This is a genomic window from Streptomyces sp. NPDC005202 (genome assembly GCF_040608235.1).
GTDB lineage: Bacteria > Actinomycetota > Actinomycetes > Streptomycetales > Streptomycetaceae > Streptomyces.
The window spans coordinates 31,716-89,386 of the sequence record NZ_JBEXHW010000030.1 but is presented as its reverse complement, the minus strand read 5'-3'; the positions used below and the strand labels follow the sequence as shown (position 1 = coordinate 89,386).

Below are 57,671 nucleotides of genomic sequence, written 5' to 3'. Positions count from 1 at the left end.
ACCGCAGTATGGCACGGGCCTGCTTGGCATTGAAGTCCTTCCAGGTGTATTGTTTAGGTTCGAAATTTATCTTCGAAGTATTCAGTCCTAACTACTGGGGCTTCCCCACTACCTGACCCACCAACTACTCGAGACTCGAGAGAGGTGAACGTGACCAGGGCGATGGGCGCAGCGATGCGCCGGATCCACGTGGGCAACGCACTCAGCGCGTTCGGGCTCGGCTTCACCGTCCCCTACCTGTACGTCTATGTGGCGCAGGTGCGGGGTCTGGGTGCCGTGACGGCGGGAATGGTCCTCACCGTCTTCGCCGTGGCGGCGCTGATCCTGCTGCCGTTCGCCGGCAGGGCGATCGTGCGGCGCGGCCCGCTGCCGGTCCTGCTCGCCGCCCTGGTCACCGCCGCATCGGGCGCCCTGAGCCTGGGGCTCGCGGACGGCGCGGCGACCGTGCTGCTGTCGGCGGCGGCGCTGGGGGCCGGGCAGGCCGTGATGCAGCCGGCCCTGGCGACGATGATCGTGGACTGCTCGACGGCGGACACACGGTCGCGCGCGTTCGCGATGCAGTTCTTCCTGCAGAACCTGGGGCTCGGTGTGGGTGGCCTCATCGGTGGTCATCTCGTCGACACCACCCACGTCTCCTCCTTCACGCTGCTGTTCGCGATCGAGGCGGCGGTGTTCCTGCTGCTGGTCGTGGTGATGTCGACGGTGCGGATGCCGCACTCGCCGCGGATCGAGGACGCGCCGGCGGGGTCGGCGAAGGGCAGTTGGAAGGAACTGCTCGGAAACCGGGCCATGGTGCAGCTGTGCGTGCTGTGCTTCGTGCTGTTCTTCACCTGCTACGGGCAGTTCGAGTCGGGGCTGAGCGCGTACGGCGTGGAGGCGGCCGGGATCTCGACGTCCGCGCTGGGGACGGCGCTGGCCGCGAACGCGATGATGATCGTGGTGGCGCAGTTCGCCGTGCTGAAGTTCGTCGAGCGGCGCCGGCGGTCGCTGGTGATCGCGGCCGTGGGGGTGATCTGGGCCGTGGCGTGGGGCGCGGCCGCGTATGCGGGGCTCGGGCACGGCAGCCAGACGATGGCGACGGCCGCATTCGTGTCGACGTACGCGCTGTTCGGGCTGGGTGAGGCGATGCTGGCGCCGACGGTGGCGCCGCTGGTGGCCGACCTTGCGCCGGCCGGGATGGCGGGGCAGTACAACTCGGCCTACGCCCTGGTGAAGCAGCTCGCGCTGGCGGTCGGGCCGACGGTGGGCGGGCCGATGGGGGCGTCGCTGCATGCGCCGTACGTCGTGACGTTCCTGCTGTTCTCGCTGGGGATCACGGTCCTCGCGCTGCGGCTGGGGCGGCGGCTCACCGCCGCACAGGATCATCCGTGGGCGGCACGGAGCCGGGTGGTCGCTCGGCGCGGGGCGGCCGCGGAGCCGGTGGCTGCGGAGGCGTGAGGCTGCGGAGGCGTGAGGCTGCGTAGTGCGTGAGTTCTCGGTTCGCGGGAGCGTGGGCCCGTGGGCTGGGCGGCCGTCACCTTCGGGTGGCGGCCGCCTCGTCGTGCCGGCTGCTTCCTCTCAGCGGACGGCTGTCGCGAGGGTCGCGGTGAAGGGGAGGGTCGCCGTGCCGTCGGGGGTGGTGCGGTCGGCGAGACGGGCGGCGAGTGCGCGCCCCGCGGCGGTCAGGACGTCCTCGCCGTGGGCGTCGAGGATCTCCTGGCCCCAGGGGAGCACCGAGAGGTGGCCGCGGATGAACTCGGCCAGTGGGGGCAGGGCGATGCCGAAGGTGACCTCGTGGGCCGTCGCGTCGTGGAAGCCGGCGGCGCGGAGGGCGCTGGTGAGGCGGTCGGCGGTGCAGGCGAAGGCGGCGCTGTAGCTCTCGGCGCGCTCCGGGCCGCCGTACTCCCTGATGACCTCGTGCTGGGCGGCGAAGTACGGGGAGAGGGAGAGGTCCGCCCAGACGGTGGCCGCGAAGCGGCCGCCGGAGCGGGTGACGCGGGCGGTTTCCGCCAGGGCCGCGTGGAGGTCGGGGAAGAACTGGGCGCCCTGCTGGCAGACGACCGCGTCGAAGGCGGCGTCGGGGTGGGGGAGGTTGTCGGCGGAGGCCAGGGTGAACTCGATGTCGGGGTACAGGCGGGGGTGGTGGGCCTCGGCGACCCTGAGCATCCCCGCGTTGATGTCGGCGCCGAAGACGCGGCCGGCCGGGCCGACCTGGGCGGCGGCCGCGCGCGCGGCGAAGCCGGTACCGCAGGCGAGGTCGAGGACCGTGGCGCCGGGGTAGAGGTCCACGGCGTCCAGGAGTGCGGTGACGAAGGGCGCCATGACCGGCCCGACGTACCGTTCGTAGCGCTCGGGAGCGCTGCCCTTGAGCTGATATCCGAATGCGTCTGCCATGGGGAGCTAGTAGCACCGCGGGGTGGCTTCGCCCAGCCGCCGCGCTGCCCACCCACCTGCCTGACTCGGTTGGGCGACGTGCACCCCGCCCTGAGGCTCCGCCCCCGGGCCCCGGCGAAGACTCCCTCGCGAGACCCGCACCACCGCCGGGTGCCGGACAAGCCCACGGTCACCGAACCCCCGTCACCCCGGCCCCCCGCGGCAACGCGAACTCGCACCAGACCGCCTTCCCGCCTCCCGGCGTCCTCCGCGACCCCCAGTTGGAGGCGATCGTCGCGACGATGGCGATGCCCCGTCCCGACTCGTCGCCCGGTTCCGCGCGTCGGCGGCGCGGCAGGTGGTCGTCGCCGTCGGTGACTTCGATGATCAGGCGGCGGTCGGTGCGCCGGAGGCGCAGACGCATCGGTGGGGTGCCGTGCTGGAGCGAGTTGGCGACGAGTTCGCTCGCCGCCAGGACGCCCAGGTCGTGCAGGTCCGAGGGGAACCGCCAGCTCGTCAGCACGCCGGAGGCGAAGGCACGCGCGCGTGGGGCCGCTTCCACGCCGCCCAGCAGTTCCAGTGCCGCGTTGCGGAACAGCTCGCCGTCCGGGCCCGTACGGGCGGGGTGCTGGAGGACCAGGACGGCCACGTCGTCGTCGTGGTCCGCCTGCACGCCCGCCGAGCGGACCAGGCGGTCGCAGATCACCTGGGGGGTGCCGGTGGCGCCCGCCAAGGCGCGCTCCAGGGCCGCGATGCCCTCGTCCAGGTCCTCGTCCCGGCGTTCCACCAGGCCGTCCGTGTACAGCACCGCCGTGGAGCCGTGGCCCAGCGGGACCGAGCCGGACGCGTGCATCCAGCCGCCCGTGCCGAGGGGCGGGCCGGTCGGCTCGTCGGCGCGCAGGACCGTGCCGCTCTCGTCGCGGACCAGGATCGGCAGGTGGCCGGCGGAGGCGTACACCAGTCGGCCCTCGTTCGGGTCGTGGACGGCGTACACGCAGGTCGCGATCTGGTTGGCGTCGATCTCCGTGGCGAGGCCGTCGAGCAGCTGCAGGACCTCGTGCGGGGGCAGATCCAGGCGGGCGTAGGCGCGGACCGCCGTGCGGAGTTGACCCATGACTGCCGCCGCCCGCACCCCCCGGCCCATCACGTCGCCGATGACCAGTGCCGTACGGCCGCCGCCGAGCGTGATCACGTCGTACCAGTCGCCGCCGACCGCGGCCTCCGTGCCGCCCGGCTGGTACGTGGCGGCGATGCGCAGGTCGTCGGGCTCCTCCAGCACCTGCGGGAGGAGCGAGCGCTGGAGGGTGACCGCGGTCTCGCGCTGCCGGCGCTCGCTGGCGCGCAGCCGCTCGGCGGCCTCGGCATGGTCGGTGACGTCGGTGGCGAAGACGAGCACACCCGAGCCGCCGCGGCCGTCGCCGCTCGAGCCGCCGCGGCCGTCGACCGCCGGGCCACCGCGGCCCTCGGTTTCGGCGACCGGGGTGCACGTGAACCTGTACGAGCGGCCGTCCGGTGCCCTGCGGGACTTCAGCGTGCGAGGTCTGCCGCTGCGCAGGACCTGGTCGAGGAGCGGGAGCAGCCCCAGTGCGTGCAGCTCGGGGAGGGCCTCGCGAGCGGGTGCGCCGAGCGGGCGCACTCCGAAGGCGGTCGCATAGGCGTCGTTCACGTAGGCGATACGGTGGTCGGGGCCGTGGACCAGGGCGACGAGTGCCGGGACGCGGTCGAGGACCTCGCGCGCGGGGAGTTCGTCAACGGCGGGCACGGGCGCTGCCCCGTCGGTCAGTTGTTCGGCGCGGGCCGCGGGTACGGAGCCTTCTGCCCACCGGTCCGGGGAGGCCGGGTGATCGGTCCGCGCTGCGGCGCGGCGCTGCGTTCCGGGGAGCCGGGCGCTCCAGCGCGTGAAGTTCACGAATCCTTGCCTCGTGTCGTCGTCTCAGGCTGGCTCCGGGCACGGCCGGGGGTCCGGGGCCGCACGGCGGTAGCCGCACATTCTTACCGCCCCAGGGGGTGCAGCACAGCGGGGAAAGCATCGCGGGTGCTCGAGGACGAGCGGCTGCCCGCCCACGGTCGTGGGCCAGTCTGGCAGTGTGGCCGACCGCGCCGACATCCGTCAGACGCCTGCCCCACCGGTGGAGTTCCTCGGTCCGGTCAGGACAACCCGTTCGGGTTGATGTTCGGGTCGAGAGGATGCTTTCCACCGGCCGCGATTTCGAACTCCGCGCGGGGATGTTCCAGTGAACCCAGGGAGACGATCTCCCGTTTGAAGAGCCCCGCCAGCATCCATTCGGCGGCCACGCGGGCCTTGCGGTTGAAGGTGGGCACCCTGCTGAGGTGGTAGGTGCGGTGCATGAACCACGCAGGGTAGCCCTTCAGCTTGCGCCCGTAGATCTGCGCGACGCCCTTGTGCAGTCCGAGGGAGGCGACCGAGCCGGCGTATTTGTGCGCATACGTCTCGAGGGGCTCGCCGCGCAGGGAGTGGGCGATGTTGTCGCCGAGGAGCTTGGCCTGGCGGAGCGCGTGCTGGGCGTTCGGGGCGGTCTCCCTGCCGGGTTCGTCGGCGGTGACGTCGGGGACGGCGGCGGCGTCGCCCGCGGCCCAGGCGTGCTCGACGCCGTCGAGCGTCAGCTGGGCGGTGCACTTCAGGCGGCCGCGCCCGGTGAGCGGCAGGTCGGTGGCGGCGAGGACCGGATGCGGTTTGACGCCGGCGGTCCACACGACCGTACGGGTCGGGAAGCGCTGCCCGTCGCTGAGGACGGCGATGCGGTCCGCGCACGACTCGAGGCGGGTCCGGAGGAGGACCTGGATGTTGCGGCGGCGCAGTTCGGTGACCGTGTAGCGGCCCATCTCCTCTCCGACCTCGGGCAGGATGCGGTCCGAAGCCTCCACGAGGATCCACTTCATGTCCTCGGGCTTGACGTTGTGGTAGTAGCGCGCGGCGTAGCGGGCCATGTCCTCCAGCTCGCCGAGCGCCTCCACCCCGGCGTACCCGCCGCCGACGAAGAGGAAGGTGAGGGCCGCGTCGCGGATCGCGGGATCACGGGTGGAGGAGGCGATGTCCATCTGCTCGATGACGTGGTTGCGCAGGCCGATGGCCTCCTCGACGGTCTTGAAGCCGATGCCGTAGTCGGCGAGACCGGGGATGGGCAGGGTGCGCGAGACCGAGCCGGGGGCGAGGACGAGTTCGTCGTAGGTCATCTTCTCGGCGCCCGCGCCCTCCTCCGTGGCGAGGGTGGTGATCGTCGCGGTGCGGTGGGCGTGGTCGACGGACGTCGCCTCGCCGACGACGATGCGGCACTGGTCGAGAACGCGGCGCAGCGGTACGACGACGTGACGAGGGGAAATCGCACCCGCGGCCGCCTCGGGCAGGAACGGCTGGTACGTCATGTACGGATCGGGCGTGACGACCGTGATCTCGACCTCGCCCCGCCTGAGCTCCTGTTTCATCCTCCGCTGCAGACGCAGGGCCGTGTACATCCCGACGTAGCCGCCGCCGACAACGAGAATGCGCGCACGTTCCTTCACCATCCCATGACGCACCCGGCGCAGGCGTTTGTCCACAGCCCCGGCGATTTGTGTGACGGCGGGCCGGGGCCGCGCGGGGTTGGCCGAATTACCGGAGTGTGGGGCAGGCGCGCAGGTCAGCGGGGGTGAGCCGGGGTGCGGAAGGGGGCGTAATCCGGACGTATACGACCCGTACTCCGATCGGGGGGCGCTCCGTGCGGAACCTGCCCCTTCTGAATTGACCCCCTCTCAACTATGTTCGTCTGTCGACGGGGTGTAGGGGATGTGGTCGAACGAGTCCGCGAGGTCCCACCGGAACTCGGGGGGCGGGCTCGGTCGCGCACGATGCCCGTTTCGCGCACCCCGGATTCAGCGGCGGGGAGAGTCTCCGGGGGGAGACGTCATTACCGGGGGAACACTTATGCACATTCAGGACTCTCATTGGTCTACCGCGTCCGCCGTCGCACCCGGCGGCGGGGCGATGAGCGCGGCGGCGGGCAACGGGCGCGGGGACGAGACCCGGACGGCTCGGACGGCGCCGCTGCGCGTGGACGCACAGCGCAATCTGGAGCACGTGCTGCGGGCGGCGCGCGAGGTCTTCGGCGAGCTGGGGTACGGCGCGCCGATGGAGGACGTGGCGCGGCGCGCGCGGGTCGGTGTCGGCACGGTGTACCGGCGCTTCCCGAGCAAGGACGTCCTGGTGCGGCGGATAGCCGAGGAGGAGACCTCCCGGCTGACCGACCAGGCGCGGGCCGCGCTCAGTCAGGAGGACGAGCCGTGGTCGGCGCTGTCGCGCTTCCTGCGCACGTCGGTGGCCTCCGGTGCCGGGCGGCTGCTGCCGCCGCAGGTGCTGCGGGTCGGGGTCGCGGACGACGGCGCGGGGCCGGCCGAGGCGCGGCTGCCGCAGCAGCGGACGCAGCCGGGCTCGGGGGAACTGCGGCTGGTGCCCGACGAGGGCGCTTCGGTCTCGTCGGGCGCGGCGGGCGACGACGCGGGGGCGGCCGCGCTGCTCGAGGTCGTGGGCCGGCTCGTGGAGCGGGCGCGTGCGGCGGGCGAGTTGCGGCCAGACGTGTCGGTGTCGGACGTGCTGCTGGTCATCGCGACGGCGGCACCCTCGCTGCCGGACGCGGCCCAGCAGGCGGCCGCCTCGGCGCGGCTGCTGGACATCCTGCTGGAGGGCCTGCGGTCGCGGCCCGTGTGAGCCGGAGCGGTTCCGGTGCCGGGTGACTCGACTCGACGGGGTGACGGCCAAGTCGGGTGCTGCGCCACCCGTGCTCCGGCCGGATACCCGGGCAACCGGATACCGAAGCAATTCGGGCAGCCATCCATCGCTCGTCGACACGACGGCCGTTGGGCATTCCCCGTACGAGTGAACGCCAGTACTGCGTCGCGGCAAGTCCCCACGGATGAGTGGACGATCCGTCATGCCGAGTCCTGGCCGACAGCCAATGTGGCACGCTGACCCGGTGATCGGGACGGCTGGGCAGGCGGCGGGGGCTTTCCGCGATGAGCTTTGACGGGCGCGACGAGTCACTCGATGACGGCGAGGCGGACGGCACAGAAGGGCTGCGCTCTCCGCAGGTGCCGAGCCAGGGCGGACCAGCCGACGTCCCGCGCGGCGGCACCCCGGCACAGGGCGGCACCCCGGCACAGGGCGGCGCTCCCGCTCAGGGCGGCGTTCCGGCACAGGGCGGCACCCCGGCACAGGGCGGCGTTCCGGCACAGGGCGGCACCCCGGCACAGGGCGGCGCCCCCGCTCAGGACGGCGTTCCGGCACAGGGCGGCACCCCGGCACAGGGCGGCACCCCGGCACAGGGCGGCACCCCGGCACAGGGCGGCGCCCCCGCTCAGGACGGCACCCCGGCACAGGGCGGCGCCCCCGCTCAGGGCGGCGTTCCGGCACAGGGCGGCACCCCGGCTCAGGGCGGCGCCCCCGCTCAGGGCGGCACCCCGGCACAGGGCGGCACCCCCGCTCAGGGCGGCGTTCCGACACAGGGCGGCACCCCGGCACAGGGCGGCACCCCGGCACAGGGCGGCACCCCGACACAGGGCGGCGTTCCGGCACAGCGCGAGCGGCACGAGGACGGTGTGCTGCCGCCCCCGCTGGAGCTGCCGCCGTCCGACGCCGCGCTGATCGGGCGGATGCGCTCGGGCGACGACACGGCGTACGAGGAGCTGTACCGGCGTCACGCCGACGCCGTGCGCCGGTACGCCCGCACCTGCTGCCGTGACGCCCACACCGCCGAGGACCTCACCGCCGAGGTGTTCGCCCGCATGCTCCAGGCGGTACGCGGCGGCTCCGGCCCCGAGCACGCCGTACGCGCCTACCTGCTCACCACCGTCCGGCGCGTCGCCGCGCGCTGGACGAAGACCGCCAAGCGCGAGCAACTGGTCGACGACTTCGCGGTGTTCGCGGCACAGGCCGCCCGCATGTCCGAGGCGTCCGACGGCGACACACTGGACCTGGGCGCGGACGTGCGGGCGATGCACCAGGCCGAGCAGTCGCTGGCCATCCAGGCCTTCCGCTCGCTGCCCGAGCGGTGGCAGGCCGTGCTGTGGCACACCGAGGTCGAGGACGAGTCGCCGAGCGAGGTCGCCATGCTCTTCGGGCTGGACGCCAACGGCACACGCGTCCTGGCCAGCCGCGCCCGTGAGGGCCTGAAGCAGGCCTATCTCCAGGCCCATGTCAGCGCCGCCCTCGCCCGCGACGAGGAGTGCGCCCGCTACGTCGACCAGCTCGGCACCTACGCCCGCAGGCGACTGCGCACCCGCGCGGAACGAGGGCTGCGCAAGCACCTGGAGGAGTGCGCCAAGTGTCGGCTGGCGGCCAGCCAGATCGAGGAGGTCGCAAGCGGTATCCCCGCCGTCGTACCGGTCGCCGTCATCGGCTGGTTCGGCGCCGCCGGGTACGCCAAGGCGCTCGGCATCATCGCCGGCGGAGCAGGAGCGGCGGGCGCCGCGGGTGCGGCCGCCGTCACCGGGGGCGGCTCCTCCGGCGGGGCGGGCGCGGGTGGTGGCGCGGCGGCCTCCGAGGGGCTGGGTGCGCCGGTGAAGGCCGGTATCGCAGCCGGTGTCGTCGCTGTGGCCGCCACGGCGATCGTCCTCGCGCTGGCCGGCCACGACGGTCCGGCCAGGACACCCGAGGCGGCCCCGCCGCCCCCGTCCGCGCCGGTCGTCAAGTCCCAGCCGCCGACGCCCACGCCGTCGAAGAAGGCGCCCGCCCCGAAGCCGCCCGTGGTCGCCGCCGCGGCTGGCCCCACGCCCACGCCGTCCCCGAAGCCGTCCCCGAAGCTGTCCCCGACAGCCACGCCGAAGCCCACTCCGACGCCCAAGCCGTCTCCCACACCCACCCCGGCACCGCAGCCCACGCCGACCCCGATGACCCCGCCCCCGCCTGCACCCCCGCCCGCTCCGGTCGTCTACCAGTGGAGCGAACTGGACTACAACGTCACCGGCGACGGCACCAGGCCCGAGATGCGGCTCGGCGACAGCGGTTGGGTGTGGCAGCGGTACGGTCTGTCGATCGCCGGGCGACGGTACACGCACGGCGTGACCGTCCACGGCAAGTCCTCCGTCACCATCGACCTCAACCGTGCGTGCTCCGCCTACGACGCACAGGTCGGCGTCGACGACCTCACGGCCGGGCTCGGCAGGGTCTCCTTCTCCGCGTACGCCGACGGCGTCCGGCTGTGGAGCTCCGGAACGGTCGAGAGCGGCGCCCCGGCCGTCCCCGTCCATGTGAACCTCATCGGGCGCAAGGCCGTACGACTGGTGGTCGAGCCGCGCAGCGCCTTCGACGTCCTGGCGCCGGCGGACTGGGCCGAGTCGAAGTTCACCTGCGCGTAGAGATCGCTCGGCGACACGGACTCGGCCCGGCGGGCCGAGGGCCGGACCCCGGGCGCGCTCGGCGGCGCAGCGGTCGACGGGCTGAGGGCCGGACCCCGGGCGCGCTCGGCGGCGCAGCGGTCGACGGGGAGGGTCGCGCGGGCGGTGGCCTCGATGCGTTCTGCCGTCCTGCGCTCCGGCATGGGGCGCGGGCGTCCGTCGCGCCAGTGGTCGGCGGCGACGGGCAGTCGGACCGCGCGCGGCAGGTCGCCGAGCCGGGCCATCGGCTCGGCCGCCATGTCCACGAGCGCCGCCGTGACCGCCTCCGAGCACCGCTGCTCCACGGCCTCGCGCAGGGCGTCCACCGGCATCGGCAGCCCGTGCTCCGGGCCGGACTCGCCGACCGTGACGAGGGCGTCGGTCGCGCTCAGCACCGCCTGGAACCACAACCCACCCCCAGGCGCACCGGTTCAGCCGCCGGAGGCCAACACCCCCCTCTGCGGCGCAATCCCCGCCGGCACCGCACGCGCGCGTGCCGGTGTGCCTGTCCAGCACGTGCCTCTGCGGGCCAGCAGCCGGCGCAGCCACACCTCCAGGGATACCAGGTCCGCCAAGCCGTCCAGCGGCAGCGGTTCCCCCTCCGCCGCGCCCCGCAGCGCCTTCCGTACCACCCGCGCCTCCACCAGCCCCGCCTCCGCGAGCAGCGGCGTGGCGAAGAGGGCCATCAGGGAGTCCGCGGCCACCCGCAGCCCCGTCCGGGCCGCCACGGCCGACGACGCGTGCGAGGGGGCGCCCCAGCCGGGCGGCAGCTCCCCCACCCCGGCGCCCTCCAGGACCGTCCGCAGGATCGCCGCCCGCGCCCCCGGCTGCACCCGCAGCGCCTCCGGCAGGGCCCGGCACGCGCGGACGACCTGGTTGTCGAGGAACGGCGCGTGCAGCCGCTGGGAGCGGATCTCGGCGGCCTGCTCCAGGACACGGAGGTCCGCCGCGTGCCGGGCCAGGGCCGCACGCGCGCGATAGTCGCCCGGTCGCTGGCCCGGGCCGACTCCGGAGCGGCTCGTCGCCCCTTGCAGGCGAACCGATACTTCAGCCAGCGCCTCCCCGGTCAGCCACCGCGCCGCCGGCCCGGGTCTGGCCCAGGTGAGCGCGGCGAGCGACGCCCCCACGGCACCTCCGGGCTCGTCGAAGCGGCGGTGCAGCAACCGGTCGGCGAGCATCTCCAGGCCCGCCCGGTACGGCGTCCGCGCCAGCCGCCGCGCCGCGCTGTACACGCGCGCGGGGACCATCACCGACCCGTCGGCCTTGGCGAGCGCGGCGACGGGACGTACGAGCTTGCGCCGCTTCCGGTCCATCAGCAGGTCGGCCAGGCGCGCCGGATGCGCGTCCAGGACCTGGCGGGCGCCGTACCCGGTGAAGTGGTCCGCGCTGCCCGACGCCAGACGGGCGCGGTGGCGTGCCGCCGTCACCAGGGACGGACCCGGTTCGTCCGTCAGCGGGCCGTCCAGGTCGGCGTACGGCAGGACTTCCTCGCCGCCCGTCACCACCACGTGGTGCAGGCGGGGGTTGGCCGCGAGCGTCCCGGCCCGCTCCAGCTCGGCCTCGCGCCCGCCGGTGGCGAGGTCGTTGAAGGTCACGGCGAGCAGGCGCTCGCCGGCCCCCGTGCCGTGGCCCAGGAGCGTCCCCGGCATGCCCGGCAGGCCGGCGGCCAGCAGCGCGAGCGTCCCGGAGGCCGGTCCGCCCGACAGATCCGCTCCGATCCCCGGCGCCGGCATGCCGCGGGCCGCGCGGCGCTCGGCGGGCCCCATGCCGGGCACCGGCCCGGGGTCGATGTCGGGCACGTGCCGCGGCGCGGAGAGGCGGGCCCGGACGGCCTCGACCAGTGCGTCCCGCACGGCGTCGACCGCGCTGTCCGGGTCGGCCGGGGGCGCCGCCACCGCGAGCGAGGCGACCGGCTCGTACCCGGCGATCTCGCGGGCCCCGGCGCGCAGGATCAGCGCGTGCCCCGGCGGAACACGCCGCACACCGTCGTACGGCGTCGAGTCGTGCAGCGCGGCCGGCACGTCGGGAGCGGCGAGCAGCGCGGCGAGGTGGCCGAAGTCGAGGTTGGCCTCGATGAGGTCGGCCAGCGGCAGCGCGGCCGTCGCGTACGCCGTGCCGTCGGCCCAGGGCGTGTAGAACACCGGGCGGGCGCCCGCGAGGTCGCCGCAGACGGTGATGCGCCGGCCCACCTGGACGACGGCCGTGTAGCTGCCCGACCAGGCCGTCAGATGGCGCAGGGCCCCGCCGCGCGCGGCGAGCAGGCCGACCCGCAGCTGTTCGTCGGAGGCGCCGCAGGTGCCGAGGACCGCGATCCTGGTCTGGGTGTCGGCCTTCACCAGGCGGACCTCGTCCGGACGCCAGTCGCCCACCGCCCACAGCGGATCCGGGTCGCCCCACAGGAGTTGGGAGCCCACCGGATGCACGGTCTCCCCGTCGTGTCCGGTGGCGCCCGCGGAGCCGATCCGGGCGGCTCCCGCGGCGGTGCTGCTCCATCCCACCAACCACCGCATCGACGCCTCCACAGCCTGTGGACAACCAGTGCACCGTACGAACAGGGTCACCATGCTGCCACGAAGGACGCGCGCCGGCGGGGAGGCGGAGCCGCCTTCGATCCATTGCGCGCGCCCCTGCGCGCCTGCTCGGGCGCAGGCGAACACCCTTACCGGGCAAGGCCGCCGCGACCTGAATGCGCCCCCCGATGCGCTCCTCTCAACACCCTTCGCGCCGTCAAGTGCCGTGGTAGGAGCCGCAATCGGCGGCGAGAAGTGGGGTCGATTTTCAGCCAAATCGACGTTGGGGGGACAGACGTGCGCACGCTCCGTACACGCTCTGCGCACCGCACGGACAACGCGCAGTCCGGGAGGCGGAGTTCGCCTCCCGGACCGTTCCGCCGCCCGCGGGGATGAAGGCGGCGGTGTCCCCCAGCCCACTGGATCCAGTACAGCGGGCCGACCCACGCACAGCCATGGAACCGCTCCCCCGGTGGCCGGAGAAGAGCGCACGGACGGGCGCACGGCCACACACCGGGGGCACGCCGCAACACTGCGTGCATGGCGACGTACTTCGGCACGGACCACAATCCCGCCATCCGGAAGAATGCCCCTTAACGCTTGGGATGCGGCGAACTACGCTGGGTTTACGAATGCCGCGTGGTTATGCCAGCGCGGCAGCCGTCTGTGTCGAGGGGTGGCGCATGTCCAGGGAGCAACGCGGGCCGAACGAAAAGCTCGGCGCCGTTCTCGCCCTCGCGGGAATCAGCAACGCAGGACTCGCGCGACGCGTCAACGACCTTGGCGCTCAACGCGGGTTGACTCTTCGCTACGACAAGACCTCGGTGGCGCGCTGGGTGTCGAAGGGGATGGTGCCGCAGGGTGCGGCGCCCCATCTCATCGCGGCCGCCATCGGCCAGAAGCTCGGCCGCCCGGTGCCGCTCCACGAGATCGGCCTGGCGGACGCGGATCCCGCACCGGAAGTGGGCCTCGCCTTCCCCAGGGACGTCGGTCAGGCCGTGAAGTCGGCGACGGAGCTGTACCGTCTCGACCTCGCCGGCCGCCGGGCCGGCTCCGGCGGCATCTGGCAGTCGCTGGCCGGTTCGTTCGCAGTGAGCGCATACGCAACGCCCGCCTCACGGTGGCTGATAACCCCGGCCGACAGTTCGGTGGCGCGCGAGGCGAACCCCGCGGAGGGCTCCGGCGCACCGATCAAAGTCGGCCACAGCGACGTGCAGAAGCTGCGGGAGGCCGCTGAGGACGCCAGGCGCTGGGACTCCAAGTACGGAGGCGGCGACTGGCGTTCGTCGATGGTGCCGGAGTGCCTGAGGGTGGAGGCGGCGCCGCTGCTGCTCGGCTCGTACTCCGACGAGGTCGGCAGGGCGCTGTTCGGCGCGGCCGCCGAACTGACCCGCCTGGCGGGCTGGATGGCCTTCGACACCGGCCAGCAGGAGGCCGCGCAGCGCTACTACATCCAGGCCCTGCGCCTGGCCCGCGCGGCCGCCGACGTCCCCCTCGGGGGCTACGTCCTGGCCTCCATGTCCCTCCAGGCGACCTACCGCGGCTTCGGCGACGAGGGCGTCGACCTCGCGCAGGCCGCGCTGGAGCGCAACCGCGGCCTGGCCACGGCCCGCACCATGAGTTTCTTCCGCCTCGTCGAGGCACGCGCGCACGCGCGTGCGGGTGACGCCCAGACAGCCGGCGCGGCCCTGAAGGCGGCCGAGGGCTGGCTGGAGCGGTCCCGCGAGGGTGACAACGACCCGTCCTGGCTCGGCTTCTACTCCTACGACCGGTTCGCCGCGGACGCCGCCGAGTGCTACCGCGACCTGAAGGCACCGCGCCAGGTGCGCCGCTTCACCGAGCAGGCGCTGTCGAAGCCGACGGAGGAGTTCGTGCGCTCGCACGGCCTCCGGCTGGTCGTCTCGGCGGTCGCCGAACTGGAGTCGGGCAACCTGGACGCGGCGTGCGAGCAGGGCGTCCGGGCGGTGGAGGTCGCCGGGCGCATCTCGTCCGCGCGCACCACGGAGTACGTCAAGGACCTTCTCCACCGGCTGGAGCCGTACGGCGACGAACCGCGCGTGGTCGAGCTGCGGGAGCGCGCACGGCCGCTGCTGATGGCGCCGGCCTGAGCCTGTCCGGGCACCGGGCGCCCACGGACGCGCCTCCCGGGGTTTCAGCGCATTGTCAGTGGCGCAGTGCACTATCGAAGCCGGGAGGTGGAGCTGGTGCAGCGGGAGATCGATTACGACTGTGACGTGCTGGTGATCGGGGGCGGGATCGTCGGCCTGTCGACGGCGTACGCGATCACGCGCGCCGCGCCGGGCACGCGGGTGACGGTGCTGGAGAAGGAGCCGGGGCCGGCCCGGCACCAGACGGGGCGCAACAGCGGCGTCATCCACAGCGGGATCTACTACCGGCCGGGCTCGCTGAAGGCGCGGTACGCGGTGCGGGGCGCCGCCGAGATGATCAAGTTCTGCGCGGAGTACGGCATCGCCCACGCCGTCACCGGCAAGCTGATCGTCGCGACCGAGCGGGAGGAGCTGCCGCGGCTGCACGCGCTCGTGCAGCGCGGCCGGGAGAACGGCATCCCGGTGCGGGAGCTGGGCGCGGCCCAGATCGCGGAGTACGAGCCGGAGGTGCGCGGGCTGGCCGCGATCCACGTGGGGACGACGGGGATCTGCGACTTCGTGGGGGTCGCGCGGCAGCTGGCGCACGCGTCGGGGGCGGAGATCCGGTATGGCGCCCGGGTCGTACGGGTGGACCGGCGGCCGGAACTGGGCGTGGCCGTACGGACGGCGCGGGGTGACGTCGTCCGCGGGCGGGTGCTGGTCAACTGCGCCGGGCTGTACTGCGACGAGGTGGCGCGGCTGACCGGGGACGAGCCGGGGGTGCGGATCGTGCCGTTCCGGGGGGAGTACTACGAGCTGGCACGGCCGGAGCTGGTGCGGGGGCTGGTGTATCCGGTGCCGGATCCGGCGTTTCCGTTCCTCGGGGTGCATCTGACCAGAGGGATCGACGGGGGTGTGCACATCGGACCCAATGCGGTGCCGGCACTGGCACGGGAGGGGTACGGGTGGGGGGTCGTACGGCCTCGGGAACTGGCGGGGACGCTGACCTGGCCGGGCGCGTGGCGGATCGCGCGGCGGCACTGGCGGTACGGGGCGGGGGAGCTGCGGCGATCGGTGTCGAAGGAGGCGTTCACGGAGGCGGTGCGGAGGTTGTTGCCGGCCGTCGCGGAGGGGGATCTGGTGCCGGCGGCTGCGGGGGTGCGGGCGCAGGCGGTGCTGCGGGACGGCACGCTGGTGGACGACTTTCTGATTCGGCAGGGGCCCCGGGCGGTGCATGTTCTCAATGCGCCGAGTCCTGCGGCGACCGCGTCCTTGCCGATCGGGCGGGAGGTGGCGCGGAGGGCGTTGGCCCTGCTCGCGTCGGCGTAAGGGTGCGCGGCGCTGCTGCCGCCATCGCGCTGTTCCGCCTCCTCCGCCTCCTCCTCCCCCTCCGCCTCCTCCTCCCCCTCCTCCCCCTCCGCCTCCTCCTCCCCCTCCTCCCCCTCCGCCTCCTCCTCCCCCTGCCCTTCCCGTCCCTGGGGCCCGCGCTCCCAGCCCCCCGCTTCGGCCCGCACGGCCTCGTCCTCAACCGCCGGACCGGCTGGACAGCAGGCCCGAGCTGCAGAAACACTTCCCGCCGCCGCCATCCCCGTAAAATCGACCCCACTGTGTCTGACTCCCTGAACACCCCCGAAGCTCCCGGATCCCCCCGGCCCTCCTCCGGTGACGAGCCCGTCACCGGCACCGGCGAGCCGGCCGGTCACACCCCCGGCGAGTCCGCTCGGCGCACCCGGGCCAAGGGACAGCCGCGCTTTCCCGACGGGCCCAGGGCCGATCCGGCCGGATCGCACTTCGAGCGGCGGATTCGGAGTTTTCAGCCACGGCGGAGTCGGGTGACGGCGGGGCAGGCGGACGCGTTGCAGCGGCTGTGGCCCGAGTGGGGGCTGGACATCGACGGGCAGCGGGTGATCGATCTCGCCGAGCTGTTCGGGAACACCAACCCCGTCGTGCTGGAGATCGGGTTCGGGATGGGGGAGGCCACGGCCCAGATGGCGGCCGCGGACCCCGGCACCAACATCCTCACCGTCGACGTGCACACCCCCGGCCAGGGCAACCTGCTCAAGCTCGCCGACCGGAACGGGCTCACCAACATCCGCGTCGGCAACGGCGACGCCGTCATCCTGCTGCGCAAGATGCTCACCCCGGACTCGCTGGACGGGCTGCGCGTCTACTTCCCCGACCCCTGGCCCAAGAAGCGGCACCACAAGCGGCGGCTGATCCAGCCGGAGTTCCTCACGCTGGCCGCCTCCCGGCTCAGGCCGGGTGCGCTTGTCCACCTCGCGACCGACTGGGAGCCGTACGCCGAACAGATGCTCGAAGTGCTGACCGCGCACCCCGACTTCGAGAACACGCAGCCCGGCGGCGGTTTCGCGCCCCGCCCCGAGTTCCGGCCGCTGACCCGTTTCGAGCGCCAGGGACTGGACAAGGGTCATGTGGTGAACGATCTGCTCTTCCGTCGCGTACAGCACGAAGAGCAGCACCAGGAGCAACCGTCGGACCAGCCCCCCACCGAGCGCCTCGACCGCGACTGACCGGTCCTCCCCGCCCGAGGTACCGTCGCGGGCGGCGCCCTCCCTCGTTAGGGTCAATGCCGTGGCCACCTGCCCCCCGTACCCGATGCACCCCAGCGGTCCCGCCGACGGCGCACCGCGGCACGCGCACTGGTGGCAGCAGCGATGGGTGCGTTACGGCGCCCTCACCACCCTGCTCGCGCTCTCCGGGCTCGTCATCCTCGCCCTGGTGCGCGAACAGACCGGCACCGAGGGCTTCCTGGTCGGGCTCGGGCTCGCCGTCCTGCCCGTACCGCTGCTCATAGCCGCCTTCCGCTGGCTGGACCGGGTCGAGCCCGGCCCCTGGCCGAACATGCTGTTCGCGTTCGCCTGGGGCGCCTGCGCGGCGGCGCTGATAGCGATCGTCGCCAACAGCTTCGCGACGAAATGGATAGCGACGGCGACCGCCGACCCGGCCGGCGCGGACACCCTGGGCGCGACCGTGATAGCGCCCGTCGTGGAGGAGTCCGCGAAGGCCGCCGCCGTCTTACTGCTCTTCCTGTTCCGCGGACGCGACTTCACCGGCATCGTCGACGGGGTCGTCATCGCCGGGGTGACCGCCACCGGCTTCGCGTTCACCGAGAACATCCTCTACCTCGGCACCGCCTTCGGTACCGACCAGCTCACCGGCGGCCGGGGCATCGCCTCCGTCACCGCGGCGACCTTCTTCGTGCGTGTCGTCATGTCGCCGTTCGCGCACCCGTTGTTCACCGTGCTCACCGGCATCGGCTTCGGCGTCGCCGCGCGCTGCGGAGACCGCCAGCATGTGCGGCGCGTACTGCTGCCGCTGTCCGGACTGCTGCTCGCGATGAGCATGCACGCCTTCTGGAACGGCTCCTCGACCTTCGGCGACTACGGCTTCTTCGCCGTCTACGGGGCGTTCATGGTGCCCGCGTTCGGGCTGCTGACCTGGCTGGTGATCTGGACGCGGCAGCGGGAGCTGCGGACCGTGCGCGAGGAGCTGCCCGCCTACGCCGCCGCCGGATGGCTGGCACCGGCCGAGCCGTTCGCCCTCGGCTCCATGCGGGCGCGCAGGCTGGCCCGGGAGTACGCCGGGCACCACTTCGGGAAGCCGGCGGCGCGGGCGGTCGCCCAGTACGAGGCGTACGCGACCTCGCTGGCGTTCCTGCGGCACCGGGGGCGCCGGGGGCGGGCCGGGGCCGACTTCGTCGTACGGGAACGGGAGTTGCTGCACGAGCTGTGGCGGCGGCGGGAGGTGGCCCGGCCGGCGTTGGACCACGCGGCGCGGGCCACGGCTCCTCCGGTTCCGGTGGCTGCGGGGCCATGGCCGGTGTACGGGGTGTACGGGTATCCGGCGGCGCCGTATCCCCCGTACAACCCGTACACCCCGTACAACCCGTACCGGTCGTAGCGGAGAGGCTACGCCGACGCCTCCGGGCGACGACGATGTCGGAGCGGTTGCCGCGCTGCTTCACCCTCCCCCAAGCTCTTCGAGCAGGGGGACCCCCAGCCGGTGATCGTCTCGGACTCGCCGCCCCGGTTGCCCTCGACCCACGCCGAGTAGGAGTCGGCGGTGTCGACGAAGTTGCCGCCGGCAGCCGTGTACGCGTCGAGGACGGCGAAGGACTGCGCCTCGTCGGCGGTCCAGCCGAAGACGTTGCCGCCGAGGGCGGGGAAGACCTCGAGGTCGGACGTGCCCAGCTTGCGTGGAGAAGTCATGACCAGCATCAACACCCATGCCGGAGGGGCCCATTCCGCCGACTCCCGCAAAGGTTGCGCGAACACCTGACCGGCAGCCCTGACGTCGGGGGGGCGCCGTCAGGACCGCCGGGGATCAGGGAAGGGCAGGTGTCAGGGGTTGAGGCCCTTGCCCCGAAGCCACGTCATCGGGTCGATCCCGGTGGCCTGGCCGTCGGGGTGGACCTCCAGGTGCAGGTGCGGCCCGGTGACGTTGCCGGTGGCGCCCACGCGGCCGATGACGTCGCCCGTGCCGACCTTCTGGCCGACCTTGACGCTGATCGACGACTGGTGGCAGAACCACAGCTCGGTGCCGTCGTCGAGGGTGAGGATCGTGCGGTAGCCGTAGGCGCCGGCCCAACCTGCCTCGGTGATGGTGCCGCTGTGGATCGCCTTGATCAGGGTGCCTGTGGGCGCGGCGAAGTCGAGGCCGGTGTGGTAGCCGGAGGACCACATGGAGCCGGCCTGGCCGAAGATACCGGTGATGGTGTACGAGGAGGTCGGCAGCGTGTACTGCTTGGCCAGCTCGGCCAGGCGCTCGGCCTCGGCCTTCTTCTTGGCCTCCTCCTCCGCCTTCTGCTTGGCGGCGGCGGCCTTGGCCTCGGCCGCCTTCGCCGCCTTGGCGGCCGCCTCGTCGGCCTGCTTGGCGGCGGCGGCCTCCGCGGCCGCCTCGGCCTTGGTGTCGACCTGGACCTGCTGCAGATCGGCCTGGGCCATGATGCGGTTGCGCAGCGCCTCGCCGGCGTCGGCGGTGCCCTGGGCGGTGTCGGCGGAGGTCACGCCGACGGTGCTGAGCGCGGTCGCGGAGCCCTTCGGGGCGTCGGAGGAGTCGCTGAGCAGGGAGTCCACGGAGGGCAGGTCGGGCAGGGAGATGGACACCGGCGGCTTGCCGGTCTGCGCACTGGCCATGCCGCCCGCGCCGACGGCGGCTATGACACCTACGCCGAGGACGGTGGAGCTGCGGGCGAGCCCGCCGCCGCGCTGCTTGGTGACGCGATGCCGGCCGCGTACGGGGCGGATGGACTCCTCGGTGGGGTTCCATTCCTCCCAGGGGCCCTCGTCGGTGCGGTGGCTGCCGTAGCCGAAGGTCTCGGTGCGCTGGCTCGGCACGAACGGGGCTTGGGGAGCGGGCCGGTTGGACGCCACGTGGGCGTACTCCTTTCCTTCCTTCTCGCCTACCGGGTTAGCTGACGGGTTCGGAGCAGGAAGGTCTCCTACGCGCGTAACCCAGCCGTGCGGTCACGGCGGATGACGCCCGATTCACCCCAAGGTGATGGTTGGTTCCCCGGTTCCCTGACGGGATTCGGCAGGTGCGCACGGAGCCGCCTCTTGTGACGGCTGGGACGACCGCGCTGCGTTATCGAACGTTAATAGACCCGAGGCGCGGATTCCAAGCCGTTCGGCTTGATCATTAAACCTTTTTGGCCTGGACGTACGGGCCATGAGTGGTGAAAAGCGGGCGAGTTGGCCAGGACCCAGGAGCGTGACCACTTATGACGGTGTGTCAGTTGTTATGCTCACCGGGACCGTTCGATCACGTCGCGTGACAATGATCAGGGGCGCCGTACGGCGAGCAGTGCCATGTCGTCCGTCATGCCGCCCCCGGAGTGCCGACGCACCTCCGCCGCGAGGGTGCCGAGCAGCGTGCCCGGGTCGCCGAACGTCCGGCCGTCGAGGCGCCGTTCGAGGTCGTAGAAGCGGCCGCGGGCGTCGCGGGCCTCGGACAGGCCGTCGGTGTGGAAGAGCATCATGGCTCCGGCGGGAAACCCGGTCTCCTCGGCACGGTCGGGCCAGATGCCCAGGTCTCCCATGCCGAGCGGTAGCCCGGGGTCGCGGGCCGGCAGCGTGCGCAGGGTGCCGTCCGCATACAGCAGCAGCGGCGGCGGATGGCCGCGGTTGACGATCCGCACCACTGTGCCGTCGTGGAGGATCTCGGCGAGGACGGCGGTGGTGAACCCCTCGAAGGCGTCGATCCCTTCGCGCCGCGAAGCCTCGCGCGCCAGCGCCCGCTCCAGCCGCTGCGCCACCGCCTCCAGCGTGCGCTCCTGCTCGGCGGCTTCCCGGAAGGCCCCGATGACCACGGCCACGGCCGCCACCGCTCCCATGCCCTTGCCGCGCACGTCGCCGACGACGAGCCGGACGCCGTGCGGGCTGTCCTGCACCGCGTACAGGTCGCCGCCGATGAACGCGTCCGCCTGCGCCGCCTCGTAGCGGGCCGCGATGTCCAGTCCGCCGATCCGCCCCGCGGGCTCGGGCAGCACCGCGCGCTGCGCGGCCTCGGCGATCTCACGGGCGGAGGCGAGCCGCTCGTCGCTGCGGCGCACGAGGAGGTTGATCAGCACGGCCAGGACGGCGACCGTCGCCACGGTGACCAGTTCGGTGACCGCGTGGACGTGGAGGACGACGCCGAGCCTGACGTGCAGGGCGAGGACGACAGCGACCGCCGCGACCCCCGTGAGCGCGGTGGCCCGCCGGGACAGCAGGGGGGCAGCGACCAGGGGTGCGGCCGTGAAGAAGGGAGCCGCGGTGAACTCCGACGGGGTGAGGCAGTCGTAGCAGGCGCCGGCGACGAGCAGCAGCGCCGGGAGCATCAGCACGAAGGCGCGCGCACACGAGATCCGCCTCCGCTCGCCCTCTTCGGGCGGGACGGGAGCCGGGCTGTCGCCGAGCCCGGGGTCGGGGACGGGGTCGCCGGGCAGCCGCCCGCCGGCTCTGGCGTACGGGCCGAGGCCTGCGTCACGGGACCCGTGGTCGTACGGTGCGAGGCCGTTGCCGCGGGATGCGAGGTCGTACGGCCCCTCACCCTCCACGTCACCTGGCCACACCACTCGACTCCTGCCGCACACGCCGAACGCCGGTCTCCGCCCGTCCAGGTTTCCCGGACCCGGTGCGGGGAGCGAGCCGTGTGGGCCGACCGGATGACCGTGTGTGAGGAGGAACACGTACGCAGACCCCGGGGCCCCGTGCGCGAGCACGGGAGAAACACTCAGGGCCGGAATCCCGTGATCGGATTCCGGCCCTGAGCCTTCAGTAGCGGGGACAGGATTTGAACCTGCGACCTCTGGGTTATGAGCCCAGCGAGCTACCGAGCTGCTCCACCCCGCGTCGTTGTGTCTCCAGTGTACGCCATGCGCAGGACAGGTTGTGCACGCATGTATGTCCGCGCCGCTTCCCCGGCCGTTTTCGGTCGGCGGAGCCGTCCGTTCAGCCCAGCAGATGCCGGTTCGGCTCCTTGGCGCGCTCCTCGAACTCCGGCAGCACGACGACCTCCGCGCCCCCGGCCGCCAGCACCCCCGCCCCGTCGGCGCCCTCGACGAACGTGTCCGGTTCCTGCCAGGCCGTGACCACCCGTCCCACCCCCGCGTCCAGAATCAACCGGGCGCAGGGGCGAGGCCGGGAGGAGCGCCGGGCGCACGGTTCCAGGCTGCTGTACACCGTTGCGCCGGCCAGCCGCGGATCCGCCGGGTCGACCTTCGCCAGCGCAGCCTCCTCCGCGTGCACGACCGGGTCCCCGCCCTCCCGGGAGTACCCCCGCGCGAGCTCGGTGCCGTCGGCGGCCACCACCACCGCCCCCACGCTGAACGCGGTCCGCGACGGCGGGCAGTGCGCCGCGAGCTCGCACGCGAGCCGGAGCCAGTGCCGGTCCGCGGGAGAGGCAAGGGAGCCGGTCCCGGGAGCGGTCGGCTCGTAGCGCATGAAAACGACGTCCCCGATGGCCCGTGTCTCCACCAGCCGCAGCCGACCACCCTGGTAGGCGCCCGCTCCGAACAGCCGCGGGGCCTCCGGGTCGCCCACGAACAGCGGGGCGAGTACGAGCTGAAGCTCGTCCGCGAGCTCCTGCTGGAGCAACTGGGTGTGGACGGCCCCCCCGCCCTCGACCATGAGCCGGCGCACCCCGCGCACGTCGTGCAGGTGCTCCAGCAGCGGCCGCCAGTCGAGTGCGGCGCCCAGCGACACGACGTCGGCGGCGACGCCGGCCCGGCGCAGCCGTTCGGCGCCCTTGTCGGTGGTGTAGACGACCTTCTCGCCGCCCGTGTGCCAGAACTGCGCGCCCGGGTCCAGGTCACCCGATCCGCTGACCGTGACCTTCAGCGGGTACTCCGGCTTCCCGGCGGCGACCCGGGCGGCCCGGCGCTCGGGCGAGTTCACCAGCAGCCGCGGATTGTCGGCGCGGATGGTGCCGGCGCCGACCAGGATCCCGTCGACGGACGCCCGCACCTCGTCGACCCGGTCGAAGTCGGCGGGGCTGGAGAGCAGCAGCCGCTCGGGGCCGGTGTCGTCCAGGTAGCCGTCGAGGGAGACGGCGGCGGACAGCAGGACGTACGGACGGGGCATCGACGCACTCTCTCTCGGAGGCGGACCGGCTTGGTTCAAGTTTGAAACAAATCTACACTTGCGGCATGACGACCCGCTGGCTCACCCCCGAGGAGCAGCGCGCCTGGCGCGCGTACATCGCCGCCACCCTTCTCCTGGAGGACGCGATCGACCGGCAGCTCCAGCAGGAGGCCGGCATGCCGCACATGTACTACTCCATCCTGTCGGTCCTCTCCGAGACACCGGAATGCCGGTTGCGCATGACCGACCTCGCCGAGCAGCTGAAGATCACGCGCAGCCGGCTGACGTACGCGGTCGCGCGCCTGGAGAAGGACGGCCTGGTCCGGCGCGAGGGCTGCCCGTCGGACAAGCGGGGCAGCATCGCGGTCCTGACGGACGAGGGCATGACGGTCCTGGAGCGCGCGGCGCCGGGCCACGTCGAGACGGTCCGCGCGCACCTCTTCGACCATCTCGCCCCGCAGCAGGTGGCTCAGCTGGAGGAGATCTTCACCGAGGTCGCGCAGGCGCTCCAGAGTGACGAGGCGGGCAGCACACCGGAGGACGTGCCGTGGCGCCGCCGGTCACCCAAGTCCTGTTCGTAGTCCTGTTCCTGGTCCTGTTCCTGGTCCTGTTCGTAGTCCTGTTCCTGGTCCTGTTCCTGGTCCTGTTCCTGGTCCTGTTCGTAGTCCTGTTCCTGGTCCTGTTCCTGGTCCTGTTCCTGGTCCTGTTCCTGGTCCTGTTCCTGGTCCTGTTCCTGGTCCTGTTCCTGACCGCCGCCACGCAGAAGGCGCCACACCACACAGCAGGCGCCACACCACTCCTCAAACAAGTTGCTTCAAATTTAAAGCAGAGAGTAGGGTCTCGATCCAAGTTCTGCTTCAAATCTGAAGCGGACACGCCGGACCCGGAGAACCCGCATGCCCGACTTCCCCGCCGCCACGCCGCGCGCCCGCGTCCGGGTACCGCTGCGCTTCCACGACGGCTACAGCGCCGACGCCGAACTGGTCACCTTCCACGGCCTGGCCGACGGCCAGGAACACGTGGCCGTCGTCCTCGGCGACCCCGGCCCCGCCGTCCCGCTGGTCCGCCTGCACTCCGAGTGCCTGACCGGCGACGTCTTCGGCTCCGCCCGCTGCGACTGCGGCCCGCAGCTGCGCGAGGCGGTGGAGCGTATCGCCGACCGCGGCGGTGTCCTGCTCCACCTCCGCCAGGAGGGCCGCGGCATCGGCCTCTACAGCAAGCTCGACGCCTACGCCCTCCAGGACCGCGGCCTGGACACCTACGAGGCGAACGCGGCCCTCGGCCTCCCCGAGGACGCCCGCGACTACACGGCGGCGGCCCAGATGCTGAAGGCCCTGGGCATCACGTCCCTGGACCTGCTCTCCAACAACCCCGACAAGGCCGAGCAACTCCGCACCCTCGGCATCGACGTCCGCGAACGCGTCCCGACGGGCGTCTTCACCACGCCCCACAACGTCCGCTACCTCCGCGCGAAGGTCCTCCAGACCCAGCACACCCTGCCGCTCGGCGAACTGACGGAGCAGACGGAGCGGACGGAGCGCAATGAGCGCACGGAACTGACGAACCTGACAGAACTGACGGAACGGAACGCGGGCTGAGCCCGGCGACCACCCTCACCCACGACGGGCCGTCGAGCGGCACACCCGGAGTTCGGGGCGCCGGAGTCACGCCCCGTCGGTCGCGGCGGTCCGACGGTGAGCCGCCACCAACTCCCCGAGCACCTCGCCGAGTCGCGCACGTACCTCCGGATCGGTGATGAGCCCGTCACTGCCGACCATCCCCCGGTCCACGGGAATCTTCGCGCAGGCCGGTTCCACGATGTCGGCGCCGGTGTAGCCCAGTACCGTCCGCAGCGTGGCCTCCGCGCCCTGGCCGCGGCCCGGGCCGGCCGCGTTGACCCAGGCAACCGGCTTGTCGCAGATCTCGGTGCCGCCGACGGTCCAGTCCAGCAGGTTCTTGAACGAACCCGGCAGAGTGCCCGCATACTCCGGGGTGCAGATCAGGACCCCGGCCGCCCGGTCGATCGCCGCCCGCAACCCGGCCACGGGAGCCGGCAACGGGTTGGTGTCGTCATCGGGGTTGAAGTGCGGAAGCTCCACCAGGCCGCCGTACAGGACGTGCGCGCCCGCGGGTCCCACGGCCTGCGCGGTGCGCAGTACGGCCTCGTTGGTGGAGCCGGATCTCAGGCTCCCCGACAGCAGCAGAATCAACGGCGGCGCAGGCACTCGCTCAACCTACTGCCTTGGCGCCGCGATCCGCCAAGGGCGGTACGCGAACGGGACCACGCGGATCATGAGGCACCAGGGCGTCAGGCCATCAGGGCACAGGTCAGGACACAGGGTGGGGCGTCAGGGCCTCAGGAAACCGTCCAGGATCCGCCCGCCGGGCCCGCCGGTCGCCCTCCCGGACGAACGCCCCGCCGTCGGACGGCATCCGGCCCCACAGCAGGAGCAGGAGATGTTCCGCGGGGCGGCGAGCGTGGCCACCGGTGCTCCCGGCCCGTCGGTCCACCAGGCGCCGGTGTCCGTGGCTTCGAGCCGCAGGGCGCACTCGGGCGGATGCGCCCGGCCCCGGGCCACCTGCCGGGGCGCCACGGTGCCGAAGACCTCGGCCACCCTCTCTCCGGCCAGTTCGGCATCGAGCGAGCAGGGGCGGCCCAGCATGAACGAGACCTGTCCGCCGAGCACAGGTCCACTGGCCCTGCCGTCGGGCCATGGTCTGTGAACATATGCCTACTTCCAGCCGTCCAGCGACACCTGCGGTCCGTCGGTGAGGTAGCGGTGAAGGGCGCCGGCAGTGGTTCTCCACGAAGTTCTGGGGGATGGCGTCGGCGTCGACCCAGCGGACCTGGGCGTGTTTGCGCGGTTCGCGGTTTTCGGGTTCGCCGGTCCATTCGTGGGCGGCGAAGACGACGGTGAGGAAGCCGTTGGGGACTTCGACGCCCCGGGCACCGTCGATAGCGACCAGCCGCAAGACGCCCTCGAACTAATCCGCCTCGCCCAGGACGGCGCCCGGCACGTCGCCGGCCCCAGGGTGCGCGCCATGCTGTACACCCCCTCGCCACCGCGCGGCCCGGCGACGTGCTTGGCGGCCGCCTCCTGCTGGGCGTGCTGACGGGCGAGGTGCCAGTGCATCGCGTAGGCGAGGTGCCAGTGCATCGCGTAGGCGACCGCGGTGAGCGCGGCGTCCAGCAGCATCGCCGGCCCGCGCCGTCCCCGCGCTGTACGGGATTCCGCCAGATCGCCTGCACTGCGGCGCAAGACGCGGGAGCTGGCACGGTCGGCGGCGATGCGCGAGCGGGTAGCGCGCTCGAAGGGGACGGAGGCCCGTTCGAGGTCACGCGCCGCAGCCGGGGCAGCGAGCGGGGGCAGGTCAGTGCTCCACCGAGCGCGGCCAGCTGCCCCTGGGCCACATGGGCCTCGCCACGGGTGAGGTGGTGGGGGATGCTTTCGGCGGCGGCTTGGTGCCGCGGGTTGCCTGGGCGGGCGGCGACCGATTCGGGGGTGGAGGTGGTGAGGCGATGGCGGATCTTGGGCAGGGACAGGTCGCCGGCGAGGGTGGAGCCGGAGTACCGCACCGGCTCGCCGTGCCTTTTGGTGTCGCCGGGCAGGGCGATCCCCGGACGGCCCGGTCTTCGGCCGCACCGTCACGCCGCTCGCCTGCAGCAGCGCGAAGAATTCGGCTTCGCCAGACGCCACGGCCCGCGAGATGATGTCGGACACGTACCCGAGCCTGCCTCCGAGCTGGGCCGTGAGATCGCCGAGAAGGCGGCGAAACCCGGTGCCCCGGTCTCGTCCGGAAGTCAGCGGATCACGCCGGTCGCAGTCGATCCGCAGGCCACCAGCACGGCCGCTCACGCATCGCGCACGCATCGCGCATGCAAGGGCCCGAAAAACGAGACAGCGCCCGAGCCGGCCGAAGCCGACCCGAGCGCTGCGTAGCAGGCCAGAGGGGGGGTTTCCCTTCCCCTGCAGCCGTAGGCCCTGTGGGACTCGAACCCACAACCAATGGATTAAAAGTCCACTGCTCTGCCAATTGAGCTAAGGGCCCAGGCGATGTTGCCTTCCCGAGCATAGCCGGACGAGGCCGTGTCTCCGATCGGGTATCGGGGAGCCGGGCCGGAAGTGTGCCGTGCGGGTGCCGGAAGGGTTACGGATCGGCCGGTTCGGGGGTGCCCGCGCGGGCGGCCTCGCGGCTGAGGGTGCGTGCGTGGTCGGTGTTGAGGAACCAGTGGCGGGCCGAGGCGAGCCACCAGGTCGCGGCGAAGCCGAGGACGACCAAAACGGCGACCGGGGCGTAGTTGAAGGTTTCCCAGGTGACCGGGGAGACCTGCGGGAGCATGAAGAGGATCGTGATCACCCCGACCCATGTCACCGACACCACTCCGATCGTCTGCGACCAGCGGCCCAGGTGCCAGGGCCCGCGTTCGAAGGCCTCGCCCTTGCGTACGCGGAGCAGGGTCGGGATGACGTACGCGATGTAGAGGCCGATCACGGCGATCGACGTGACCGCCGCGTACGCCGTGACGTTGATCAGGTACGGCAGGCCCAGGACCAGTGCGCCGACCGCCGCCAGCCAGACCGCCGCCACCGGGGTGCGCGTGCGCGGGCTGACCGTGTGCCAGACGTGCGAGAAGGGCAGTGCGCCGTCGCGCGAAAAGGCGTAGATCATGCGACTGTTGGCCGTCACCGACGCCATCCCGCAGAACAGCTGCGCTCCGATCACCACGAGCAGCAGCAGCTTGCCGGCGGTCGCGCCGAGGGCGTCCAGCAGGATCTGCGCGGGCGGCGCGCCGGTCGGGGACGCGAGCTCCCTGCCGTAGGACTGGATCGCGAAGGTGAAGCCCAGCAGGAGGACGAGGCCGGCTATCCAGGAGGTCCAGATGGAGCGGACGATGCCCTTGGGGCCCGCCGTGGACGCGTCGTGCGTCTCCTCCGTCATGTGGGCGGAGGCGTCGTAGCCGGTGAAGGTGTACTGGGCCATCAGGAGGCCCAGCAGCACCACGTACAGCCCACTGCCCCAGCCCGTGTTGTTGACGAACTCCCCGAACACGAAGCTCGCCGACTGGTGTTTGTCCGGGACGAAGGCCAGGGCCCCCACGATCACCCCGACCCCGAGCACGTGCCACCACACGCTCACGCTGTTGAGGAAGGCGACGATGCGGACGCCGAAGGTGTTCAGCAGGCCGTGCAGGAGCAGGATCGCCGCGAAGAGCAGGACCGTGCGGCCCGGTGTGACCTTGAAGTCGAACTGGAGGTTCAGGTACGCGCCCAGGAAGGACGCCGCCCCGAAGTCGATGCCCGCGGTCACCGCCACCTGGCCCAGCACGTTGAACCAGCCCGTGAACCAGGCCCAGGCCGCGGCCGACTTCGGCGGCGCCAGCCGGTGGGCCCAGAAGTACAGGCCCGCCGAGGTCGGGTACGCCGAACAGATTTCGGCCATCGACAACCCGACGAACAGTGTCATCAGGCCCACGGCCACCCAGCCCCAGGTGATCACGGCGGGACCGCCGGTGTTCATCCCGAAGAGGTAGAGCGTCAGGCAGCCGGAGAGGACCGAGATGATCGTGAAGGAGACCGCGTAGTTGGAGAACGCCGACATGCGGCGGGCGAGAACCTGCGTGTAACCGAGCTGGGCCAGCCGCTCTTCGTCCGACAGCCCACTCGCTCTGGCGTCATCTGTCATGCCCCCAGCGATTCCCTCGCCGGGGGCATGACATGCGTCACCCGATGACTGGAACCGGACGGCTGGAAGACTCCAGCTGGAAGACCCCCCTGTAGCCCTGCCAGCCCGTCGCGATCCTCGCCCGCGAGCCGAACGAGCCCTTGCCGTCGCCGTTGTTGCGGTACAGGTTGCCCGCCGTGTCCCGCTCGACCAGGTCGTTCCTGCCGTCGCCGGTGATGTCGCCGACGCCGGTGATGTCGCCGACGCCGACGAGCGCGGGACCGGAGGGCACCTTGACGGTCCTCTTCGCCGTACGGTCGTACACGGCCGCGGCGCCGGCCGGGCCGCAGTTCCAGTAGAGCCAGCGGCCGACGACCTGCAGCTCCTTGACCGTGCAGGGGGCTCCGGTGGCGACGGTCTGGACCGTCTTCTTCGCCTCCAGGCCGTACGCGGTGACGGCCCCGTCGCCCGAACCGGGCGTCCACAGCAGCGCGCCGGCCTGCTGCAGCACCGTGGAGCCGTCGGGCGAGACCTCACGGCCGACCACGTACTGCTCGCCGCTCGGCCGGAACTCCACCGTGGTCAGACAGCCGCCCGCATGGACGTGCCCCACACGCCGTCCGGCCGGACGGGCGTCGGCGCGGTGTCCGCCGCCGCCGGGCCGGCGGCGGTGAGCGAGCCGGCGCCGAGAACGGCCAGGCCCACGAAAGCAAAGGTGATCCGGCCGCGCCGGACCGCAGCAGAGCGTGCGCGCACACGCCGGGTCAAGGGTCCCTCACCAGGGATACGAGAACGGCGTGGCTGCGGTATGTCCCCCTCGGCCGCGCCCCTCCTCCACGCCAAGTCCTCGGATGCCAACAACCGCCTCACAGGCAACGGTAGTTAAAAGGAAGGGAAAGTGAGCGGCACCTTCTGCCGCGGAACGCGGATGGGCCCGCACGACGCCAGTCGTGCGGGCCCTTGGAAATCACCCGGCGTCAGCCGTTGCGCTTCCAGCGCGGCTTGTCCTCGCGGCGGCCGAAGGAACCGGTACCGCGGTGGTCGTCATGACGGCCGTACGGGCGCTCGTGGCCGCCGGAGCGGAAGCCGGGGCGGTCGCCGCCCTGGCGGTCCCGGTTGAACGGGCGGTCGCTGCCGCGGTGCCCGCCGCGCTCGTCACGGCGCGCGGGGCGGTCGTCCCGGCGGAAGCCGCCGCGGTCGTCACGGCGCTCGAAACCGCGGTCACGGTCGAAGGAGCGGCCACCGCGGTCGTCCCGGCGGACCCCGCCACGGTCACCGCGGTCACCGCGGTCACCACGGTCACCACGGTCGCCCCGGTCATCCCGGCGGAACCCGCCGCGGTCGTCACGGCGCTCGAAACCGCGGTCACGGTCGAAGGAGCGGCCACCGCGGTCGTCCCGGCGGACCCCGCCACGGTCACCGCGGTCACCGCGGTCGTCCCGGCGGTCGAAACCGCGGTCGCGGTCACGGTCGCGGTCCCGGTCACGGTTGAACCCGCCGCGGTCGTCGCGCCGCTCGAAGGAACGGCCACCACGGTCGCGGTCGAAGGAGCGGTCCCGGTCGAAGGAACGGTCCCGGTCGCGGTCGAACGTGCGCGGGCCCCGCTCGTCCCGCCGCTCACGGCGCTCGTACGACGACGCAGCCGCCGTACGCTCCTCGCGCTCGGCCCGTTCGGCGCGGTCGACGTCCTGAGCCGCCGGCTGCCCCGGCACCAACGCCTCGGCCGCCTGCACGGCCGCCGCCTGCGCCTCGGCCACCGCCGCCTGAGGGTCCTCGCCCCGCTCGCGGGCGACCCTGGCGATCAGCCGGTCCGCCTCCTCGCGCAGCTCGGCAGCGCGCCGCTGGGCCCGCTCCAGCTGCTTGGTGAGGTGGACGACCTCGCGCTCGGCCTGCTGGGCGGCGTTGCCCGCGGACTCGGCCTGGACCTCGGTCATCGACCGGGCGCCGGTGATCTCGGCGACCTCCGGGTCGAAGGCCGCGCCGCCCTGGATGATGTGGCGCGAGGCGTCGACGCCTGCGTCCTCCATCAGCCGGAAGATCTGGCGCCGCTGGTGCGGCAGGGAGAGGGAGACGACCGTGCCCGTACGGCCCGCGCGGGCGGTACGGCCGGCCCGGTGCAGGTAGTCCTTGTGGTCGCCGGCGGGATCGACGTTGAGCACGAGGTCGATGCCGTCGACGTGGATGCCGCGGGCGGCGACGTCGGTGGCGACCAGGACGTTGACGTACCCGTCCTTGAAGTCGGCCAGCGTCCGGGTCCGGGCGCCCTGGGTCATGCCGCCGTGCAGCGCCTCGGCCTTCACACCGGCGTCGCGCAGCTGCTCGGCGACGCGGTCGGCGCCGAGCTGGGTGCGCACGAAGATGATGGTGCGGCCCTTGCGGGAGGCGATGGCCGCGGTGACCGGCGCCTTGTCCTTGGGCTTCACGATCAGGATGTGGTGGGACATGGTCGTCACCGCACCCTGCGCCGCGTCGACCTCGTGCGAGACGGGGTCGGTGAGGTAGCGGTCGACGAGGGTCTTGATCTCGTTCTCCATCGTCGCGGAGAACAGCATCCGCTGGCCGCCCGCCGGAACCTGGTCCAGCAGCTCGGTGACCTCGGGCAGGAAGCCCAGGTCGGACATCTGGTCGGCCTCGTCGAGCACGGCGATCTGCACGTCCTCGAGGGAGCAGGCGCCGCGGTTGATGATGTCGCGCAGACGGCCCGGGGTGGCGACGAGGACGTCCACGCCCTTCTCCAGGGCGTAGATCTGGTTGCCCATCGAGGTGCCGCCGCAGACGACCTTCATCTTCAGCCCGAGGACGTCACCGTAGGGCTGCAGCGCGTCGGCGACCTGCATGGCGAGCTCGCGCGTCGGCGTGAGGATCACGGCCCGCGGCCGCTTCTTCTCGGTGCGGCCGCCGGCCAGCGCGGTCAGGGTCGGCAGGCCGAAGGAGAGGGTCTTGCCGGAGCCGGTGCGGCCACGGCCGAGGATGTCCTTTCCGGCCAGGGCGTCCGGGATGGTCGCGGCCTGGATCGGGAAGGGGATCGTCACGCCGTTCTGCGCGAGCTTGCGGACGACGCCCTCGGGGAGGCCGAGGTCGGCGAAGGTGATCTCGGGAGCCTCGTCGTGAGGCTCGGCGTGCTCGGAGTTCTCGGGCACGACGACGTGATCAGTACTGGCAATGGACATGCGAATGCGAAACCTTCCGGAGTCTCGTCGGCACGCGCCCGTCAACTCCGTGATTCGCACCACGACCGCCTCGATGCGGTCCGCCACGGCAAAGGAGAGTACGCGCCACACGGCGCGCTCTGCGTGGGCGCCGGGCAAATGGGATCAAACGATCTGCCACCATACGCACCCCCCACCCCCAAAAGCAAACCGACCCCACATGCGCAGGTCAGCAAGGCTTCCCCGCCACGAAGGCGCCCGCCACGACGGCGCAACCGGGGTCCCCCCACGCCCTGGAGGCAGTGGAGGAGGTGCCGAATAAGGCAGCGGAAGAGGTGCAGAACGAGGGAGTGGACGAGGTGCAGAACGAGGCAGTGGAGGAGGTGCAGGCAGCGGAGGAGGTGAATCCGCCGCACCCCGGTCCCCCACCCGGTCCCCACCCCTACACCGGTGACCCTGCCTCCGGCGCCGGCTCCCGCTCGACCAACTGCGGCCCGGTGTTCTCGTGCGCCGAAGACGAAGGCTCCGCAACCGTCGGCTCCGCCGAAACCGGCGGCGCCGACGAGGCCGGCGGCGGCTCCGACACGGCAGACGTCCGCGGAGGATCCGGCGGCGCCTGGGTCGGCGTCGGCTCCCCTGCCAACGTTGGCTTCGCCCGCTTCCCCGGCGCCGCCGCGGATGCGCTCCCCGCGGCCGACGGTGAGACCGACGCGGACGGCGATCGCCCGGCCTTCGCCTTGCCCCCGTGCCCGTGTTTGCCGTCGCCCGTACCCCCGCCGTACCCCGCGCCGCCGCCGGACACCGCCGTACCCCCGTCCGGCGCCTCACCGGCCCGCTGCCCCGCCGAGTGGGACGGCCTGACCCTGCCGCCCGGGTCGTCGCCCACGCTCATGCAGCCGGCGGCAGCGGCGACGGCGACGACCGTGGCGGCGAGACGGACGGGTACGTACAAGGGGCGCACGGGAAGCCACCTCCGAATGGGGTCTCCCCTGCTCGAGCGCAGCCGAGAGCTCGGGGAAGGACGAAGAAGTCAACGTGCCCAACTCCCGTCGCCCACAAGAAGACACGCGGCGCGGCCTACGGCGCGGAGCCGGAGGGGCGTACCGGTGTCGAGGGGCGAACGCGGAGACCCGAAGGGGTGAGCACGGTCGCTCCCGGACACCGGCTGAGCCGCCCCGGAGGCGGAGCGCCAGAAGAACGGGCGGCTCTCAGCCGTACCCGAGGGCGTGCAGGCGCGCGTCGTCGATCCCGAAGTGGTGGGCAATCTCGTGCACCACGGTCACCTCGGTCTCGGCCACGACCTCCTCCCGGGTCTCGCACATCCGCAGCGTCGGCCCGCGGTAGATCGTGATGCGGTCGGGCAGCACGCCCGCGTACCACTCGCCGCGATCCGTCAACGGGGTCCCCTCGTACAGCCCGAGCAACTCGGGATCGTCGGCGGGCGGTTCGTCCTCGACGAACACCGCGACGTTGTCCATCAGCCGCGTCAGCTCCGACGGGATCCGGTCGAGGGCCTCGGCGACCAGTTCCTCGAACTCCTCGCGCGTCATCTCCAGCACAAGCCCATTGTCCGGCACGACGCCCGCGTACGAGAGGCATGAACCGTCCCGCACGCAAGCCGCAGTCCGCCCCGCACGAACCCTCCGCCCACCCCGGCATCCGCGCATATCGGGCCTCGCACGTGGGCATACGGGACCAATGGCCCGCGTCTTCGTCGCAGACCTGAACCGCCGGCATCGCAAACACGGCGCAAACGCCATGAATGGCATCCGAAGGGCAGTGCGCGCGCTCACCCGGCGCGGCCACCGCTCCCGCCGCCCGCGCCCGGCCCTCTCGCTGACCCCTCAGCCACGCCCCTGGCTCCGCGCCCTGGGCCTGGTCGTCGTCGTACTCCTCGGCGCCTGGCTGGGCCTGCTGATCGTCGGCAACGTACGGGTCCCGGTCGGCCCCATGGACACGACGATGACGCTGCGCCCGTCCCTGAGCGGCGGAACGAAGATCAACGTCTCTCCGCTGGGCGCCCTGGAGCTGAACAGCCATGTCGCCCCGGTCCGCCTGGACGTCAACGTCGACCAGCTCGACCCGGCCCGCTCCCAGGCCCTGGTCGACCACCCCGAACGCCTCTCCGGCCTCCAGGACGAGGTGGTGCGGGACGTCGAGCACGGCACCCTCGGCGTGGCCGTGCGCTCCTGCGTTGCCGTCGTGTCCGGCGCCACGGCCCTCGGACTGGCGGTCTACCGCCGCCCCCGCCGCGCGCTGGCGGCCGGCGGTCTGGCCCTGGCCCTCCTCGCGGCCTCCGGGGCGACGGCGTACGCGACCTGGAACCCGAAGTCGGTCCTGGAACCGAGGTTCTCGGGCCTGCTCTCCTCGGCCCCCTCCCTCGTCGGCAACGCGCGCAGCATCGTCACCGAATTCGACGCCTACCAGAAGGAGTTGGCGCGCCTGGTCACCAACGTGACGAAGCTGTACGACGTCACGTCCACGCTCCCCGCCTACTCGCCGGACCCGACGACCATCCGGGTGCTGCACGTGTCGGACATCCACCTGAACCCGGCGAGCTGGAAGATCATCGCCTCGCTGGTGGAGCAGTACAAGGTGAACGTGATCGTCGACTCCGGGGACACGATGGACCACGGCACGGCGGCGGAAAACGGGTTCCTGGACCCGATCAAGGACCTGGGTGTCCCCTACGTGTGGGTCCGGGGCAACCACGACTCGGCAGTCACCCAGCGGTACCTGGAACGCATGAAGAACGTGCACGTCCTGGACGACGGCCGCGCGGAGACCATCGCGGGCCTGCGCTTCGCCGGCATCGGAGACCCCCAGTTCACACCCGACCGCTCGGTCACCCCGGGCGGCGGCGCGGCGGAGCAGCTGGCGGGCGCCCGCCTGGCGTCGGCGCTGCGCGACCAGCGGGCCAAGGGCACCCCGGTCGACGTCGCCATCGCCCACGAACCGTCGGCGGCGCGCGAGACGGACGGCACGGTGCCGCTGGTCCTGGCAGGCCACCTCCACCACGAGGGCACGGAGGTCATGCAGTACGGCACGCGCCTGCGCATCGAGGGCTCGACGGGCGGCAGCGGCCTACGAGCGGTGGAACACAAGTACCCCGCGCCGATCGAGGCCTCGATCCTCTACTTCGACCGGGACAGCCGCCGCCTCCAGGCCTGGGACGAGATCAAACTGGGCGGCCTGGGCCAGACGACGGCCGAGGTCAGCCGCCACCTGCCGAAGGAGAACCAGCCCGGCGCCGCCCCCACCCCACGCTCACCCTCCACATCTGCGCCGTAAACCGTTTTGGCGATACTCCCCGCCATCCCATATGCTTCTCACGTCCCCGACGCGCTGAGAAGCGCCCAGGCGGGCCGATAGCCCTCATCGTCTAGCGGCCTAGGACGCCGCCCTTTCAAGGCGGTAGCACGGGTTCGAATCCCGTTGGGGGCACGTAGTACGGTGTGCGACACTTACCTTCGTTGGTTCGCACGCAACAGCATGGTCCTGTGGAGCAGTTTGGAGTGCTCGCCACCCTGTCAAGGTGGAGGCCGCGGGTTCAAATCCCGTCAGGACCGCTGAGGTTTCACGTGAAACCTCGTGGCTGGGTAGCTCAGTTGGTACGAGCGCTCGCCTGAAAAGCGAGAGGTCGCCGGTTCGACCCCGGCCCCAGCCACCACCCGAAGGCCCCGTTCACCAGGACGGGGCCTTTGTCGTGCCCCGACACTCCGCCGGCCTTAGGCAGCGTCCGCCGAGGGGTACCACCGGAGGGAGGTCGATGCCCGCCGACGCCCGTGCTGTGGGTGTGGTCGCCGGACGTGACGTCGTGATCGTGCGATCTGCTTGGCAGCGCTCCTGGGCGGCGCTACGTTCTGGCTGGTCGGCGTAATGCTGAGGGAGCGGGGGACGATGAGCCGGGACGAGGCGCGGGCCATTCGGGACGTCGAGCTGGAGAAGGACCGGGCGCGGTACGGGTTACTGGCGGTGATCGTCAGCAATCTTGCGATCGCCGGTGTGGCGATCTTCGGGGTGTGGCGCCTCGAGGGGGACCGTGCGGTGATCGTCGGCGTCCTCACCGCCGCGTTCACCGCGGTGAGCGGCATGACCACGGCCTACCTCGGCATCAAGGCCGTCTCCAACACGGCGAGGTCCATCGCTCTGGGGGACGGGGCCGCGGCGCGACGTGAGCCGACGTCGACGGTTCCTCCGGCACAGCGAAGTCAGTAAGCGCCGTGGCTGCCGAGGCGTACGGGCCGCGCCACTACAGGGGCGCGTCGGCTCACCCGCCCCGACCGCACAAGTCGCAGCTGAACCGCCGACGTCAAATCATTCGCGCGCAATTTCTCCGAGGTGAGATCCTGGATCGCGTATGTCTACGCATTCAGCCCCCGCCCTCGGCACCCTTGCCCCCCGCCTGACCGAGCTGTCGCTGCGCGACGCGCACCGGCTCGGCCGCAGGCTCGAAGGCGCACGCAAGATCCGCAAGCCGGAGGCCAGCGCCGCCGTCCTCTCCGAGATCGAGGCCGAAGTCGGGAAAGCCGAGGAGCGCATGGCCGCGCGGCGCTCCCGCGTCCCCGCCGTCAGCTACCCCGAGCAGCTCCCGGTCAGCCAGAAGAGGGCCGAGATCGCCGACGCCATCCGCGACCACCAGGTCGTCATCGTCGCCGGCGAGACCGGGTCCGGGAAGACCACCCAGATCCCCAAGATCTGCCTCGAGCTCGGCCGCGGAGTCCGCGGCATGATCGGGCACACTCAGCCGCGCCGCATCGCCGCCCGCACCGTCGCCGAGCGCGTGGCCGAGGAGCTGGACACCCCCCTTGGCGAGGCCGTCGGCTGGAAGGTGCGGTTCACCGATCAGGTGGACCCGGACGCCACCTTCATCAAGCTCATGACGGACGGCATCCTGCTCGCCGAGATCCAGACCGACCGCGAGCTGCGCGCCTACGACACGATCATCATCGACGAGGCCCACGAGCGGTCCCTCAACGTCGACTTCCTGCTCGGCTACCTCGCCCAGCTGCTCCCGAGGCGTCCGGACCTCAAGGTCGTCATCACCTCCGCCACCATCGACCCCGAGCGCTTCTCCCGGCATTTCGACGACGCGCCGATCATCGAGGTCAGCGGCCGCACGTATCCCGTCGAGGTCCGCTACCGCCCGCTCCTCGAAGAGGACTCCGACGACTCCGACCGGGACCAGATCACCGCCATCACCGACGCCGTGGAAGAACTCATGGCCGAGGGACCGGGCGACATCCTCGTCTTCCTCTCCGGTGAGCGCGAGATCCGGGACACCGCCGACGCCCTGACCAAGAAGCAGTACCGCTTCACCGAGGTCCTGCCCCTTTATGCCCGGCTTTCCCACGCCGAGCAGCACCGCGTCTTCCAGCCGCACTCGGGCCGCAGGATCGTGCTGGCGACCAACGTCGCGGAGACGTCCCTCACGGTCCCCGGTATCAAGTACGTCATCGACCCCGGCTTCGCCCGGATCTCCCGCTACAGCCATCGCACCAAGGTCCAGCGCCTCCCCATCGAGCCGATCTCCCAGGCCAGTGCCAACCAGCGCAAGGGCCGCTGCGGCCGTACGTCCGACGGCATCTGCATCCGCCTCTACAGCGAAGAAGACTTCAACTCCCGGCCCGAGTTCACCGACGCCGAGATCCTCCGTACGAACCTCGCCTCCGTCATCCTGCAGATGACCGCGGCCGGCCTCGGCGACATCGAGAAGTTCCCGTTCATCGACCCGCCGGACCACCGCAACATCCGCGACGGCGTGCAGCTCCTCGAGGAGCTCGGCGCGCTCGACCCGGCCCAGAAGGATCCCCGCAAGCGGCTCACGCAGACCGGCCGCAAGCTCGCCCAGCTGCCGGTCGACCCGCGCCTGGCCCGCATGGTCCTGGAGGCCGACAAGAACGGCTGCGTCCGCGAGGTCATGGTGATCGCCGCCGCGCTGTCCATCCAGGACCCGCGCGAGCGCCCCGCCGACAAGCAGGCCCAAGCCGACCAGCTGCACGCCCGTTTCAAGGACGAGACGAGCGACTTCCTCGCGTACCTGAACCTCTGGCGCTACATCCGCGAGCAGCAGAAGGAGAGGGGCTCCTCCTCGTTCCGCCGGATGTGCAAGCAGGAGTACCTCAACTTCCTGCGCATCCGCGAATGGCAGGACATCTACACGCAGTTGCGCACGGTCGCCAAGCAGATGGGCATCCACCTGAACGACCAGGACGCCTCCGCCGACCGCATCCACATCTCCCTCCTCGCCGGCCTGCTGTCCCACATCGGCATGAAGGACGTGAAGGAGTCCAAGGACTCCGGACCCGGCGCGCGCAAGGACGGCGGACGCAACGAGTACCTGGGTGCCCGCAACGCCAAGTTCGCGATCTTCCCGGGCTCGGCCCTGTTCAGAAAGCCCCCGCGCTTCGTGATGTCCGCCGAGCTGGTGGAGACCTCGCGGCTCTGGGCCCGCGTCAACGCCAAAATCGAACCCGAGTGGGTCGAACCGCTCGCCGGTCACCTCGTCAAGCGGACGTACAGCGAGCCGCACTGGGAGAAGGACCAGGCGGCCGTCATGGCGTACGAGAAGGTGACGCTGTACGGCGTGCCGATCGTCACCCAGCGCAAGGTCAACTACGGGCGCATCGACCCTGAGACGAGCCGCGAGCTGTTCATCCGCAACGCGCTCGTCGAGGGCGACTGGCGCACGCACCACAAGTTCTTCGCCGACAACCGCAGACTTCTCACCGAGGTCGAGGAGTTGGAGCACCGCGCCCGGCGCCGGGACATCCTGGTCGACGACGAGACGCTCTTCGACTTCTACGACCAGCGGGTGCCCGAACACGTCGTCTCCGGCGCCCACTTCGACTCCTGGTGGAAGCGCAAGCGGCAGGAGCAGCCCGACTTCCTCGACTTCGAGCGGGAGATGCTGATCCGCGAGTCGGCGGAGGCGGTCACCAAGGCCGACTATCCGGACTCCTGGCGCCAGGGGAACCTGAAGTTCCGGGTGACGTACCAGTTCGAGCCGGGCGCCGACGCGGACGGCGTGACCGTCCACATCCCGCTCCAGGTCCTCAACCAGGTCACCGACGAGGGCTTCGACTGGCAGATCCCGGGCCTGCGGGAGGAGCTGGTCACCGAGCTGATCCGGTCCCTGCCGAAGCCGATCCGCCGCAACTACGTGCCCGCGCCGAACTACGCGAAGGCCTTCCTGGAGAAGGCGACCCCGCTCCAGGAGCCGCTCACGACGGCGATGGCGCGCGAGCTGAAGCGCATGGTCGGCGTCCCCTTCGAGCCCGAGGACTTCGACTGGTCGAAGGTCCCCGACCACCTGAAGATCACCTTCAGGGTCGTCGACGAGCGGCGCCGCAAGCTGGATGAGGACAAAAATCTTCAGGCGCTGAAGCTCAGGCTGAAGCCGAGGGCGCGCAAGGCTCTCTCCCAGGCCGCCGCGGCCACCGCGGAGCGCCAGGGCGGCGAGTCCGTGGAGCGCAAGGGCCTGACCGACTGGACGATCGGCACGCTCACCCGCGTCTTCGAAACCCGCCGGGCCGGCCAGCCGGTGAAGGCGTACCCGGCGCTCGTCGACGACGGCGACACGGTCTCCGTGCGGCTCTTCGACACGGAGGCGGAACAGGCCGAGGCCATGTGGAAGGGCACGCGCCGGCTGATCCTCCGCAACATCCCGGTCAGCCCGGCGAAGTTCGCGTCCGAGAAGCTCACGAACCAGCAGAAGCTCGCCCTGTCGGCGAACCCGCACGGCTCGATCCAGGCGTTGTTCGACGACTGCGCGACGGCGGCCGCGGACAAGCTGATCGAGGACTTCGGGGGACCGGCGTGGGACGAGGAGTCGTACCGGAAGCTGTACGACAAGGTGCGTGCCGAGATCGTCGACGTGACCGTGCGGACCGTGGGCCAGGTGCAGCAGGTGCTCGCCGCCTGGCAGTCCTGTGAGCGCCGTCTGAAGGCCGTACGGAGCCCTGCTCTGCTGCCGAACCTGGCGGACGTACGGGCGCAGCTGGACGGCCTGGTGAAGCCCGGCTTCGTGACGGAGGCGGGGATACGCCGCCTGCCCGACCTCATGCGCTACCTGGTCGCGGCGGACCGCCGTCTGCAGCAGATGCCGACGAACGTCCAGCGGGACACCACGCGCATGGAGAAGGTCCACGAGATGCAGGACGAGTACGCGTGGCTGCTCGAGCACATGCCGCAGGGCCGTCCGATCCCGTCGTCGGTCCTGGACATCCGGTGGATGATCGAGGAGCTGCGGGTCAGCTACTTCGCCCATGCGCTCGGCACGGCGTATCCCGTCTCCGACAAGCGGATCGTGAAGGCGATCGACGCGGCGGCTCCGTGACGGCCCGTGCGCGCTGAGTGAGTTCGACCAGGCGGCCCGCCTCCTGTACAGTCTCTTCTCGCAGCGCAACGCAAGACAGTCGCTGCGAAACCTGGTCCTGTGGAGCAGTTTGGAGTGCTCGCCACCCTGTCAAGGTGGAGGCCGCGGGTTCAAATCCCGTCAGGACCGCAGAGAAGAGGGCCCGCATCCCCGCGAGGGATGCGGGCCCTCTTGCCGTCTTGACGGCGTCACATTCCGCCGGTACCCAGAAAGCAGGGCCCGCTTCCCGCATGGCCCGCTGGAGGTGGCGTATGGCGGCATCGGCCAGGCACGAGACACGGGCGCTGCTCCGTGCGCATCTCGCAGCCGCCTCGTCGTACCGCCATCTGACGCGCCGCTGCCCGGTCTGCCACCGCCTGCTGCGGCTGGCAATGGACAGCGCTCCCCGGCCCTCGGACGTCCCGGACGAGGTGGTCGAGGACGAAACTTCCTCCACCGCGTGACCATCCGCGTGACCATCCGCGTGACCATCGCCGAGCCAACGCCGAGTCCGAACTCCCGCTTCAGCAAGGGGAGCTGGAACCCTTGCCTCCACTAGCGCACATGGACCGGAGGCAACAAGCACCCCGACGTGTGACGGGTGTCACGACATGAGTTTTTGAAACCGCGGTACTTACACCTCTCCTACAACTGGTCAATTTAATATGTGCAATTGCACCACCCTCACGGGCGCCCCAAGGGCCTCCCGGGGATCTCCCAGGGCCCGGCCACAGGCTCCCTCGGAGTGCTCCCACAGCAGATCCGAGCCCTCCCCGGACTCCGACAAGCCCGCTCACGGGGGCGCCCGGCAGAGGTCGTCGGCGCACAAAAAAGATCGCGCTGGACCCGGCGGAGTCCAGCGCGATAGACGACGCACCCTTGTGCACTTGCCTCAAGAGCTCTGGTCGGCTTGGGCGTCGGGCCTGTTGGGGCAGGACCCGCGTCGCTTGGAGCTGTGGTTTCGGGCGCCTCGGCCAGCTGGGGGACCAGCCGGTTTGCCCGGTTATGCAGTTGTTCAGGCCTCGCTGCGCTGCTGCGGAATGCCCGCGAGCAGAGCGCGGACCTCGGCCTCGCGGTAGCGGCGATGCCCGCCGAGCGTGCGGATCGACGTGAGCTTGCCGGCCTTCGCCCAGCGCGTGACCGTCTTGGGGTCGACGCGGAACATGGTGGCGACCTCAGCCGGGGTCAGCAGCGGCTCGGCATCAGGGGTGCGAGCGGTCATGAGCGGCCTCCTCGGGAGAACCGAACCTTCTCGGTTCTTTCCTCTAAATTCTGCACCTTGACCCGCGTTGCCCGAAATGGCGGACGCGAGTCGAGTCGGTTATAGGACGAACGGCTTGTCCTCGGCACTACAACTACACCATCTGTCCAGCCGCGTCGGCCAAACCGATGGAATTGCCCTCCCAGGTGTTCATCAGCGACGGAAGCCGATGGACCATGCCATAGCGGACAGTCACGCCCCTGTGACGATCAGTCACAGGGCGATCAGGAGTCACCAGACCCCCCAAAGCGTGCAATGCTGAGATTCCGCCCACAGTGGAACACATCAGGACGGAAGGAGTCCTCCCCGGACCCCTTGTCCTATTTTGGCATGAGGAGGGGCAAGCGGCGCAAGGGCCGGGTAAGTGCCGTCCATCACCCTTAGCGCAAAAGCCCGGATCGGTACCTACGTCCCGTCAGCTCCGCGAAATGCCCCTGACCGTACGCTGTTCGCGGCCGTCCGTACCGTGATCTATGTCACTTCTGTCGCACCGTCAGTTCGCGGACCGCCGGTCACGCACCGCCCGCCAGCGCTCCACGAGCCGCCCGTACGCCTCCCCCGCGGCGGCCCCGTCGCCGTGGCGCAGCGCCTCGATCCCCGCGGCCACGTCCGCCGCCGAGTGGTCGCCCTCCAGCTCGCAGGCCGGCAGCGCGTGCACCAGCCCGCCGTAGTCCAGTTCCACCAGCGAACGCGGATGGAATTCCTCCAGCCATCGCCCGACGTCCACCAGGCCGTCGATCAGCGGCCCCTCGTCGATGGTGTCCTTGAGCGTCCGAAGCGCCCGTGCCACCCGCCGCCGGGCCTGCACCATCGGCGTCCGGTAGCGCAGCACCGGCACGTCGTCCCCCAGCCCTGTGGAGTCCCCCGTGCCCTTGACGTACTCCCGCTCCTCGTCGGCGACCAGCACGAACCAGTTCAGCGGCACCTGCCAGGTGGCGGTGCGGATCCAGGGCCGGGCGTCGGGGTTGCGAGCCAGCCAGCGCTCGTAGTCCTGGGTGGCCTGGCGCCGTACGACCGGGGGCAGCACCGCGTCCAGGACCACCGCCGGGAGCTGCTCGGCGAGGTCGCCCAGGGCCTGCCAGCCGCGCAGCCGGGTGCGCCAGGGGCAGACGCAGACCACCCCGTCGACGTCGAGCACGAACGCGTCCCGGCTCTCGTGCACCGGCACCGGCACGGGCGGGGTGGGCAGCAGGTCGGCCAGCGAGCGGCGGAGCTCGTCCTGGTAGGAGGGGCGGTCGGTGCGGCGGGCGTAGCGGGCCCAGTGGCCGCGCTCCGGCTCCGGGAAGGCGGCCAGCGGTTCGTACACGCGCAGATAGGCGGCGTACGGGACGATCACCGAGGACACCTTGGGCACGCCTGCTCCCTCCCCATCGGACCAGACCCGAAACCCGCCCGGCCCACGCCCGGGCGGACGGAAAACCACTGCAAATCGTCCCACGTCCGGAGGGGAACGTACTCCGACGGAGGGTGATCCCGACCACTGCACCCATGGCGGCCGGTCACAGGCTCTACGCTCATGCCGAGCGGCCCACCGGCCGCTCTGGGCGGCCCCCACCACCGTCCCCCACCACAGAAATGGGGGCACCCCAGGGAGCCCTCCCCACTCGCCGCTACTTACCCGGGAGTCACCACCGTGACCGACGTGACCAACGGCGTCCTGCACACCCTGTTCCACTCCGAGCAGGGGGGCCATGAGCAAGTCGTGCTCTGTCAGGACCACGCCAGCGGCCTCAAGGCCGTCATCGCCATCCACTCCACCGCCCTGGGCCCCGCGCTCGGCGGTACGCGCTTCTACCCGTACGCGACCGAGGAGGAGGCCGTCGCCGACGCCCTGAACCTCGCGCGCGGCATGTCGTACAAGAACGCCATGGCCGGGCTCGACCACGGCGGCGGCAAGGCCGTGATCATCGGGAACCCGGAGCGGGACAAGACCGATGAGCTGCTGCTCGCCTACGGGCGGTTCGTGGCCTCGCTCGGCGGCCGGTACGTCACCGCGTGCGACGTCGGCACGTACGTGGCCGACATGGACGTGGTGGCGCGCGAGTGCCGCTGGACGACCGGGCGCTCCCCCGAGAACGGTGGCGCGGGCGACTCCTCCGTGCTGACCGCCTTCGGTGTCTTCCAGGGAATGCGGGCCTCGGCCCAGCACCTGTGGGGCGACCCCTCGCTGCGCGGCCGCAGGGTCGGCGTCGCGGGCGTCGGCAAGGTGGGCCGCCACCTGGTGGAGCACCTCCTCAAGGACGGCGCCGAGGTCGTGATCACGGACGTGCGCACGGAGTCCGTACAGGCGATGCTCGACAAGCACCCGGCCGGCGTGACGGCCGTCGCCGACACCGGCGCCCTGATCCGGGTCGAGGGGCTCGACATCTACGCCCCCTGCGCGCTGGGCGGCGCCCTGAACGACGACACCGTGCCGGTGCTCACCGCCAAGGTGGTGTGCGGGGCCGCCAACAACCAGCTCGCCCACCCGGGCGTCGAGAAGGACCTCGCCGACCGCGGAATCCTCTACGCGCCGGACTACGTGGTGAACGCCGGCGGTGTCATCCAGGTGGCCGACGAGCTGCACGGCTTCGACTTCGACCGGTGCAAGGCGAAGGCCGCGAAGATCTTCGACACCACGCTCGCCATATTCGCACGTGCGAAGGAAGACGGGATTCCGCCGGCCGCCGCGGCCGACCGGATTGCCGAGCAGCGGATGGCGGAGGCACGGGCCGCGCGTGGAAGGTGACGTCCAGCGGCGGTGGTGACGTCCCACGGCGGACGGTGACGTCCCATGTTTGACCGGTACCTGCCGGTGGGCAGTTAGAGAGAACTCTCACTTCCACCGGCGGGTCGTCCGCCAATAAGTGGTTAAAATCGCCACTGACCAGCGAGGACGGGGCACCTCGAAGGTCCTGCGCACACGCGCGTCCAGCGGGCGACGTACCGTATGGGCGCGAGCTCAGGTACCGTGGAAGCCCTACGGACCGGCCTCTCCGCGGAGAGTCCGTTCCGGATCATGAACGCGTGTCAAGACTCTGGGGCCGTCGAGCCCCGTCGTTGAGGGGGTCGAGCCATGGGGCGCGGCCGGGCCAAGGCCAAGCAGACGAAGGTCGCCCGCCAGCTGAAGTACAACAGCGGTGGGACAGACCTCGCACGCCTGGCCGAGGAGCTGGGCGCATCAACGTCGAACACGTCGCCGAACGGCGACCGGTTCGAGGACGATGAGCACGACGACGACCTGTACGCACGGTACGCCGACCTGTACGAGGACGACGACGAGGACGAGGACGGCCAGTCCTCGCAGCACCGTCGCGGCGCTTGACCTTGCACTGAGCACTCACCCGGTCGGTGGCCCAGCCACCGACCGGGTTCTGTGCTGCCCGCAGGGGCTCAGCTCGCGTAGTCGCCGACCAGGGCGGCACCGGTGGAGTGCTCTCCCCGGTCCGTGATCTCGCCGGCCACCCAGGCGTCGACCCCGCGATCGGTCAGGGTGGCGAGGGCCACGTCCGTGGCCTCCTCCGGCACGATCGCGATCATACCGACGCCCATGTTGAGGGTCTTCTCCAGCTCCAGGCGCTCGACCTTGCCGGTCCGGCCGACGAGGTCGAAGACCGGAGCCGGGGTCCAGGTGGAACGGTCGACCACGGCGTGCAGCCCGTCGGGGATGACGCGGGCCAGGTTGGCGGCAAGTCCGCCGCCGGTGATGTGGCTGAAGGCGTGCACGTCGGTGGTGCGGGTCAGCGCCAGGCAGTCCAGCGAGTAGATCTTGGTCGGCTCCAGGAGCTCCTCACCGAGGGTGCGGCCGAACTCCTCGATCCGGGCGTCGAGCGACAGACCGGCCTGGTTCAGGAGCACGTGCCGGACGAGGGAGTACCCGTTCGAGTGAAGACCGGACGCCGCCATGGCGATCACCGCGTCACCCTTACGGATACGATCCGCGCCGAGCAGCCGGTCGGCCTCCACGACGCCCGAACCGGCGCCGGCCACGTCGAAGTCGTCCTCGCCCAGCAGCCCCGGGTGTTCGGCCGTCTCACCGCCCACCAGGGCACAGCCGGCCAGCACACAGCCCTCGGCGATGCCCTTGACGATGGCGGCGACCCGCTCGGGGTGGACCTTGCCGACGCAGATGTAGTCGGTCATGAACAGTGGCTCGGCACCGCACACCACGATGTCGTCCATGACCATGGCGACCAGGTCGTGGCCGATGGTGTCGTAGACACCCAACTGGCGTGCGATGTCGACCTTGGTGCCGACGCCGTCCGTGGCGGAGGCGAGGAGGGGACGCTCGTAGCGCTTGAGTGCGGAGGCGTCGAAGAGCCCGGCGAAGCCGCCGAGGCCGCCGAGGACCTCGGGGCGCTGGGTCTTCTTCACCCACTCCTTCATCAGCTCCACCGCGCGGTCGCCCGCTTCGATGTCGACGCCGGCAGCCGCGTAGGAAGCACCGGACGCACCGGTCGCAGTCTCAGACATTGCCTGGGATCTTTCGGGGTTGGTGATACGGGGCTGTCGGCATTACGGCCGGCGGATCGCGTCGGCCGCGGCCGTGCCGGCGGGCCCGGCGGCCAGCTCGGTCTCCAGGAGCTGCTTGCCGAGCAGCTCGGGGTCCGGGAGCTCCATCGGGTACTCGCCGTCGAAGCAGGCGCGGCACAGGTTCGGCTTGGCGATGGTCGTCGCCTCGATCATGCCGTCGATGGAGATGTACGCCAGGGAGTCGGCGCCCAGCGAGGTGCCGATCTCCTCGATGGTCATGCCGTTGGCGATGAGCTCGGCGCGGGTGGCGAAGTCGATGCCGAAGAAGCAGGGCCACTTCACCGGCGGGGAGGAGATCCGGATGTGGACCTCGGCGGCGCCCGCCTCGCGCAGCATGCGGACCAGGGCCCGCTGGGTGTTGCCGCGGACGATCGAGTCGTCGACGACGACCAGGCGCTTGCCCTTGATGACTTCCTTCAGCGGGTTCAGCTTCAGCCGGATGCCGAGCTGACGGATGGTCTGCGAGGGCTGTATGAAGGTGCGGCCGACGTAGGCATTCTTCACCAGGCCGGCGCCGAAGGGGATGCCGGAGGCCTCCGCGTAGCCGATGGCGGCCGGGGTGCCGGACTCCGGAGTCGCTATCACCAGGTCGGCCTCGACCGGGGCCTCCTTGGCGAGGCGGCGGCCCATCTCCACGCGGGAGAGGTAGACGTTCCGCCCGGCGATGTCGGTGTCGGGGCGGGCCAGGTAGACGTACTCGAAGACGCAACCCTTGGGCTTTGCTTCCGCGAATCGTGAGGTGCGCAGGCCGTTCTCGTCGATGGCGACGAACTCGCCCGGCTCGATCTCGCGGACGAAGCTGGCGCCGGTGATGTCGAGGGCGGCGGTCTCGGAGGCGACGACCCAGCCGCGCTCCAGGCGGCCGAGGACCAGCGGACGGATGCCCTGCGGGTCGCGGGCGGCGTAGAGGGTGTGCTCGTCCATGAAGACGAGGCTGAAGGCGCCCCGGACCTGCGGGAGGACCGTGGCGGCCGCCTCCTCGACGGTCAGCGGCTTGCCGTCGGCGTCGACCTGGCCGGCGAGGAGTGCCGTGATCAGGTCCGTGTCGTTGGTGGCTGCCACCTTCGTGGCGCGGCCGTTGTCCTTCGGCAGGTCGGCGACCATTTCGGCGAGCTGGGCGGTGTTGACCAGGTTGCCGTTGTGGCCGAGCGCGATGGAGCCGTGCGCGGTGGCGCGGAACGTCGGCTGGGCGTTCTCCCACACGGAGGCCCCGGTGGTCGAGTAGCGGGCGTGACCGACCGCGATGTGGCCCTGGAGCGATCCGAGCGAGGTCTCGTCGAAGACCTGGGAGACCAGGCCCATGTCCTTGAAGACGAGGATCTGGGAGCCGTTGCTGACCGCGATACCCGCGGATTCCTGGCCCCGATGCTGGAGGGCGTAGAGCCCGAAGTACGTGAGCTTTGCGACCTCTTCGCCCGGAGCCCAGACACCGAAGACGCCACACGCGTCCTGGGGGCCTTTCTCGCCGGGGAGCAGATCGTGATTGAGTCGACCGTCACCACGTGGCACGGCACCGAGTGTAGGCGAGATCGACCACTGGTCCGAATTGGGGATGCCCGGCGGTAATGGATCACTCGCTCGCCACTGCTGTCACACGCTCGCCGTTTTGGCTGGTCAGCGTGAGGGTGCGGTGATCGATCCGGTACTTCACCGTGCCGTCGAAGAGGCGCAGCAGGCTCTTCTCGGTGCGCATGAGTGAGGCGTCGCACATCATTCGGGTCGTGGTCGGCGCGCCGAGGGTGATCCGTCCGTCGCGGACCGTGGCCTCGGCGGTGACGTGATTGCAGCCGAGGCTGCCGGTGACCTTGCCGGAGGCGCGGTCGAAGGTGAGGTACGGCTTCCCCTTGCCGGACGGTGACGTGACCGTCCACCTGGTGCCGTACAGCGGGGCGTCCTTCTCCTTGGTCAGGTCGATCCGGTCGCCGTCCCCGGTGGTGAGCGTGAGCCTGTCACCCTCGGCCTTCGTGGTCAGCGTGCCGTCCGCGAGGGTCCGGGCGAGGGTCCGCTCGAAGGACATGGGCCGGCTTTCGCAGGCGACCAGGGTCTGCTCGACGTCGCTCAGGCGGACGCGGTCGCCCTTGACCGTGGCCTTGGCGCTGAAGTGGTTGCAGCCGTAGTCGCCGTGCGCCGTGCCGTTGCCGTTGCCGTTGCCGTTGCCGTTGCCGTTGCCGTTGCCGTTGCCGTCGACAACGACGTTCGCCCCGGCGGGGGCGCGGTGGGTGGTGCCGTCGACGGTGACGCTGTCGACGCTCCAGTGGACGCCGGTCAGGGCCGCCGCTTCCGGCCCCACGGAGCTGCTGCCCGTCTCACTGCCGCAGGCCACCGCGAGCGGGAGCACGGTCAGGACGGCGAGGGTCAGTCGCTGTGTGTCCATACCGCTGGGACGGGAGGGAGGCGCGGCCGGTTCCGCTGGCCCGGCTCACGCCATCAGCGGCAGCAGTTCTCCGAGGTCCGCCCGTTCCCCGCTCGCGCTGACCTCGGCCTCCGCGACCGCGTCCTTCCACGCCGCCCGCCCGGTGGCCAGCCGGATCCAGGTCAGCGGGTCGGTCTCGACGACGTTGGGCGGGGTGCCGCGGGTGTGCCGGGGGCCCTCGACGCACTGCACCACGGCGTACGGCGGGATGCGCACCTCGGTGGAGGCGCCGGGCGCCTTGACGGCGAGCGCGTCGGCCAGGAGCCGGGTGCAGGCGGCGAGGGCCTGGCGGTCGTACGGGACGGCGAGGCCCGGCACGGCGGCGTTCAGGTCGTCGGTGTGGACGACGAGTTCGACGGTGCGGGTGACGAGGTGGTCGGCGAGCGTCATGGGGCCCGTGCCGGTGGCGAGCAGCCGGGTGCCGGGGTGCCGGTCCAGGTTCTCGGTGAAGCGGTGCTCGATGGCGGCGAGGTAGGCGCCGAGATCCGGGTTCTGCTCGGCGAGCCGGCGGCTCGTGTCGGCGATTCCGGCGGAGTTGGCGGCGGTCGCGAAGGGCCAGTCCAGGAGCGTGACCTCCTGCTTCGCAGGTTCCGGCCGGTCGATGAACCGGTTGACCGCCTCCAGGGCCATCCCGGTGTGCGCGACGAGGTCCCGCACCGTCCAGTCGCCGAGCCGCGTGGGCCGGGCGAGTTGCTCGGACGTGAGGGTACGGACGGCCTCCCGCAGGTGCCCGAACTGGGCGAGCACCGCGGCGCGGATCTTGGCGGGGTCGTACGTCCGTGTGCGCTTCTTGGCCGTGGGCATGGCGGTGAGCCTAGTCGGCACGGAAGGTCGAGGAGGCCGGGAAGGTGACGTGCGTGCAGCCTCGGCGCGCGGTGACGTCATCGACGTAAGCGCGGAAGACCTTCTCGTAGGCGGGCGTCGCCCGTCTGTCGTAGCCGTAGGCGATGGTCATTAGGCGATGGTCATTAGGCGATGGTCATTAGGCGATGGTCATGGTGTGGATCTGGGGCGGCCCGTGGCAGACGGAGGAGGCCCACCACATCGGGTCGTCGTCGCTGCGGGCCGCCCTGCCCGGTTCCGCGGCGACCGGGGATTCGTCGAGGCCCGCTTGAGCCGGACGTTCTTCGCGTCCTCGCCGGAGTAGGTGTGGAGGGAGACGTACCACTGACTCGGGCGGGACGGGCTGGTGACGGACGTGTGCCGGTCCGCGTGGGACCACCAGATGCTGTTCGCGCGGGCGTTGCTGAGCACGAGGGCGCGCCGCTCGTCCCACAGCTTGTCGTCCGGGCGGCCTTCGAGGACCTGGTCCGCGAGCTGCTCCTGGCGGGCGAAGCCGGCCTTGCGGTACCAGGCGCAGGTGTGCCGTCCGCGCGGGCGGCCGGTGTCGGGCCCCGTGTCAGGACGGGGATGTCGTCCGGCGGGTCGGGCAGACGGTCGGCGCAGCCCAGCCGCTCGGCGAGGTTGTTGGCGGTGAGCACGCCGGTCTCGGCGAGCGTGTTCCGGTCGTGCGCGCTGAGCTGCCCGTGCTCGGTGAAGGGGGGTCCGGGATCCTGCAGCGAGGCCCTTGCCCACAGCGCCTTGACCGGGTCGCCGTTCACCCTGCCCTCGGCGCACGGGAGTTCCACGGTGACGGGCGAGGTTGTTGGCGGTGAGCACGGCGGTCTCGGCGAGCGTGTTCCGGTCGTGCGCGCTGAGCTGCCCGTGCTCGGTGAAGGGGGGTCCGGGATCCTGCAGCGAGGCCCTTGCCCACAGCGCCTTGACCGGGTCGCCGTTCACCCTGCCCTCGGCGCACGGGAGTTCCACGGTGACGCCCGAGTCCGTGACCACGCCCGCCAGGCCTCCGCCGAGCGGTTCGTCGGGGAACGTGGGGTTGCCGAAGGGGTCGACGAGGTCGTCCATCGGATCCTCGGGAGTCACGGGTCTGTCCCCCGGCAGGACTCCCACCGCGCCGGTGAAGAACCACCGTTCGCTGCTGCCCGTGCCGTACTTCTCCCCCGCTTCGGTGCTGAATATCTCGCAGTCCTGCGGCAGCCCGGCGTCGAGCTCGATCGTGCCCTCGTCGGCCACCCGGTGCGAGATGGTGCCGCCCGCCGGGGAGAGCGCCAGCACACGCCCGGCCGGGACGAGTCCGGCGCAGGCCTCGTCGATCTGCCGCCGGGCGTCCCAGACCTGCCACAGCACCCTGCCGCTCCAGCCGATGCCCACCACGGCGGTCAGGCACAGCAGCACGTTCACGGACTTCCGCACACGCTCGGGTACTCGCACCGCTCCCCCGTACCTCGTCCCCACCCGTCCCCGGATTTGCCAAAATTAGCAGCGGTCACTGACAACGCGGCGGCGCGGACCGGGGTCCGTACAGGAACATCACGCTTTGCGCGCGTAGTCCCCGAGGCCGTGCTCCACCATCGCGAAGGCCCGCTCGGCGCGTTCGACGGCGTCGGCGGCGACCTCGTCGGGGGTCTCGCCCGCGTCGATACGGCTGTGGTGCTCCTCGATCAGGGCGTTGCGGGCGGCGCTGAGCATGGCGGCGGCGACCGTGGCGAGCATCGCGTCGCCGGTTTCCTCGGCGAGGAGGGCGGCCAGGTCCCGGGTGCCCTTCTGGGCGGCGAGAAAGGCGCGTTCCATCAGGGCCGGGGTCTCGACGACGAGCTTGCGCACCTGTCGGGCGAACGGCTCGCCGTGCAGGCCGACCGACGGGTCGCGGGCCTCGACCATCTCCAGGAACTGCCGGCGTACGGCGTCCACCGCGGACTCGCCCGGCTTGCGCTCGCGCACGGCGCGGGCCGCGTCGCCGAAGTGCTCCTTCATGGGCTGGAAGACCAGGTCCTCTTTGCTGCCGAAGTAGTTGAAGACGGTCATCTTGGAGACCTCGGACGCGTCGGCGATCTCCTGCACCGAGACGTTGTCGAAGCCGCGCTCGGCGAAGAGCGCGACCGCCGTCCGGTAGATCCGCATCCCCGTCTGGAGCTTCTTCCGCTCCCGCAGCCCCATCGCTTCGGCCATGGCACCACCTTACCAAGACGAAGTTTGCGCCCGGATGAAACATGATCCTAGATGAAATATTGACTCGGCATACATAAGCGTTCTCCAGCGCGCTGCTGCTGGTGACGGACTGGGGCGGCCGGCAGTACGCCTGGGCGTCCCCACTCGTCCTGGGACTGGTCCTGGCGGCCGCCACGGCGCTCGCCCTGTTCGTATGGCGTCAGCTGCGGGCACCCGAACCGGTGCTCCCGCTCTCCCTGTTCCGGGTCCGCAAGCTGCGCCTGGGCTTCGCCATACAGGCCATCCTGGGCAGCGCGATGATGTGCGCGATCTACTTCGTCCTGATCTACCTGCAGGTCGCGCGCGGTGTCGCCAGCTCCTCGGCGGGTCTGTACCTGGTGCCGCTGGCGGTCGGCCTGACGGCGGCCGGGCTGCTCTCCGGCCCGCTCACCGCGCGCGGCTGGTCGGCGCGGACCTTCACGGTCAGCGGCACGGCCACCGCCGCGCTCGCCTTCGCGCTCCTCGCCACGACGACCGGACCGGACACCTCCCTGTGGCTGATCCGCGGCGAACTGGTGGGCGCCGGGTTCGGGCAGCTGGTCGGCCAGCTGATCCTGCTCGTCCAGAGCGCTGCCCCGGCCCACCAGCTGGGCGTCGCCACGACCGGCATCCGCTTCTTCCAGACCCTCGGCAACGCGCTGGGCACCGCCATCTTCGGCACCGTCCTCGCCCGCCTGTACGCCGCCCACGGCCCCGGCGGCGACGTCAGCGCCCTGGGCCGGCTGACCGGGGCGGCCCGCGGGGAGGGTGTGCACGCCTTCGTCGACGCGACCCAGGTGGTGTTCTGGGGCGGGGCAGGGCTGATGGCGCTGGCAGCGCTGCTGGCCCTGCGGCTGCGAGGTCCGGCCGCAGCGAAAAACCCCGGTGGGGAACGAGGAGCCCCCGAGCCGGTCGCGGCCTGAACGGTCACAGCGGAAGGCCCCAGCGGAAGGCCCCGCCCGTCGAAAACGGGCGGGGCCTTCGGCGTCGTACGACGGCTACGCGAGCAGCGCCGGGATCGTGCTCTCGTGGGCCTCGCGCAGCTCGGCCAGGGTCAGCTCGAACTCGCCCTGGACCTCGATGGTGTCCCCGTCCACGACACCGATGCGGGTGGCGGGCAGGCCGCGCGCGCCGCACATGTCGTTGAAGCGGACCTCCTCGGAGCGCGGCACGGCCACGATCGCGCGGCCCGCCGACTCCGAGAACAGGAAGGTGAACGCGTCGAGGCCGTCCGGCACGATCAGCCGCGCGCCCCTGCCGCCGAGCAGCGCCGACTCCACCACGGCCTGGATCAGACCGCCGTCGGACAGGTCGTGCGCGGAGTCGATCATGCCGTCGCGGGAGGCCGAGATCAGGATCTCCGCGAGCAGGCGCTCCCGCTCCAGGTCGACCTTCGGCGGCAGTCCGCCGAGGTGGTCGTGGATCACCTGCGACCAGGCCGAGCCGCCGAACTCCTCGCGCGTGTCGCCGAGGAGGTACAGCAGCTGGCCCTCCTCCCGGAAGGCGACCGGCGTACGGCGGGCCACATCGTCGATGACACCCAGGACGGCGACCACCGGCGTCGGGTGGATGGCCGCCTCGCCCGTCTGGTTGTACAGGGAGACGTTGCCGCCGGTGACGGGCGTGCCCAGCTGCTGACAGGCGTCCGCGAGCCCGCGGACGGCCTCCGCGAACTGCCACATGACCGCCGGGTCCTCGGGCGAGCCGAAGTTCAGGCAGTCGGAGACGGCGAGCGGCTTGGCGCCGGTCGTCGCCACGTTCCGGTACGCCTCCGCGAGGGCCAGCTGCGCGCCCGCGTACGGGTCGAGCTTGGCGTACCGGCCGTTGCCGTCGGTGGCGATGGCGACGCCGAGGCCGGTCTGCTCGTCGATGCGGATCATGCCGGAGTCCTCGGGCTGGGCGAGGACGGTGTTGCCCTGTACGAAGCGGTCGTACTGGGAGGTGATCCACTTCTTGGAGGCCTGGTTCGGAGACGCCACCAGCTTCAGGACCTGGTCCTTCAGCTCCTCGGAGGTCTCCGGGCGCGGGAGCTTGTTCGCGTCGTCGGCCTGGAGCGCGTCCTGCCATTCGGGGCGGGCGTACGGGCGCTCGTAGACCGGGCCGTCGTGGGCGACGGTCCGCGGGTCGACGTCGACGATCTTCTCACCGTGCCAGAAGATCTCCAGGCGGTCGCCGTCGGTCACCTCACCGATGACGGTGGCGATGACGTCCCACTTCTCGCAGATCTCAAGGAAGCGGTCGACCTTGTCCGGCTCGACGACCGCACACATGCGCTCCTGCGACTCGCTCATAAGGATCTCCTCCGGCGAGAGCGTGGAGTCGCGCAGCGGTACGTCGTCCAGGGTGACGCGCATGCCGCCGGAGCCGTTGGAGGCGAGCTCCGAGGTCGCGCAGGACAGACCCGCGGCACCGAGGTCCTGGATGCCGACGACCAGCTTCTCCCGGAAGGCCTCCAGGGTGCACTCGATGAGGAGCTTCTCCTGGAAGGGGTCGCCGACCTGGACGGCCGGGCGCTTCGACGGCTTGGCGTCGTCGAAGGTCTCCGAGGCGAGGATCGACGCGCCGCCGATGCCGTCGCCGCCGGTCCGGGCGCCGTACAGGATGACCTTGTTGCCGGCGCCGGAGGCCTTGGCGAGGTGGATGTCCTCGTGCCGCATCACGCCGATGCAGCCGGCGTTGACCAGCGGGTTGCCCTGGTAGCAGGCATCGAAGACGACCTCGCCGCCGATGTTGGGCAGACCCAGGCAGTTGCCGTAGCCGCCGATGCCCGCCACCACGCCGGGCAGGACGCGCTTGGTGTCGGGGTGGTCGGCCGCGCCGAAGCGCAGCGGGTCCACGACCGCCACCGGGCGCGCGCCCATCGCGATGATGTCCCGCACGATGCCGCCGACGCCGGTCGCGGCGCCCTGGTAGGGCTCGACGTACGACGGGTGGTTGTGCGACTCCACCTTGAAGGTCACGGCGTAGCCCTGGCCGACGTCGACGACACCGGCGTTCTCACCGATGCCCACGAGCAGGGCGTCGGACTCGGGGGCCTTCTCGCCGAACTGGCGGAGGTGGACCTTGGAGGACTTGTACGAGCAGTGCTCGGACCACATCACCGAGTACATGGCGAGCTCGGCGCCGGTCGGGCGGCGGCCGAGGATCCCGACGATCCGCTCGTACTCGTCCTTCTTCAGGCCCAGTTCGGCCCAGGGCAGCGCGACGTCGGGGGTCGCGGCCGCGTGCTCGACCGTGTCCAGAATCCTGGGGGCGGCCCGAAGGGCCTCCGTTGAGGGCGGCGGCTGGAGACGGGAGGGCGTCCTGCTCATGCGTTGACCAGCTTCTTGAGGATCGAGGTGAAGAACGGGAGCCCGTCGGTACGACCGGTACCGATCAGCGGCTCGACGGCGTGCTCGGGGTGCGGCATGAGGCCCACCACATTGCCGGCCTCGTTGGTGATGCCGGCGATGTCGCGGAGCGAGCCGTTGGGGTTGAAGTCCAGGTACCGGAAGGCGACCCGGCCCTCCGCCTCCAGCTTGTCGAGCGTGTAGTCGTCGGCGACGTACCGGCCGTCCATGTTCTTCAGCGGGATGCGGATCTCCTGGCCGGCGGTGTAGTCGCTGGTCCAGGAGGTCTCCGCGTTCTCCACCCGCAGCTTCTGGTCGCGGCAGATGAAGTGGAGGTGGTCGTTGCCGAGCATGGCGCCCGGGAGGAGGTGGGCCTCGGTGAGGATCTGGAAGCCGTTGCAGATGCCGAGGACCGGCAGGCCGGCCTTCGCCTGCTCGATCAGCGTGTCCATCACCGGCGAGAAGCGCGCGATGGCGCCGGCACGCAGGTAGTCGCCGTAGGAGAAACCGCCGCACAACACCACGGCGTCGACCTGCTTGAGGTCCTTGTCCTTGTGCCAGAGGGCGACGGGTTCGGCGCCCGCGAGGCGGATCGCGCGCTGCGTGTCCCGGTCGTCGAGGCTGCCCGGGAAAGTGACGACGCCAATACGAGCGGTCACTTCGCGGCCTCCGTGACTTCCTCCACCTTGACGGTGAAGTCCTCGATCACGGTGTTGGCGAGGAAGGTTTCGGCAAGATCGTGAATGCGGGCGAGCACGGCCTCGTCGACCGGCCCGTCCACTTCCAGTTCGAATCGCTTTCCCTGACGTACGTCGGAGATGCCTTCGAAACCCAGCCGCGGCAGTGCGCGCTGCACCGCCTGGCCCTGGGGGTCGAGGATCTCCGGCTTGAGCATGACGTCGACTACGACGCGTGCCACTGGCACTCCCGGTGTGTGGTGCTGAGCAGGTTCCTTCAGACTACCCGTACAAAATTTCTACGCGAGTAGACTCGTAGGAATCTACGTGATGGGCATCACGATCCGGTATCGACGGGGGATCTTCGTGAAGAGTTCTGGGAAAGTTCCCCGATCAGCCCGGGACCCGGTATTGCACTGGGACACGCGGACAGATTTAGTCGGGCTTCACTTTGCAATGCCCGGCACTGTACAAATGAATTGGCGACAGCCGATACTTTTCCCGATAACAGGCGGACAGCCGACATCTCCGAGCGTCCTCGCACGTCATCGCGGAGCATGTGCTCGCAGAGGTGTCGCACGAAGGGACCGATATTCGTGGCGCAGCGTGTCGTGGTCACTCTCTTTGACGACATCGACGGCTCGGAAGCGGCGGAAACGATCGCCTTCGGACTCGACGGCAAGTACTACGAGATCGACCTGAATCAAGCCAATGCCAAGAAACTGCGTAAGGCGCTCGCGCCGTACGTGGAGGCGGGCCGCAAGCGGTCGAAGTCGGGCAAGGCGTACCGGCGGACGGAGGTCGCCCCCGACCCCGCGACCGTCCGGGCCTGGGCCCAGGCCCACAAGATGGACATGCCGGCGCGCGGCCGGATCCCCAAGAAGGTCTACGAGGCATTCGCCGCGGCGCACTGACAGCACCCGCCGACGGCCGGTCAGCCACCCCTCGGAACAACCGACTTGCGCAGCACCCCTGCTGATCAGCTAGAGTCTGGAGCACGCCGAGGGGCGAGGCCGAAAGGCCGAAGCCCACGGAGGACATGCGGGTGTAGTTCAGTAGTAGAACATCCCCCTTCCAGGGGGAAGGCGCAGTGTGCGATTCCTGTCACCCGCTCTGCACCGGTCCCGACCACCCTTGTGGATCAGGTAGGCTGGTGCTCGCGCCGATCGGTGGGAGCCGGTCGGAGGCAATGCGGACGTAGCTCAGTTGGTAGAGCGCAACCTTGCCAAGGTTGAGGTCGCGAGTTCGAGCCTCGTCGTCCGCTCGGGAATGAGACCCCGGTCCACTGGATCGGGGTCTTTTTCGTTGTCCCGCCATCCTCTGACATTTGTCATGGATCCTCTGACATTTGTCATGGCGAATCATGACACCGCACCATGCCACCGGCCCCCGCCCGCCGGGACGCTGAGGCCAGCAAGACGTCCACGGTCGAACTGCTGGAGGGACTGGCGCCGCCGGCCGCGGGACGCGTGCGGGTGCTGGGACACGATCCGTACACCGAGCGGGCCGCCGTACGGCCACGCACCGGGGTGATGCTGCAGGAGGGCGGCTTCCCGTCCGAGCTGACCGTCGCCGAGACCGTGCGGATGTGGGCCGGCTGCACCAGCGGGGTGCGCCCGCCACGCCAGGCACTGGCGCTGGTCGGGCTCGAGCACCGGACGGTCGTACGGGTGAAGCACTTGTCCGGGGTGAGCGACGGCGCCTGGACCTGGCGCTCGCGCTGCTCGGCGAGCCCGAGGTGCTGTTCCTGGACGAGCCGACGACCGGGCTGGACGCCGAAGGCCGCCGGGACACCTGGGAGTTGGTGCGGGCGCTGCGCGACGCCGGGACGACCGTGCTGCTCACCACGCAGTACCGGGAGGAGGCCGAGGGCCTCGCCGACCGGCTGACGATCCTGCACGAAGGTCGCATCGCGGCCGCCGGGACCCCGGCCGTGGTGACGCCCGGCCAGCCGTCTTGGATCTGCTTCGAACTGCCCGAGGGCTACTTCGTCGGCGACCTGCCGCCGCTGGCCGGGCTGGGGGTCGTCGCGCACGAGGTGCGGGGCGGGCTCATACGGCTGCGGACGCGCGAGCTCCAGCGGACGGCCGCGGGGCTGCTGCTGTGGGCCCGGGGGGCGGGGGTCGAGCTGCGGGGACTGGACGTGCGGTCGGCGTCGCTGGAGGAGGCGTTCCTGGGGATCGCTCGGGACGCGTCCGCCGGTGCCGGGGCCAAGACCGAGGCAAACGCGGCATGCCGCCCTCGCTCGGGCCGAGCTGAGGCTGCTCGGGCGCAGCAGGAGCACCGTTTTCGCCATCGGCTTCTCGCTGGTTCGGTCGCGACCTGCACGACGTACTGGGGCGGAACGGGCTGCCGGCAAACGTGCAGTCGGCGCGGCTGGGCGGTGCGCG

43 protein-coding genes, 8 tRNA genes, 3 pseudogenes and 1 riboswitch are annotated in these 57,671 nt (G+C 71.3%); of the genes and pseudogenes, 24 read left to right on the top strand and 30 right to left on the bottom strand.

Annotated features, from left to right (window positions below; all coding sequences use genetic code 11):
* Positions 1–174 precede the first annotated feature (174 nt).
* The gene (locus tag ABZV31_RS30565) at positions 175–1,437 is read left to right on the top strand and encodes an MFS transporter (RefSeq protein WP_355900101.1); all 1,263 of its coding nucleotides are present in this window, start codon (positions 175–177) and stop codon (positions 1,435–1,437) included.
* A gap of 120 nt (positions 1,438–1,557) precedes the next feature.
* Here the strand turns inward: ABZV31_RS30565 and ABZV31_RS30560 are convergent, their stop codons facing one another.
* From ABZV31_RS30560 to ABZV31_RS30550, 3 genes are all read right to left on the bottom strand, one after another.
* Entirely contained in the window at positions 1,558–2,373 is an 816-nt protein-coding gene (locus ABZV31_RS30560; protein WP_355900095.1) for a methyltransferase domain-containing protein, read from the bottom strand.
* A 169-nt stretch (positions 2,374–2,542) separates the two neighbouring features.
* Positions 2,543–4,261 carry a SpoIIE family protein phosphatase gene (locus tag ABZV31_RS30555; RefSeq protein WP_355900093.1) on the bottom strand — a complete coding sequence of 573 codons (1,719 nt, stop codon included), beginning with the start codon at positions 4,259–4,261 and terminating at the stop codon, positions 2,543–2,545.
* Between the two features lie 239 nt (positions 4,262–4,500).
* The gene (locus ABZV31_RS30550) at positions 4,501–5,877 is read right to left on the bottom strand and encodes an NAD(P)/FAD-dependent oxidoreductase (protein WP_355900092.1); all 1,377 of its coding nucleotides are present in this window, start codon (positions 5,875–5,877) and stop codon (positions 4,501–4,503) included.
* Positions 5,878–6,274: 397 nt separating this feature from the next.
* On the opposite strand from ABZV31_RS30550, the gene ABZV31_RS30545 reads away from it, so the two are divergent.
* Together ABZV31_RS30545 and ABZV31_RS30540 are read left to right on the top strand one after the other, a co-directional pair.
* On the top strand, positions 6,275–7,054 hold the full coding sequence (locus ABZV31_RS30545) for a helix-turn-helix domain-containing protein (RefSeq protein ID WP_355900090.1): 780 nt from the start codon (positions 6,275–6,277) through the stop codon (positions 7,052–7,054).
* Between the two features lie 305 nt (positions 7,055–7,359).
* A complete protein-coding gene (locus ABZV31_RS30540; RefSeq protein WP_355900088.1) occupies positions 7,360–9,699 on the top strand; it encodes a sigma-70 family RNA polymerase sigma factor in 2,340 nt (779 codons plus the stop codon).
* A gap of 449 nt (positions 9,700–10,148) precedes the next feature.
* On the opposite strand, the gene ABZV31_RS30535 is transcribed toward ABZV31_RS30540, so the two are convergent.
* Positions 10,149–12,227, bottom strand: a complete 2,079-nt coding sequence (locus ABZV31_RS30535) for an asparagine synthase-related protein (protein ID WP_355900086.1) — start codon at positions 12,225–12,227, stop codon at positions 10,149–10,151.
* A gap of 683 nt (positions 12,228–12,910) precedes the next feature.
* On the opposite strand from ABZV31_RS30535, the gene ABZV31_RS30530 reads away from it, so the two are divergent.
* The 4 genes from ABZV31_RS30530 (at position 12,911) to ABZV31_RS30515 (ending at position 18,235) form a co-directional block, all read left to right on the top strand.
* The gene (locus tag ABZV31_RS30530) at positions 12,911–14,335 is read left to right on the top strand and encodes an MFS transporter (RefSeq protein WP_355900084.1); all 1,425 of its coding nucleotides are present in this window, start codon (positions 12,911–12,913) and stop codon (positions 14,333–14,335) included.
* A gap of 66 nt (positions 14,336–14,401) precedes the next feature.
* On the top strand, positions 14,402–15,643 hold the full coding sequence (gene lhgO, locus ABZV31_RS30525) for an L-2-hydroxyglutarate oxidase (protein ID WP_355900082.1): 1,242 nt from the start codon (positions 14,402–14,404) through the stop codon (positions 15,641–15,643).
* A gap of 278 nt (positions 15,644–15,921) precedes the next feature.
* Positions 15,922–16,845, top strand: coding sequence for a tRNA (guanosine(46)-N7)-methyltransferase TrmB (gene trmB / locus ABZV31_RS30520; RefSeq protein ID WP_355900080.1), 924 nt, complete (start codon positions 15,922–15,924; stop codon positions 16,843–16,845).
* A 61-nt stretch (positions 16,846–16,906) separates the two neighbouring features.
* Positions 16,907–18,235 (top strand): PrsW family intramembrane metalloprotease, encoded by a 1,329-nt coding sequence (locus tag ABZV31_RS30515; protein WP_355900078.1) that lies wholly within the window; start codon positions 16,907–16,909, stop codon positions 18,233–18,235.
* 104 nt (positions 18,236–18,339) lie between these two features.
* Here the strand turns inward: ABZV31_RS30515 and ABZV31_RS30510 are convergent.
* From ABZV31_RS30510 to ABZV31_RS30490, 5 genes and pseudogenes are all read right to left on the bottom strand, one after another.
* Positions 18,340–18,543: pseudogene (locus ABZV31_RS30510) on the bottom strand (aldo/keto reductase); the annotation flags it as partial.
* 132 nt (positions 18,544–18,675) lie between these two features.
* Positions 18,676–19,707, bottom strand: a complete 1,032-nt coding sequence (locus ABZV31_RS30505; protein WP_355900076.1) for a M23 family metallopeptidase — start codon at positions 19,705–19,707, stop codon at positions 18,676–18,678.
* Positions 19,708–19,718: 11 nt separating this feature from the next.
* Positions 19,719–19,880, bottom strand: a riboswitch (cyclic di-AMP (ydaO/yuaA leader).
* A 234-nt stretch (positions 19,881–20,114) separates the two neighbouring features.
* Positions 20,115–21,389 (bottom strand): PP2C family protein-serine/threonine phosphatase, encoded by a 1,275-nt coding sequence (locus ABZV31_RS30500; protein WP_355900074.1) that lies wholly within the window; start codon positions 21,387–21,389, stop codon positions 20,115–20,117.
* A 203-nt stretch (positions 21,390–21,592) separates the two neighbouring features.
* Positions 21,593–21,666: transfer RNA gene (locus ABZV31_RS30495), tRNA-Met, on the bottom strand.
* Between the two features lie 99 nt (positions 21,667–21,765).
* The gene (locus ABZV31_RS30490; protein ID WP_355900072.1) at positions 21,766–22,896 is read right to left on the bottom strand and encodes a dihydrofolate reductase family protein; all 1,131 of its coding nucleotides are present in this window, start codon (positions 22,894–22,896) and stop codon (positions 21,766–21,768) included.
* Between the two features lie 65 nt (positions 22,897–22,961).
* Here ABZV31_RS30490 and ABZV31_RS30485 point away from each other — a divergent pair, with 65 nt between their 5' ends.
* A complete protein-coding gene (locus tag ABZV31_RS30485; protein WP_355900070.1) occupies positions 22,962–23,477 on the top strand; it encodes a MarR family transcriptional regulator in 516 nt (171 codons plus the stop codon).
* A gap of 315 nt (positions 23,478–23,792) precedes the next feature.
* Positions 23,793–24,494, top strand: a complete 702-nt coding sequence (gene ribA, locus ABZV31_RS30480) for a GTP cyclohydrolase II (RefSeq protein ID WP_355900068.1) — start codon at positions 23,793–23,795, stop codon at positions 24,492–24,494.
* A 66-nt stretch (positions 24,495–24,560) separates the two neighbouring features.
* Here ribA and ABZV31_RS30475 read toward each other — a convergent pair whose 3' ends face one another.
* From ABZV31_RS30475 to ABZV31_RS30435, 9 genes and pseudogenes are all read right to left on the bottom strand, one after another.
* Entirely contained in the window at positions 24,561–25,121 is a 561-nt protein-coding gene (locus tag ABZV31_RS30475; protein WP_355900066.1) for an NADPH-dependent FMN reductase, read from the bottom strand.
* A gap of 123 nt (positions 25,122–25,244) precedes the next feature.
* Positions 25,245–25,583 (bottom strand): hypothetical protein, encoded by a 339-nt coding sequence (locus ABZV31_RS30470; RefSeq protein ID WP_355900064.1) that lies wholly within the window; start codon positions 25,581–25,583, stop codon positions 25,245–25,247.
* Positions 25,584–25,628: 45 nt separating this feature from the next.
* Positions 25,629–25,848: pseudogene (locus tag ABZV31_RS30465) on the bottom strand (DNA mismatch repair protein MutT); the annotation flags it as partial.
* Between the two features lie 1,025 nt (positions 25,849–26,873).
* A tRNA-Lys gene (locus ABZV31_RS30460) sits at positions 26,874–26,946 on the bottom strand.
* A 99-nt stretch (positions 26,947–27,045) separates the two neighbouring features.
* Complete coding sequence (locus ABZV31_RS30455) at positions 27,046–28,581, bottom strand: amino acid permease (RefSeq protein WP_355900062.1); 1,536 nt, start codon at positions 28,579–28,581, stop codon at positions 27,046–27,048.
* Positions 28,582–28,618: 37 nt separating this feature from the next.
* Positions 28,619–29,173: a VCBS repeat-containing protein gene (locus ABZV31_RS30450; protein WP_355900061.1), complete on the bottom strand. Its 555-nt coding sequence runs from the start codon at positions 29,171–29,173 to the stop codon at positions 28,619–28,621.
* Complete coding sequence (locus ABZV31_RS30445) at positions 29,143–29,265, bottom strand: hypothetical protein (RefSeq protein ID WP_355900059.1); 123 nt, start codon at positions 29,263–29,265, stop codon at positions 29,143–29,145. The genes ABZV31_RS30450 and ABZV31_RS30445 overlap by 31 nt, the downstream gene beginning before the upstream one ends.
* Before the next feature lie 272 nt (positions 29,266–29,537).
* Positions 29,538–31,730, bottom strand: coding sequence for a DEAD/DEAH box helicase (locus ABZV31_RS30440; protein WP_355900057.1), 2,193 nt, complete (start codon positions 31,728–31,730; stop codon positions 29,538–29,540).
* Between the two features lie 1,187 nt (positions 31,731–32,917).
* On the bottom strand, positions 32,918–33,268 hold the full coding sequence (locus ABZV31_RS30435) for a metallopeptidase family protein (RefSeq protein ID WP_355900055.1): 351 nt from the start codon (positions 33,266–33,268) through the stop codon (positions 32,918–32,920).
* A gap of 199 nt (positions 33,269–33,467) precedes the next feature.
* On the opposite strand from ABZV31_RS30435, the gene ABZV31_RS30430 reads away from it, so the two are divergent.
* The 8 genes from ABZV31_RS30430 (at position 33,468) to ABZV31_RS30395 (ending at position 40,529) form a co-directional block, all read left to right on the top strand.
* Entirely contained in the window at positions 33,468–35,000 is a 1,533-nt protein-coding gene (locus ABZV31_RS30430) for a metallophosphoesterase (protein WP_355900053.1), read from the top strand.
* 80 nt (positions 35,001–35,080) lie between these two features.
* A tRNA-Glu gene (locus tag ABZV31_RS30425) sits at positions 35,081–35,153 on the top strand.
* A 50-nt stretch (positions 35,154–35,203) separates the two neighbouring features.
* Positions 35,204–35,278 (top strand) — tRNA-Asp (locus ABZV31_RS30420).
* Between the two features lie 24 nt (positions 35,279–35,302).
* Positions 35,303–35,379 (top strand) — tRNA-Phe (locus ABZV31_RS30415).
* A gap of 230 nt (positions 35,380–35,609) precedes the next feature.
* Positions 35,610–35,927, top strand: coding sequence for a hypothetical protein (locus ABZV31_RS30410; RefSeq protein ID WP_355900051.1), 318 nt, complete (start codon positions 35,610–35,612; stop codon positions 35,925–35,927).
* 142 nt (positions 35,928–36,069) lie between these two features.
* On the top strand, positions 36,070–40,047 hold the full coding sequence (gene hrpA / locus ABZV31_RS30405) for an ATP-dependent RNA helicase HrpA (RefSeq protein ID WP_355900049.1): 3,978 nt from the start codon (positions 36,070–36,072) through the stop codon (positions 40,045–40,047).
* Between the two features lie 93 nt (positions 40,048–40,140).
* Positions 40,141–40,215: transfer RNA gene (locus ABZV31_RS30400), tRNA-Asp, on the top strand.
* 122 nt (positions 40,216–40,337) lie between these two features.
* Complete coding sequence (locus ABZV31_RS30395; RefSeq protein ID WP_355900048.1) at positions 40,338–40,529, top strand: DUF6274 family protein; 192 nt, start codon at positions 40,338–40,340, stop codon at positions 40,527–40,529.
* A 551-nt stretch (positions 40,530–41,080) separates the two neighbouring features.
* Here ABZV31_RS30395 and bldC read toward each other — a convergent pair.
* Together bldC and ABZV31_RS30385 are read right to left on the bottom strand one after the other, a co-directional pair.
* On the bottom strand, positions 41,081–41,287 hold the full coding sequence (bldC, locus tag ABZV31_RS30390; protein ID WP_003949541.1) for a developmental transcriptional regulator BldC: 207 nt from the start codon (positions 41,285–41,287) through the stop codon (positions 41,081–41,083).
* Between the two features lie 532 nt (positions 41,288–41,819).
* A complete protein-coding gene (locus tag ABZV31_RS30385) occupies positions 41,820–42,680 on the bottom strand; it encodes a hypothetical protein (protein ID WP_355900046.1) in 861 nt (286 codons plus the stop codon).
* A gap of 279 nt (positions 42,681–42,959) precedes the next feature.
* On the opposite strand from ABZV31_RS30385, the gene ABZV31_RS30380 reads away from it, so the two are divergent.
* Together ABZV31_RS30380 and ABZV31_RS30375 are read left to right on the top strand one after the other, a co-directional pair.
* Positions 42,960–44,054, top strand: a complete 1,095-nt coding sequence (locus ABZV31_RS30380) for a Glu/Leu/Phe/Val dehydrogenase dimerization domain-containing protein (protein ID WP_355900044.1) — start codon at positions 42,960–42,962, stop codon at positions 44,052–44,054.
* 327 nt (positions 44,055–44,381) lie between these two features.
* A complete protein-coding gene (locus tag ABZV31_RS30375) occupies positions 44,382–44,630 on the top strand; it encodes a DUF3073 domain-containing protein (protein WP_355900042.1) in 249 nt (82 codons plus the stop codon).
* A 68-nt stretch (positions 44,631–44,698) separates the two neighbouring features.
* Here ABZV31_RS30375 and purM read toward each other — a convergent pair whose 3' ends face one another.
* The 7 genes from purM to ABZV31_RS30340 all read right to left on the bottom strand — a co-directional run bounded on the left by purM (position 44,699) and on the right by ABZV31_RS30340 (position 51,257).
* Entirely contained in the window at positions 44,699–45,778 is a 1,080-nt protein-coding gene (gene purM / locus ABZV31_RS30370; protein WP_355900040.1) for a phosphoribosylformylglycinamidine cyclo-ligase, read from the bottom strand.
* Between the two features lie 42 nt (positions 45,779–45,820).
* A complete protein-coding gene (gene purF, locus ABZV31_RS30365; protein ID WP_355900038.1) occupies positions 45,821–47,347 on the bottom strand; it encodes an amidophosphoribosyltransferase in 1,527 nt (508 codons plus the stop codon).
* Positions 47,348–47,408: 61 nt separating this feature from the next.
* Positions 47,409–48,212: an META domain-containing protein gene (locus ABZV31_RS30360; RefSeq protein ID WP_355900036.1), complete on the bottom strand. Its 804-nt coding sequence runs from the start codon at positions 48,210–48,212 to the stop codon at positions 47,409–47,411.
* 45 nt (positions 48,213–48,257) lie between these two features.
* Complete coding sequence (locus ABZV31_RS30355) at positions 48,258–49,055, bottom strand: sterol carrier family protein (protein ID WP_355900034.1); 798 nt, start codon at positions 49,053–49,055, stop codon at positions 48,258–48,260.
* 10 nt (positions 49,056–49,065) lie between these two features.
* A complete protein-coding gene (locus tag ABZV31_RS30350) occupies positions 49,066–49,206 on the bottom strand; it encodes a hypothetical protein (RefSeq protein ID WP_355900032.1) in 141 nt (46 codons plus the stop codon).
* Between the two features lie 38 nt (positions 49,207–49,244).
* Entirely contained in the window at positions 49,245–50,501 is a 1,257-nt protein-coding gene (locus tag ABZV31_RS30345) for a hypothetical protein (RefSeq protein WP_355900030.1), read from the bottom strand.
* Between the two features lie 117 nt (positions 50,502–50,618).
* On the bottom strand, positions 50,619–51,257 hold the full coding sequence (locus tag ABZV31_RS30340; protein ID WP_355900028.1) for a helix-turn-helix domain-containing protein: 639 nt from the start codon (positions 51,255–51,257) through the stop codon (positions 50,619–50,621).
* A gap of 101 nt (positions 51,258–51,358) precedes the next feature.
* On the opposite strand from ABZV31_RS30340, the gene ABZV31_RS30335 reads away from it, so the two are divergent.
* The gene (locus tag ABZV31_RS30335; RefSeq protein WP_355900026.1) at positions 51,359–52,198 is read left to right on the top strand and encodes an MFS transporter; all 840 of its coding nucleotides are present in this window, start codon (positions 51,359–51,361) and stop codon (positions 52,196–52,198) included.
* Positions 52,199–52,273: 75 nt separating this feature from the next.
* Here ABZV31_RS30335 and purL read toward each other — a convergent pair whose 3' ends face one another.
* The 3 genes from purL to purS are packed head-to-tail and all read right to left on the bottom strand — an operon-like array spanning position 52,274 to position 55,523.
* Complete coding sequence (purL, locus tag ABZV31_RS30330) at positions 52,274–54,586, bottom strand: phosphoribosylformylglycinamidine synthase subunit PurL (protein WP_355900024.1); 2,313 nt, start codon at positions 54,584–54,586, stop codon at positions 52,274–52,276.
* The gene (gene purQ, locus ABZV31_RS30325; protein WP_355900022.1) at positions 54,583–55,263 is read right to left on the bottom strand and encodes a phosphoribosylformylglycinamidine synthase subunit PurQ; all 681 of its coding nucleotides are present in this window, start codon (positions 55,261–55,263) and stop codon (positions 54,583–54,585) included. The genes purL and purQ overlap by 4 nt, the downstream gene beginning before the upstream one ends.
* Positions 55,260–55,523, bottom strand: coding sequence for a phosphoribosylformylglycinamidine synthase subunit PurS (gene purS / locus ABZV31_RS30320; protein WP_355900020.1), 264 nt, complete (start codon positions 55,521–55,523; stop codon positions 55,260–55,262). The genes purQ and purS overlap by 4 nt, the downstream gene beginning before the upstream one ends.
* Before the next feature lie 354 nt (positions 55,524–55,877).
* On the opposite strand from purS, the gene ABZV31_RS30315 reads away from it, so the two are divergent.
* The 4 genes and pseudogenes from ABZV31_RS30315 to ABZV31_RS30300 form a co-directional block, all read left to right on the top strand.
* Positions 55,878–56,195: an Lsr2 family protein gene (locus ABZV31_RS30315; RefSeq protein WP_355900019.1), complete on the top strand. Its 318-nt coding sequence runs from the start codon at positions 55,878–55,880 to the stop codon at positions 56,193–56,195.
* Between the two features lie 127 nt (positions 56,196–56,322).
* Positions 56,323–56,394: transfer RNA gene (locus ABZV31_RS30310), tRNA-Gly, on the top strand.
* Positions 56,395–56,472: 78 nt separating this feature from the next.
* Positions 56,473–56,545 (top strand) — tRNA-Gly (locus ABZV31_RS30305).
* Positions 56,546–56,696: 151 nt separating this feature from the next.
* A pseudogene (locus ABZV31_RS30300) lies at positions 56,697–57,478 on the top strand (ABC transporter ATP-binding protein); the annotation flags it as partial.
* Positions 57,479–57,671 lie beyond the last annotated feature (193 nt).

Bases quoted from the DNA above. Each gene is read 5' to 3' on its own strand.
- ABZV31_RS30430 (WP_355900053.1), top strand. From the start codon at position 33,468: ATGAATGGCATCCGAAGGGCAGTGCGCGCGCTCACCCGGCGCGGCCAC.
- hrpA (WP_355900049.1), top strand. From the start codon at position 36,070: ATGTCTACGCATTCAGCCCCCGCCCTCGGCACCCTTGCCCCCCGCCTG.
- ABZV31_RS30530 (WP_355900084.1), top strand. From the start codon at position 12,911: ATGTCCAGGGAGCAACGCGGGCCGAACGAAAAGCTCGGCGCCGTTCTC.
- ABZV31_RS30440 (WP_355900057.1), bottom strand. From the start codon at position 31,730: ATGTCCATTGCCAGTACTGATCACGTCGTCGTGCCCGAGAACTCCGAG.
- purM (WP_355900040.1), bottom strand. From the start codon at position 45,778: ATGTCTGAGACTGCGACCGGTGCGTCCGGTGCTTCCTACGCGGCTGCC.
- ABZV31_RS30490 (WP_355900072.1), bottom strand. From the start codon at position 22,896: ATGCCCCGTCCGTACGTCCTGCTGTCCGCCGCCGTCTCCCTCGACGGC.
- ABZV31_RS30560 (WP_355900095.1), bottom strand. From the start codon at position 2,373: ATGGCAGACGCATTCGGATATCAGCTCAAGGGCAGCGCTCCCGAGCGC.
- ABZV31_RS30410 (WP_355900051.1), top strand. From the start codon at position 35,610: ATGAGCCGGGACGAGGCGCGGGCCATTCGGGACGTCGAGCTGGAGAAG.
- ABZV31_RS30455 (WP_355900062.1), bottom strand. From the start codon at position 28,581: ATGACAGATGACGCCAGAGCGAGTGGGCTGTCGGACGAAGAGCGGCTG.
- ABZV31_RS30535 (WP_355900086.1), bottom strand. From the start codon at position 12,227: ATGCGGTGGTTGGTGGGATGGAGCAGCACCGCCGCGGGAGCCGCCCGG.
- ABZV31_RS30395 (WP_355900048.1), top strand. From the start codon at position 40,338: ATGGCGGCATCGGCCAGGCACGAGACACGGGCGCTGCTCCGTGCGCAT.
- ABZV31_RS30485 (WP_355900070.1), top strand. From the start codon at position 22,962: ATGACGACCCGCTGGCTCACCCCCGAGGAGCAGCGCGCCTGGCGCGCG.
- ABZV31_RS30540 (WP_355900088.1), top strand. From the start codon at position 7,360: ATGAGCTTTGACGGGCGCGACGAGTCACTCGATGACGGCGAGGCGGAC.
- ABZV31_RS30550 (WP_355900092.1), bottom strand. From the start codon at position 5,877: ATGGTGAAGGAACGTGCGCGCATTCTCGTTGTCGGCGGCGGCTACGTC.
- ABZV31_RS30340 (WP_355900028.1), bottom strand. From the start codon at position 51,257: ATGGCCGAAGCGATGGGGCTGCGGGAGCGGAAGAAGCTCCAGACGGGG.
- purL (WP_355900024.1), bottom strand. From the start codon at position 54,586: ATGAGCAGGACGCCCTCCCGTCTCCAGCCGCCGCCCTCAACGGAGGCC.
- ribA (WP_355900068.1), top strand. From the start codon at position 23,793: ATGCCCGACTTCCCCGCCGCCACGCCGCGCGCCCGCGTCCGGGTACCG.
- ABZV31_RS30375 (WP_355900042.1), top strand. From the start codon at position 44,382: ATGGGGCGCGGCCGGGCCAAGGCCAAGCAGACGAAGGTCGCCCGCCAG.
- ABZV31_RS30355 (WP_355900034.1), bottom strand. From the start codon at position 49,055: ATGCCCACGGCCAAGAAGCGCACACGGACGTACGACCCCGCCAAGATC.
- ABZV31_RS30565 (WP_355900101.1), top strand. From the start codon at position 175: ATGCGCCGGATCCACGTGGGCAACGCACTCAGCGCGTTCGGGCTCGGC.
- ABZV31_RS30545 (WP_355900090.1), top strand. From the start codon at position 6,275: ATGCACATTCAGGACTCTCATTGGTCTACCGCGTCCGCCGTCGCACCC.
- ABZV31_RS30360 (WP_355900036.1), bottom strand. From the start codon at position 48,212: ATGGACACACAGCGACTGACCCTCGCCGTCCTGACCGTGCTCCCGCTC.
- ABZV31_RS30350 (WP_355900032.1), bottom strand. From the start codon at position 49,206: ATGACCATCGCCTACGGCTACGACAGACGGGCGACGCCCGCCTACGAG.
- bldC (WP_003949541.1), bottom strand. From the start codon at position 41,287: ATGACCGCTCGCACCCCTGATGCCGAGCCGCTGCTGACCCCGGCTGAG.